We start from the raw sequence: 57,671 nt of genomic DNA on the forward strand, positions 1-57,671 counted from the left end.
ACGTCGTCACGATAGATCCGGTACCCGGTGACGCCCACGTTGTCGGTGGCGGCACCCCACGTCAGGGTGGCTCCGGTCGCGGTGATCCCGGAGACGGTCACCGCGCCGGGAGCGGTCGGCGCGACGGTGTCGTCCGGGTCCGGCGGCGGCGGGTCGGTGTCACCGGTGGGCTCGACGCCCCACACCCGGACCCCGCCCGCGTACAACGGCACGGTGCGGTTCGGCCCGGCGGTGGCCTGGAACGACGGGTCGTTGCCGGTGTTCCAGGTGCCGCCCTCGGGCACACCGACCTTGAACTGCACCTCCATCCGGTGCTGCGACTGACCGGCCGGCGCGATGGTCTGGCCGGTGCAGTCGACCTCCACGTACCAGAGGTCACCGCTGGCCTGCTTGGCGGTGCTCGGCGCCGGGCAGCCCTGGGTGTAGCCGGGGGTGACCTGCACCGGACCGGTGCCGTCCGGGCGGAAGTAGTAGCGGAACCTCGCGTCGGTCAACGCCCGCGCCGGGAACGCCGACTTGTTGTAGATCATCACCTTGAGGCCGGTGGCCCGGGTCTCGTTCTGCATCACCGTGGTCTCCACGGTCAACTCGTCGATGTCGGGCCGCTCGACACCCGGGAAACCGGCGAGCGGCGTACCCCCGTACTCCTGGGAGAGCCGGGCCAGCGCGGACGTGAAACCGGCGTTGTAGTCGGTGGCGACCTCGTTCATCACGTAGTCCGACCGGTTGTCGGTGTACGCGTCGTTCGGCGACGACGGCCCGCCGACCAGGGCGCCGAAGAGGGTGTGCCGGGTCTCCGTGGGTACGGTCATGCTGTCCCACCAGGAGCCGTGCGCGGTGCGGTGGTGCGGGTTCTTCGGCGGGTTGGTGCCGAAGCCGACCACGTAGCTGGAATTGCGCGGGTTGTCACCGAGCGCGTAGTTGATCTGCCGGACGGCGAAGTCGTGGTAGCGGGTCTTGCGGGTCGCGTCGGTGGTCTTGTCGCTGTAGACCAGCGCGGCGAACGCGGTGTTGGCCGCGTACCGCAACGCGCCCCAGGAGTCGAGTACCGCCATCCCGCCGGGGGAGTAGCGGATCCGTTCCCCGTTCACGCCCACGGTCCAGAAGTCCAGCCACCGGTTGGCGTCGTCGACGTACTTCTGCTTCCCGGTCAGGTTGGCCAGCAGCACGTACGCGCCGAACTGCTTGTTGTCCCAGGCCACCGTCCACTTGTAGGAGCGGGTGGTGGTCTGCGGCTCGGTGCCGAGCTTGTCGTACTCGCTCTCCGCCTTGGCCAGGTACGTGGCGTCGCCGGTCGCCCGGTACAGCCAGATGGCACCCCACACCAGCTCGTCCTGGTAGCCGCTCCACGACCGGTAGAAGCTGGTCGCGTCCGTGATGCACTCGTGGTAGCTCTTACGCACCGTGTCGGCGAACGTATAGAGCTGCCGCGCGTGGGTGAGCAGCTTGTCGGCGTACGCGGCGTCGGTCGGCCGGAACACCATGGACGACGCGGCCATCGCCGCCGCCGTCTCACCCGCCAGGTCCGCGCCGCCACAGCTCGCATCGATCTTGTACGCGGGCCGCGCCATCGGCATCACCTCGGCCGGGCCCCACCACTTGTGGTCGTCATCGCCCTTGCCGACCTGCCCGTACAGCACGTTCGGCGAGGGGTGCGCCTTGACGAAGTAGTCGTTGACGAACCGCAGATTGTTCAACAAATGGGTGAGCTGGCCCGACGCCACGTACCCGGCCCGGTACTCGACCGCGCCCCACGCCAGCATCGTCGTGCTGAACGCCATCGGGAAGCCGAACTTCACGTGGTCACCGGCGTCGTACCAGCCACCGGTGAGGTCGAGCCCCACGTCGGCGCCGTCCCGCAGTGCCGAGTCGTCGCGCCAGGAGACCCGGTTCCAGTCCGGCAGCTTGCCGGACTGCTGCGCCTCGTAGAACAGCAGCGACTTCTGCAACGCCTCGGCGTAGTTGAACGCCGGAGCGGCGGCGTTGCTCGACGCGGCGTTGCTGGCGGCGGCGTTGCTGGCGGTGGTGTTCGGTGCGGTGGAGCTGGTGGTGTTCGGCACGGTGGTGTTCGGCGCGGCGACGCCTGCCGCCGGTACGCCGACCGCCAGCGCCAGGCCGGCGGCGATGACCGTGCCGGTGCTGCGGAGACGACGCGACCAGTGGCCGTGTCGGCCGGGATCGTCGCCGCGCGCGCGACCCGGCCGTCTGATGTGGTGCATGCGGCTGCTCCTGTCGTACGGGGCAGGCAGCGTCGACGCGCACGCGTCGGGGTGGACGGCTGCCGGCGGTGGTGGCAGAGTGGCTCCAGCAGGACCGGGAGCGCTCCCATGGATGAGTAGCAATGTAATCTGGCGTTCACCGGTTTGGGAAGGCCGAGCGGCACCATAGGAGCGAGCGTTCCGGGAGGCCGATCCGGAACGGCGCGAGCGTCTCGTCGGGATGCAAGCCGGGGCGCGGGCGAGTCTGGGCCGGTGGGGGTAGCGTCGGCGGGCCGAATCGCGTTACACCGACACGCCGCTGGCGGCCCCTGATTCCACCCCGACGTCCCGACACGGGACCCGCCCGTCTGCCCAGGTCGGACCGTTCGCCTGAGATCGGTGGGCCCCATCCGCAGGCAAGCTTGTGCCATCTCCTCCGGCTGATCGGGGGGAGACCCGATGACCAACCACCCGAGAACGGCCGCCGGTGTCCCTCCGGCGGCCGTTCTCGCCGTCAGCACCCGATCGGCCCCGGCGCCCTCGCCGTCACCAGCCTTCGGCCCGGCGCCCTCGCGTCACGACCCTTCTGTCCGGCTTCTGTGCCGTCACGACCCGGCCTCTTGGCCGTAGGCGGGATGCGGCATCGCGGCACTCACCGCGTGGACGACTGTCAATCTTGGACAGTTACCGTCAGCGTCGAACGGTAGGTTTCCAAGATTCACGAGTCCGGTCGCCAACCGGCGGCGACGAGGGCGCGGCGGACCGTGTCGGCGACCTGGTCGGGGTGGGCGCGTACCAGCCAGGCGGGAAAGCGCAGGATGCGGTCACCCGTCGTCCAGACGTCGTTCTGCCGCTGCATGTCCGCCGCCCACTGGCGTACGTCCATGTGGTGCGCCCCGTCGATCTCCACATGGATCCGCCACTCGCGCCAGTACGCGTCGAGCCAGCGCGTACGACCGGTGGTGTCGGTTCGTCGCTCCTGTAGGTCCGGTGCCGGCAGCCCGGCGCGGCGGCAGAGCCGGACGAAGTCGATCTCGCTGAGCGCCTGCGCGCCACCGGCGATGTCGTCGACGGTCTGCCGGATCAGTCGTCGCCGTGGTGCCCGGGGCAGGACGTCGAGCACGGCGATGATCTCCTCGGGCAGTACCCGTCTCTGCTGGCACCCGGCTGCCAGCACCTCCTGCGCCGCGCGGGTCGAAGGTGCCCAGCTCGCCGCGTCCACCAGGGCACGTGCCGTGCTGGTCCGGGGCGGCCGACCGACCTGAAGGTGGTCGGCGGGCAGCAGCGACGTCCGGTGCACCACCACGGCGGCCATGTCGAGCGGCATTCGGCGCAGGGTGGTACGCCCGTACCGGCGCGTCGACGGCACGAGGACGTGCAGCGGCTCGGGCCGCAGGCCGCGTACTCCGGCCTCGGTAGCTGCGGTGGGACCGGCGAGGACCGCGCCGCGTCCGCAGGCCAGGACGGCCACCCAGAGTTGTTGGGTCCGGGTGAGCCGGCCGTTGCCGGACAGCAGCAGGCCACGGCCGACGGAGCGCCATCGGCGGGAACGGACGAGACCCCGTAGCGTGCCCTCGGTCAGCACGGTCAGCGCCTGGGCGGTGGTGAGGACTCCGGCCTGCGCGAAGGCCAGCCACTCCAGCGGGTCGGCACGATCATCGGGTACGAGGGGCGGCATCGTCCGACTCTGGACATTCCAGCGGCGGGGCGCCAGCGGATTTCCGGCGCTGCGACGTCCGCGATGTTAGGAGGGGTCCCCTGCTATACACGAGGCGTTAGCAGGGGGCCCTTCCTTACACCGGACCCGGCGCAGCTACGGCGCTCGCGGCGCGAGGGTCGCGGTCCGGGTGAGGTCAGCGGAGGTCGTCGGCGAGCAGGTCCATCAGGAGGCCGTCGTGCCAGCGGCCGTCGGCGCCGCGCTCGTAGCGACGGAGGACGCCGACGGTGCGGAAGCCGGCCTTCGCGTACGCGCGGATCGCGGCGGTGTTGGCCGCCGCCGGGTCGATGGTGAAGCGGTGGTGGCCGTGGGCGTCGACCAGGTGCCGGACCAGGGTGCGGATGGCGTCTCCGGCGAGGCCCCGGCCGCGTACCGACGGGTCGAGGAAGATGTCCAGTCCGGCGTGGCGGTAGTCGGGGTCGTTCTCGGCGTACCACTGGATCGCGCCGACCACCCGGTCGTCGTGCTCGACGACGTACACCTCGAGGTCGTCGTCGGCGAGGTCGGCCTCGACGGCGGCGGTCAGGTCGTCGTCGCCGCGCCACCAGCGACGGACCTCGGGCTCGGCACGGATGGCGGCGAGCGTGGGCACGTCGTCGGCCGTCGCCCGCCGCAGGGTCACCGTCTCTCCGCGCAACGTCACGCCTCAGCCTCGCTGTTCGCCGTGTTCGACGCAGGTGGCGGACCAGCCGACCGGCAGCACCTGCACCTTCATCCGGCGTCGGCATCCGGCGCAGTACCGGGGCGGTTCCAGGGTGCGGGCCGCCGCGCAGCCTTCGTGGTCGCCGACCGCCACGGCCTCACCGCAGCGGTCGCACCACGTCCCGACCAGCTCGCCCATCGGCATCAGAGCGTCGCCGACAGCGCCTTGACCGGCATCTTGAGGTCGTCGAGCAGCTTGAGGTCGTCGGTGGCCGGTCGACCGAGGGTGGTCAGGTAGTTGCCGACGATCACCGCGTTGATGCCGCCGAGCAGACCGTCGCGGGTGCCCAGGTCACCGAGGGTGATCTCCCGGCCGCCCGCGTACCGCAGGATGGTGCGCGGCATGGCGAGCCGGAACGCGGCGATGGCGCGCAGCGCGTCCTTGCCCTCGACCACCGGACGGTCGCCGAGCGGGGTGCCCGGCCGGGGGTTGAGGAAGTTCAGCGGCACCTCGTGCGGGTCCAGTTCGGCGAGCTGGGCGGCGAACTCGGCCCGCTGCTCGACCGTCTCGCCGAGCCCGAGGATGCCGCCGCAGCAGACCTCCATGCCGGATTCGCGGACCATCCGCAGCGTCTCCCAGCGCTCCTCCCACGAGTGCGTGGTGACCACGTTCGGGAAGTACGACCGGCAGGTCTCAAGGTTGTGGTTGTACCGGTGCACACCCATGGCGACCAGCTCGTCGACCTGCTCCTGGCTCAGCATGCCGAGCGAGGCGGCGACCTGGATGTCGACCTCGGCCTTGATCGCGGCGACGCCCTCGCGCATCTGCGTCATCAGTCGCGCGTCCGGGCCGCGGACGGCGGCCACGATGCAGAACTCGGTCGCCCCGGTCGCGGCGGTCTGCTTGGCGGCCTCGACCAGCGACGGGATGTCCAGCCAGACCGACCGCACCGGCGAGGTGAACAGCCCGGACTGCGAGCAGAAGTGGCAGTCCTCCGGGCAGCCGCCGGTCTTCAGCGAGACGATGCCCTCGACCTCGACCTCCGGGCCGCACCAGCGCATCCGCACGTCGTGGGCGAGCTGGAGCGTGGCGGTCAGGTGCTCGTCGGGCAGGTTGAGCACCGCGAGGACACCGGCCTGGTCCAGGCCGACGCCACCCTCCAGCACCTGGGTACGGGCCTGGTCGAGGATCTCTGGCATGGCACGTACCCTACAAGGCCGTCCGACGGGCGGAAACGCGCGCGGCCCCGCCCCGGTGCCCTCCGGCGAGCCGAACGGCGCCACGCCGGGACAGCCCGGACGGGTGGTAACTTCGCCCGGCGGAAGCGCCCGGGGCGACAGCGTACGGCCGGGCGACGACGCCTGACGGTGGCAACCGGCGGGGAAGGGGCGTGGTGGTGGCGGACTGGCTGGCGGCCCTGGCACGCCGCGCGGACCTGCGGGCCAAGGCGGGACTGACCCGTCGGCTGCGTCCGCGTACCGCCGACGACGCCGTGGTGGACCTGGCCGGCAACGACTACCTGGGCCTCTCCGCGCATCCCGAGGTGGTCGCGGCGGCGGCCAAGGCGCTCTCCGAGTACGGGCTGGGCGCGACCGGCTCACGACTGGTCCGGGGCTCCACCGACGCCCACCACGCGCTGGAGGACGCGCTCGCCGACTGGCTCGGCACCGACCGGTCGCTGGTCTTCTCCTCCGGCTACCTCGCCAACCTCGGCGCGGTCCGGGCGCTGGTGCGCCCCCGCACGCTGCTGGTCTCCGACGCGCACAACCATGCCAGCCTGATCGACGGGTGTCGCATCTCCGGCGCGGAGACCGTGGTGACCCCGCACGCCGACGTCGACGCGGTGGCGGCGGCCCTGGCCGGGGCACCCGGCCGTCCGGCGGTGGTGGTCACCGAGTCGGTCTTCTCCGTCGACGGTGACCTGGCGCCCCTGGCCGAGCTGCACGCGACCGCCCGCGCGCACGGGGCGCTGCTGCTGGTCGACGACGCGCACGCGCTCGGTGTCGTCGGTCCGGCCGGGGCCGGTGCGGTGGCCGCCGCCGGGCTGACCGGCGCGCCGGACGTGGTGGTCACCGCCACCCTCTCCAAGGCGCTCGGTGGTGCCGGCGGGGTGGTGGCCGGTCCGGCCGAGTTCGTCCGGCACCTGGTGGAGACCGCCCGGACCTTCATCTACGACACCGCGCTGCCGCCGGCCGTGGCCGCCGGGGTGCACGCCGCCGTCGGGCTGGCCCGTGACGGCGACGCCCTCCGCGCCGAACTGGCCGCCCGCGCCACGCTCGCGGTGGACCGCCTGCGCGCCGCCGGCCTGGAGGTCTCCGTCCCGGACGCCGCCGTCGTCTCGGTCACCGCCGCCGGCCCGGAGGCGGCGACCGCCTGGGCCGCCGCCTGCCGGGACCGGGGCGTGGCGGTCGGCTGTTTCCGGCCGCCCTCGACCCCGGACAGCCGGTCCCGGCTGCGGCTCACCATCGGTGCCGGGCCGTCCCGGGCGGACTTCGAGCGGGCCCTGGAGGTCATCGTGGAATGTGCGCCGTGACGGATCAGTGGCGCGGACCGGTGCTGGTCACCGGGACCGACACCGAGGTCGGCAAGACGGTGGTGACCGCCGCGATCACGGCCGCCGCGCAGGCGGCCGGGCTGCGGGTGGCGGTGGTCAAACCCGGCCAGACGGGTACGGCCACCGGTGAGCCCGGCGACGTCGAGGCGGTCACCCGGCTCTCCGCCCCGATGACCGCCCGCACGCTGGCCGCCTACCCCGATCCGCTTGCCCCGTTGGCCGCCGCCCGGGTGGCGGACCTGCCGCCGCTGGAGTTGTACAACGCCGTCGACGCGATCCGCGAGGAGGCGGAGAAGCACGACCTGGTGCTGATCGAGGGCGCCGGTGGGCTGCTCGTCCCGATGGGGCTGCGACCCTCGGGCGAGGCGTGGACGGTGGCCGACCTGGCGGTGTCGTTGGGTGCCCCGGCGGTGGTGGTGGCCCGCGCGGGTCTCGGCACCCTCAACCACACCGCGCTCACCCTGGAGGCGCTGGACCGGCGTGCGGTGCCGGCGGGTGTGGTGATCGGCGCCTGGCCGGCCGACCCGGAGCTGGTGCACTGGGCCAACGTCAGCGACCTGCTGCCGAACCTGCTCGGTGCGTTGCCGTCCGGGGCCGGGGCGATGGACCCGGGGGTGTTCCGGCGGTCCGCGCCGGGCTGGCTGACCCCGGCGTTGTACGGCGTGCTCGACGACTGGCGGGCCTGGGCCGACGAGATCAACTGAGCGGGGCGCGCGTCACGACCAGGGCGTCCGGCATCCGGAAGGTGAGGTTGTCCGGGTAGCGGGGTGCGCGGAGCACACGGACCCGGGCCAGCAGCGGCGCCACCTCGGTCACCACGGTCGCCGCCTCCATCCGGGCGAGTTGGTCGCCCACGCAGCGGTGTACGCCCGCGCCGAAGGCCAGGTGCCGGCGTGACCCGCGTTGCCCCGGCCGGAACCCGTCCGGTGACTCGACGACCGCCGGGTCGCGTCCGGCACCAGCCAGCCAGAGCACGATGCTGGTGCCCGCCGCCACCGCCGTCCCGCCCAGCGTGGTGTCCACGGCGGCGACCCGCCGCCAGGTGACGATCGGCGGTTCCCGTCGCAGCCCCTCCTCGACTACGTCGGTGACGGCCACCGTGCCGTCGCGCAGCCCGGCGAGCACGGTCGGTTCCCCGATCAGGCGGTGCATCAGCAGGGTGAGGAACTGCGAGGTGGTCTCCTGGCCGGCGACCAGCAGGAAGAACAGTGCGCCGACCACCACGTCGGGCGGGTGCCCGGCGTCCCGCAACGACGCGGCGAGCCCGCCGCCGGTGACCGCGAACTCGCGCAGCACCCGGTGGAAGCGACCCACCTCGGTGGCGAGGGCCTGCTGCCGGTCGGCGTCCAGGGGTGCCCAGAACAGCTCCAGCGCGGCGCGGGCGAACTCCTTCACCGCCGCCACCGGCGCGTCGGGCAACTCGACCAGCCGGGCCAGGACCAGCAGCGGCAGGTCGGCGGCGAGCGCGGCGTGCAGGTCGACGGGCACGCCCTCGTCGAGCGTCGCGTCCAGACCGGCCACCCGTCGGCGGACCAGCGCGGCGAGCCAGTCCCGCTGCTCGGCCACCCGCGTCGGGTGCAGCGCGTCGGCGACCAGCGCGCGGATCCCCGGGTGGTCGGCCCCGCCGTTGTTGGCCAGCGTGGGCGGCAACCGGAACCGGTGCGCGGCGAGGACGCGCAGCGCGGCCACCGGGATCGGGGTCACCGCGTCCAGGGCGTTGTCCGGGCGGTACGTCACCGGGTCGGTCAGCACCTGCCGCACCAGCGCGTGCCGGGTCACCAGCAGATGGGCGACACCCACGTGGTCGACGACCCGGACCGGGTCGACACCCGCCCCCGCACTGGCACTGGCGGACCCGGCCCCGGCACCAGCCCCGGCGGACCCGGCTCCCCGGGCATCGGCCATGGCGGCACCGGCCCCGGCGCTCGCGGTCGCCTCCGGGGCCTGCTCCCAGGCGCGGAACAGCACCGCGTCACGCTAGCGGGCTGCCGACGGCCGTCCCGCGCGCAGCCGCCACACCGTGGTGCGCTTCACCCGTACGCTCTCCAGCGCCTCGCTGACCGGCACGTCGTAGGCGGCCAGCTCGTCGAAGCGGTCCCGGGGCAGGAAGGCGCGTCCGGGATCGCCGACCAGCACGGTGGCCCCGGACCGGGCGGCGCGCAGCAGGAACCGCAGGACCCGGTTGGCCATCGCCTCGCTGTAGAACACGTCGCCGGCGAGCACCACCTCGGCGTCCCCGGCGTCCCGATCGAGGACGTCGCCGAGTTCGGCGTCGACGCGTACCCCGTTGGCTTCGGCGTTGAGCGCGACCGCCGCGACGGCCAGCTCGTCGACCTCCACCGCGCGCACGGCGGCGGCACCGGCCCTGGCGGCGGCGATCGCCACCAGGCCGGAGCCGGAGGCGAAGTCGAGGACCCGCCGGCCGGCGACGAGGTCCGGGTGGTCGGTGACGTACCGGGCGAGGCCCTGGCCGCCCGCCCAGGCGAAGGCCCAGAACGGCGGCGGCCGGTCGCTGCGGAACTCACCCTCGGTCAGCTCCCAGAGGCCGATCGGCTCGTCCGCCTGGTGCAGCCGTACCTCGGGGACGAAGGCGACGGGACCGAGCCGGGCGTGCAACTGGACGAAGGCGGCGGAGAGAGCGGACACCCGGTGATTGTCCATCGTGACCCTGTTCGGCGTGTCGCGGGTGCCGCGTGACCGGTTCAATACCGTCCGTGAAAAGGGGCATCTTGCTTCACACCACGTGCGAACACGCCCGTCTACCGGCTGGCCTCCGGCCCTCCTAGCGTGGCTGATGGAGACAACCAACAGGAGGACAGATCGTGAGAAGGCTGTGGCGGAACACGCTACGGATCGGGGTGGTACTGGCCTGTGTCACCGGTGTGCACCTGGCCATGTCCGCGCCGGCACAGGCGGCGTTCGCCACCGAACTCAGCGGCCTGCCGGACCGGTTCACCGCCGGAGGGCGGGTGGAGACGGTCTCCGCCGTGGTGTCCCGCTCCGACCAGGGCGGCTGCATCAAGGTGCGTTGGTCGATGGTGGTCGGTGTGCAGGGCGTACGGCTGGACCAGGTGCGGATCGACCGGATCGAGGAGAACGGCTCGTTCCCGGTGCAGGTGCGGACCGAGGGCAACGCGGCCCGGTTGACCGACCGGCAACTCGACCCGGGCACGCTCTGTCCGGGGCGTACGGTGACCGCCCAGTACCGGATCGCGTTCGCCCGGAACGCCGACCAGGGGCAGGTCCAGCTCGCCGTCGAGGCGTACGACCAGAACCTGCAGTTGCTGTCCCGTCAGACCGCGACCCGCGACGTGGTCGGCGGCCAGGGGGCGGCCCGGCCGACGGCGGCGCCGAACCCGACCGGGGCGACGCCGTCGGAGTCGCCGCGGGAACTGGAGCCGCAGCCGACGGAGGACCCGCCGGAGGAGGGACCGGGGGAGAGGGTCGATGCCGGTGCCGCCGGTGGCGGAGCCGCCGCGCCGGACGCCGGAGCCGCCGGCAACGTCTCGCAGACCGGGGCGGGGCTCGGCCTGACCGAGGTCGCCTTCCTGCTCGGTGGGCTGCTGCTGTTCCTCGGCGTCGGCCTGCTGATGCGACTGCGGCAGTTGACCAAGGATCCGGAACCGGTATCCGCCGACGGCGTCTCGGTGAGCGCCGCGGACCGCTGGGAGCGGCAACCCGGGCCGCGCCAGCGCTGGCGGACGGTACCCCGTGACGGTGGTCGGCTGGGCTGACCGCTCGCGTACTTCACACACCGGGGGTGCGGCCGGCGCGGGATCTCCCGCGCCGGCCGCCGTACTCGTCTCGCCGTGCGGCGGTTTCGCGGTGCGGCGGTCACGCCGAGGCCGGGTGCCGGGCGGGCGGTTACGGTGCCCAGCCGGGATCGCGGCCGAACGCGCCGATCAGCCGGTCCTGCTCGTCGGCCTGCGGTGAGACGTCGACCTGGTCGTGCACCAGCCCGTTGCTCCGGTAGTCGCCGACGGCGCGGCGGAACCACCGGGCGCACTCGGCGACCGCGTCGGCGTCCATCCTCGGGTCGACGCCGATCGCCACGGCCAGGTCCCACCCGTGGACGAGATGCTCGGCGAGCAGTTGGTGCAGGTACTCCTCGGCGGGCGTGTCGCCGGCCGAGAGGTGCACGGTGCGGTGCAGCGCGCCGGGGGAGGCGGCGGCCAGTTCGGCCTGTGCCGCCGCGTCACGCGCCGCCACGACCGGATCGTCACCGAGCTGGTCGCCGTCGTACCGGTCGCCGACCTGCGCGACGGTCCGGCCGGCGAGCAGCGCGACACTCCAGCGCTGTTCACCGACGACGTGGTTGACCAGGGTGCGGACGTCCCACCCCGGGCACGGGGTCACCGCCGACCACTGCCCACCGCCGACCTGTTCCACCCGGTCGGTGAACTCCACCAGACTGCGTCGGTACGCCTCGAGCAGATCCATGGCGTCATTGTCGTCGTCGCCGACCGCTTCCGACGGCGGTTCGCCAGGTGCCGGAGACGGCCTGGTGGTCGGTGCGGTGCGGGCTCAGTCGAGCTGCGCCGGATCGAGGCCCAGTTCCCGGGCGGTCACCAGGCGTACCCACTCGGCGAACTGCCGTCGGGAGATCACCCGGTCGTGCACCGCGAGCTGGACCGCCAGGCCGTCCATGACCGCGCTGATCCGCCAGGCCGCGCCCGCCGGGTCGGTGCACTCGAAGACACCCTCGCGGACCCCGTCGGAGATCACCGTCGCGAGGTCCTGCCGCCACCGCAGGTCCAACTTGCGGGAGACCTTCTCCAACTCCGGGGTACGCAGCGACTCCGACCAGCCGTCGATCCACATGGACCAGGAGGTGGGTCGACCGGCAGGAGTGTAGAGCCGGAGGATGCGGCGGAGCTTGGTCAGCGGCGGGGCACTGGACCGGGTCACCGTGTCCAGCCGGGCCAGATCCTGTTCGACCGCGTACGCGAAGGCCTGCGCGAGCAGGCGTTCCTTGGTGGCGAAATGGTAGAAGACCAGGGCCTGGCTCACCCCGGCGGCCTGCGCCACGTCCGCCGTGCGGGTGTTCGCCAGCCCCCGCTGCACGATCACGTCACAAGCGGTGCGCAGCAGGGCATCCAGGCGGATCTCGGCCGCACGTCTCGTCACGTCCGTCACCGTAGCCCATCAAGACGGACACGGCGTGTCACCAAACCCCTGGTGATCCGGCTTGCGACAGTCGGAACCCGGACACTCGTGACGTCGATCCCGACCGCTTCCCGAGATCGCGGTCCGTCCATCGGTCGTCCGGTCCCACCACCCATGTCGCCGGCCCGCCCGTCACTCTGCCGTCAGGTGCGAACGTTCGAGTATTCGAACCAGTCTCCTAGGAAGCCTGCGGGGTGGAGTCGGCCACACGCTCGCCGAGGCGGACCGCGCGGGAGCGGAATCGGCCACGCGCGGCGGAACCGGGCGCGCCGGGTGGGGCCCGATTTGGCAACCGTTCCACCGCTCGGCTAAAGTTCTCATCCGTCACCGGAAAACCGGAGACGTGCGGACGTAGCGCAGCTGGTAGCGCATCACCTTGCCAAGGTGAGGGTCGCGGGTTCGAATCCCGTCGTCCGCTCGGAGCTGCCGCCACGCGTGACGGGGGCAACCTCGGTGGGGTGGCCGAGAGGCGAGGCAACGGCCTGCAAAGCCGTGTACGCGGGTTCAAATCCCGTCCCCACCTCGGTGTAACAACAGCACGGGCGATTGGCGCAGTGGGAGCGCGCTTCCTTGACACGGAAGAGGTCACTGGTTCAAACCCAGTATCGCCCACCATCGATCGCAGTTCGAGCGGCCCGCTATCAGGATCTGATAGCGGGCCGATTCGTCTTCGGGTGACCGGCTGGCCCCGTCATCCCCCCCCCCCCCCCGTGGTCGTGTCGCGTCCCCGCGCGCCGGGAGGCATCCGGGCGCGGGGGTGGAGCGGTGCGGGGTGGTGCGGCGCGGGGGACGGTGCGGTGGGGGCGTGCCCGCCGGGGGTGGTACGCAGCACGGATGCGGTCGCGGTGGGAAAAGCGAGCCCAGGAAATGCGAGCCACATTCTCGGTGTTCAATTCGTGGTCAGGTTCAGGCGTGACGGTCGGCTAATATGCACCGATGCGCGTCGCTTCGCGGTCCATTCCGTTCGGGTGCATTCGCCATGTTTCCAGTTGATCTGCCAACTGTCTGGGCCGGACGGGAAAAGGAACTGGCCGTGTTGCACGCCGCCGCCGAGGCCGCCGGCCAGGGCCGTGGGTCGGTGCTGTGGGTGGAGGGCGAGGCGGGCATCGGTAAGTCTGCCCTGGTCGCAGCCGGTCTGACTGCCCGTGAGGGCGGCAGCCGTGAGGTGCTGTGGGGGACTGCCGACCAGTTGTCCCACCGCTTTCCGTTGCGGGTGATGCTGGACTGTCTCCAGGTCCGGCCGCGTTCGCCGGATCCGCGCCGGGCACGCATCGCCGTGTTCCTGCGGGACCGTCGGCCAGGGCTTTTCGCTGCCGACGACATCGCCGGTACGGCGACGGAAATGCTCGTGTCGCTGGTCGACGAGTTGTGTGCGGACGGCCCGACGGTGCTCGTCCTCGACGACCTGCAATGGGCCGACGAGGCGTCGTTGATGCTGTGGCACCGGCTCGCCCTCGCGGTCGAGGAGCTTCCGCTGCTGTTGGTCAGCGCCACCCGTCCGGTGCCGACCCGGCAGGACGTCCAGACGTTGCGGGCCGCCACCCTGCGCCGGGGCGGCACGCTGCTGGCGCTCGGCGCGCTCAGCCCGGACGACGTCCGCACGATGACCACCGGGGTCCTCGGCGCGCCACCCGGACCGGGCCTGGACCGTCTGCTCGGGCGGGCCATGGGCAATCCGCTCTATCTGCGTGAACTGCTCGACGCCCTGGCGCGGGAGCAGACCGCCGGTGCGGTGCCGAGCGGCGGTGAACTCTCCGACGACGCCCTCGACCGGGTGCCCGCCTCCTTCGCGGCAGCGCTGACCGACCGGCTCAGCGTGGTGTCGGCGGCCACCGCCCAGATGTTGCGGACCGCATCGCTGCTCGGTGGCGAGTTCGCCGTCACCGACCTTGCCGCAGTGCTGCGCCGGACCGCGTCGGACCTGGCCGAAGGGCTGCAGAACGCGGTCACCGCCGGGATCGTCGTCGGCGTCGGCGACCAACTCGCCTTCCGGCATCCGCTGATCCGGCAGGCGCTCTACGACAGCATGCCGGCGGCGCTGCGTGCGGCGCTGCACTGCGAGGCGGCGCGGACGTTGGCGGGTGCCGGCGCCGAGCCGCTGCGGGTGGCCCAGCAACTGTTGGCGGCCGGGCACACCGGTGACGAGTGGACCCGTACGTGGGTGGTCGAGGCGGCACCGGCGTTGGCGGCCCGTGCCCCGGACATCGCGGTGGAGTTGCTGCAGCGCGAGTTGTCGGTGAGCCCGCTCGACCGGGCCGACCAGGCGGTGCTCTCGGTGGAGCTGGCCCGGGTGCTGCTCGACGCCGGGCGTCACTCCGAGGCCGCCGCCCGGGCGCGGGCGGCGTTGACGCTGCCGACCGCGCCGGGACAACAGGCCGAGATGTCCTCGATCCTGGCCCGCACGCTGTTCGGCCAGGGGCGCAACGAGGAGGCGCTGGACGTGCTGGGTGCGGCGCTGCGGCGGCCGGCCGTACCGGCGGTGTGGCAGGCCCGCCTGCTGGCCTCGCTGTCGATGGTCAACCGGGCGAGCAACGGCGACCTGGGTACGGCGGACAGCACCGCCCGGGAGGCGTTGCGGGTGGGGGAGGAGGCCGGGGACGCCTTCGCCGTCGCGTACGCGTTGACCGACCTGTGGCTGACCCACTCGGTCCGCCGCGACCACGTCGCCGCCCTCGACTACGCGGACCGGGCGCTGGCCGTGCTGGGCGACGCACCCGAGTACGCCGACCTGCGGACGTTCGCCTTCGACGGCCGGATCTTCAGTCTGCAGAACCTCGACCGGTGGCCGGCGGCGCAGGAGACCCTGTGCCGGGCACGCGACCTGGGTCAGCGCGACGGCGGGCCCGGTCGGGGCGTCTCGACGCTCACCGCCGCCGTGCTGCTGTACTGGCTCGGTCGCTGGGACGACGCGCTCGCCGAACTCGACGGCCTCGAACGGGACAGCACGGCGATCACGTACTCCGGGCTGCGGGAGCGCGGGCCGGCGTTGCTCTGGCACGGCGTCGCCGCGGTGATCGCCGGGCGTCGCGGGAACACCGCCGTCGCGACCGCGCACCTACGCGCCGGTCTGGAGCTTCCCGTGCGTACCGTCGCCGACCGGGAGAATCGCGACTTTCTGCTGGCCGCGCGGTCGCTCGCCGCCGAGCAGGACGGGGATCCGGCGCGGGCGCTGGCGGAGCTGTCGGTGGTCCTGGACCGTGGGCCCGGTGAGATGACCCTGCTCCACCAGTGGACGCCCGAGCTGGTGCGGCTCGCGGTGGCGGCCGACGACGCGGCGGCGGCCCGGGCGGCGGTGGAGGCGTGCCGGGCCGAGACCGCGGCGGAGTCCCGGCCGGGTCGGGCCGCGGCGGCGTTGCGCCGGTGTCAGGGGCTGCACGAGGACGATCCGGCACCGCTGCGCGAGGCGGTCGCGTACTACCGCTCGGTCGGGTCCCCGGTCGAGTTGACCGGCACGCTGGAGGACCTGGCGGCGGTACTCGCCCGGCGCGGCTCGGCGGCCGAGGCGAGGACGCTGCTGGGCGAGGCGGTCGACGGGTACGACGGCCTCGGCGCGGTCTGGGACGTGCGCCGGGCCGAGCGGCGGCTGCGGCGTCTCGGTGTCCGTCGGGGTGTCCGGGGTCCCCGGCCGGCCCGCGCGCAGGTCGGCTGGGAGGCGCTCACCCCGACCGAGGCGCGGGTGACCGCGCTGGTGGCGGAGGGGCGGTCCACACCGGACATCGCCCGGGAGATGTACCTGTCACGGCGTACCGTGCAGACCCACATCTCGCATGTCCTCGGCAAACTCGGCGTGCGGAGCCGGGTCGAGATCGCCCGCGAGGCGCTGCGCCGGGAGGCGGTCTCCGGCGCCGAGTCCTGACCCTGTGACGCCGCCGAGATCGGTATGCGTCAACTGACTGATGTCTACGCGCGGTGATCGGCGCAGCATCTGTGGTGGGCACGGCGACCGATGGGGGACGGAGGAGTTCCGGAAGATGAGGTATTCGAGCCATCAGCCGCTCCGGGGACGGGCGGTCGAGGAACCGGGGTCGACCGCTGCGCAGCCGTCGGACGCCGCACCGCTCGTGGTCCGCTGTTTCGGCGGGTTCCATCTGGAGATCCCGGGGCGGCGGCTGGAGTGGACGACGGTACGGCCGAGGGTCCGCGCACTGCTGCGTTTCCTGGCCGCCCACGGTGGTCGGCCGGTACACCGGGAGACCATCCTGACGGCGCTCTGGCCGGAGCTGCCGGTCGGGTCCGGCATCCGCAACCTGCACGTCGGCGTCTCCACGTTGCGGGCGTTCCTCGAACCGGGCGTACGGCGCGGCGAGTCCCGGTTCGTGCGTCGGGACGGCGAGTCGTACCTGTTGGACCTGCCGCGCACCGCCCGCTGCGACGTGCGGTCGTTCGAGCACGCGGTGGCGGTGTGGCGTCGCGACGTGGGCGCGGGGCAGCGGGGCGTCGCGACGGCAGCCCTGCGGGAGGCCCTCGCCCAGTACACCGGTGACCTGCTGCCGGAGGACGGGCCGGCCGAGTGGGTGGTGGCCGACCGGGACCGCTACCGCACGTTGGCGGCGGAGGCGGCGGCGACACTCGCCGCGCGCGAACTGGAGGCGGGCGATCTCGCCGGGGCGGCTGCGGCGGCCCGACGCGGGCTGGAGATCGACGGGTTCCGGGACGACGCCTGGCGGGTGCTGGCCGAGGCGCACCAGCGCTCCGGGGACACGGCTGCGGCGGCGCGGACGCGCTGCGCGTACGACCGGGTGCTGCGCACGCTCGGGGTGCCCGAGTCGGCCCGCGCGGCCTGAGCCCCCGCGCGGCCTGAGCCCCCGCGCGGCCTGAGCCCCCGCGCGGCCTGAGCCCCGCACGGGCATCGGGGTGCCGTGCGGGGCGACGCGGCACGCTCAGGGGCGGCGGAAGAACTCCACCTCGGCGATGGCGGTCCGACGGCCGGCGGCGCTGCCGTAGCTCTCCCGGACGGTGAGGCGTACCCGCACCACGTCGTCGACGACCTGGTGGAAGGTCTGCGGGCCGGCCTGGTCGCCGAGCTGGAGCGTCCGGGTCTCCGAGGTGCCGCCGCCGGTCCAGAGCGTCAGTTCCAGCACCGCCGGGCGGGCCTGCCGCAGGAACACGTCCCGTTGCGCCGAGACGCCGGAGTGCACGATCAGGTCGAGCAGCCGGAACGGGGAGGCGAAGGTGAGTTCCACGTACTCTCCGGCACCGGTGCCCTCGGCGGTGGGGGACCAGTAGCTGTTGCTGAGTCCGTCGACGACCGCCTCCGCCGGGTGACCGCCCGCCTGACTCGACGCCTGGACCGACACCGGGCTCACCGGCTGCGGGTCGGCGAGCCGGTCCCGTACGGCGTCGCCGGCCTGGGGACCGAAGCGTGTCACGCCGTACGCGAGCCCGGCGAGCAGGGCGACGACGAGCAGCAGGGCGGCGAGGCGGCGTACCAGACCCGCGACGCCGGAGCGGGGCCGGAACATCCAGTTCGCGGCCCGGAGCACGGCTCGGCGCAGGCGACGCCACCACGATTCCCGTCCGGACGGGCCGGTCCGGGCGTCGAGGGCGCTCCCGCACCGTCGGCAGAACCTGCGGCCCGGCGGGTTGCCGGTCCCGCAGACCGGGCAGACGACGTCGCCGGCATCGTCCTCGGTCGACGGTGGGCGTTCCCGGACGACGGGCCGGCGGGTCGACGGGCGGGCCGGCTGGACCGCCTCCACCACCTCCGCCGGGGCCTGCTCGGCCGCCGGGGCGGTCGCTGCCCACGCGTCCACCGTGGTCGCCGGGGCCGGCGCGCCGGCCGGGGTCCCCGGGGTCGTTCCGGCCGCCGGGGCGTCGTCGGCGCCGCTTCTGGGGGAACGGGTGTCGTCGGCGGTGGTCCCGGGGGAACGGGTGTGCGCGGTGGCGGTGTCGGCGGCCGGGGACTGCGCGGTGTCGGGGTCCGGTGCGTCGAACCACGGCGTCGGGTCGCCGGGGCCGTCACCGGTGCCCGGGTCGGGCGCGGTCGGGCCGGAACGGGGCGTGCTCGACGGCCGGACGGGCGGGGGCGCGTCCGCGGACTGTTCCCAGTCGAGGAACGATCCGCAGACCCCGCAGAAGGCGCTGCCGGGTTCGGCCGGTACGCACCGCTCACAGCGCTCCATCGTCGTCGCCTTCCGCCGGCTGCCCGCCGGCGACGACCCGGACCGTGCAGGGTACGTGCGCCGGCCGGTTCGCCTCCACCAGGGCGCGTAGTGCGTCCAGCGGCACCCGGTCCGGCTCGGCGACCCGCACCGTCACGGTCAGGGCGGGCGTCGCCGTACCCGGCAGCGGCCCACCGGATGTCGACGACCAGGCCGTGCCACCGTTCTCGGTGATCTCCGGCCGGACTCCGAAGATCATCTGCACCTGCTCCGCCAGACCCTGCGCGGTGCCGCGTACCCGGTGTCGCGCCACCGCACCGGCGACCGCCTCACGGCGCTGCGTCAGCGTCCAGCCCGGTGCCGTCTCGGCCGCCACCCAACCGGCGAGCCAGTCGACGAAGTCGGCCGGAGCCAGCCGGGGGTCCAGATAGGCGGCGAGGTTGTCCAGCGTCGCGTGCACCGGCGCCAGCACCTCGTCGAAGGCGGCGAGCAACCGACCGGCCACCTCGTCGGTGGCGTAGATCGCCGGCAGCCGTCGGCCGAACGGATGCGGTGTGCCGAGACCCGCCACCGTGCCGCGCATGGGACACCCCTCTCCGGTCCGGGCGGACCTAGCGTTCCTCGATCCGGACCTGGTGTTCGTAGGAGAAGGCCAACGCGTGCGGGTCGAGGTCGACCCGGGACGTGGCCGTGCCCCGTCGGCCGGTGAGCGGGTCGGCGGGGAAGAGCAGGACCTCCTCCAGCAACGCGACGCCGGGCAGCGGCTGGAGCACCCCGAAGAGTTCGCCGGCCTGCACCGGCCGCCCGAACGGCCAGCCCGTCCCGTCCGGCCCCCCGCGCAGCGGGTTGAGGTAGCCGTAGAGCGCGTCGAGCACCGCCGTCCGGATGCGCCCGGCCGTCGCACCGGGCCGGGCGGTCAACCGGACCGCCACGGTGACGCCCTGGTAGAAGGGCGGTTCCACGCTGAGCCGTACGCCGATGGGCCGCCGCGCGTCCAGATGTGCGGCGATGGTGGCGAGCATGTCGTCGGGCGGGATCAGCTGCTCGAAGCGAAGCTGCTCACCGGCGTCCGCGACCGCCTCCGGCACCACCAGCAGGCGTACGCCGCCGGAGTCGGCGCCGTCCCCGGCGGGCAGGCAGCGGATCCGGGCGGCGGCCGGCACGGCCTGCCCGGCGATCAGCTCGTAGTCCCGGGCGGTGACGGCCCGGTCCTGTGCCCGCAACTGCACCGGGCCCCGCTGCCGGGCGCTCTGCACCGACTCGCCGTCCACCCCGCCGAGAGCGGCCTCCCGGTTCTCCACCCGGCTGACGTACGGCACCGAGCTGCGCAGCATCGAGATCGCGCCCCGGGCCACGTTCCCGCGCCGCCCACCGCCGGTGCGGTAGCGCCGGACCCGCAGCCGGGCGCCGTTGGGCGGCACCGCGCCGTAGCGGCGCAGCGTGCCGTCGGGTTCCCGGACCGCCGGCCCGAACGCCACCTCGCCGGTGGTCCGGTCCACGGTCACGCATCGGTCGTCCGGACCGGTGGCGCCGAACGCGTCCACCTCGGTCCACTCCTGCCAGCCGGTGCCGTCGGAGACCTCGACCACGAACGGCTCGTCGTCGGGGAGCACCGGCGGGCGGGCCACCCGCAGGTGCAGCCCCGGCACCCCCTCGGACTCGCCGAGGAACTCACCCACCACCGTCTCGGCGTGCACCGCCTCGACGGTGCCGCCGATGGTGAAGGCCGTCGCGGCCCGGATCGTCGGGGACGCCGAGTAGAACGGCTGGCCGGGTTCGGCGGCGACCAGCCGGCACCGCAGCCAGCCGGCCCGCTGGCCGCCGACGGTGGAGGTGGTGTGTCCGGCGGGTACGTGCAGCACCACGTCTCCGGGCCGGTTGAGTCCACCGGTGGAGTCGCTGTCCACCTCGCACTCCGTCCAGCGCGCGCCGTCCCAGGCCTCCCAGCGCACGGGCGGCTGCCGGGGGTCGACGCCGATGCCCTCGACCCGGCTCTCCAGCCGCAGCACCACCAGGCAGGACGGGACCGCCGCGTCCAGGCCGAACAGCACCGCGTCGCCGGCCGTGGGCGGGGTGCCGAAGCAGGCCACGTCCCGGCCGTCGCGTACCTGCTCGGAGCGGTCGGCGGCCTTGCCGTCGGCGGGGTGGACGCGCAGGTGGGCCAGCTCGCACGGCACGATCGCCAGGTCGGTGACGGTGGCGAAGACGATGGCCTCCTCCGTCTCGGTGCGGATCGTGCCGGCCTCGGTCCCGGCCCGCAGCAGCACCGTCTCGGCCTGCGGGGCGGCGAGCCAGAAGGAGAGCGCGGCCCGGGCCGCGGTCGGCGGGAAGAGGCGTACGCCGATCAGGTCGAGGAAGGCCAGGTAGTTCTTCTCCGGCACCCGGTTCAACCGGTACAGCAGCTCGTCGGTCATCTGCGCGAACGCCTCGACCAGCGTGACCCCCGGATCGGAGACGTTGTGGTCGGTCCACTCCGGGCAGCGCTGCTGGATGAAGCGTTTGGCATCGTCGACGAGGTGCTGGAAGCGTCGGTCGTCGAGGTGGGGTGCGGGCAGGACCATCAGGACGTCGCCTCCACCTCGGCCCCGTCGTGCGACGGGATCACATAGAACGGGAAGACCAGGTTGCGCGGATCGTTGGTTCCGCGCAGCACGTACCGCAGGTCGATGTAGAGGGTGCCGGCGGTCACCTCGTCGAAGCCCACGAGGACGTCGGTGACCTCGATCCGGGGCTCCCAGCGGTCGAGTGCGGCGCGTACCTCGAAGGCGACCTGCCCGGCGGTGTTCTCGTCGGCCGGCGCGAAGACGTAGTCGTGGATGGCGCAGCCGAACTCGGGGCGCATGGGTCGCTCGCCGGGGGCGGTGCCGAGGATGAGCCGGATCGCCTCGACGATCTCCCGCTCCCGGTTGACCAGGGCGATCCCGCCACCGGCGTCGAACCGGAGCGGGAACGCCCACCCGGCGCCGATGAACTGCTCCGCCACCTCGCTCAGCCCCCGATCGTGACGTTCGGGGCACCGGTCAGGATCGTCGCCGAGCAGGTGGTGCGGTCGCCGACCCGGGCGGCGGGGAAGCCACCGATCAGCACCAGCCCGCCCGGCCGTGGCGGACCGGGCATCACCACGTTGCCCGGTCCGAGCGCCAGGTGCGGCGGCGGAGTCGGGCAGGTGCACATGGTGCCGACCACCGCCGCCGGTCGGCCGCCGATCAGCACGCTGGCCACGCCGAGCACGGGACCGGCCGTCGGCGGGGCCACTCCGGGTGGGCCGGCGGCGGGCGGACCGACGCTTCCGGTGGGTACGCCGTGACCGATCCTGTCCCCGACGCGGGCTGCTGCTGGCATCGCGTTTCCCTCCTCAGTTGATCCGGACGACCCGGCCGGAGATCGACACGCTGGCACCGGTGAGTTTCAGCTCGCCGCCGCCGGCGTCCACCGACACGCCCCGACCGGTGACCGAGACCGGCCCGCTCGACTCGACCGAGACACCCCCGGTGCCCCGGACGGTGAGGTCGGTCTTGGCCTCGATCACCACGCTGCCGTCGCTGCGGACGATCACCGAGGTACCGGCCCGGTCCAGGTGCACCAGCAGGTTGTCGGTGCCGCTCTGGGTCCGCAGCCGGACCCCCTGGGCCGCTGCGGCGACGGTCGGCCCGTCGAGCAGTTCCACCCAGTTGCCGGTGGTCCGCCCGCCGGCCGCCCGGCCCTGACGGGAGGCGAACGAGAGCCGGTTCACCGCCCCGCTCGTCGGGTCGACGAGTGGCCCGTCGTGCGGCGACGGCTGGTCGACGCCGTTGTAGAGCCCACCGATGACGTACGGCCGGTCGAGTAGTCCCTGCTCGAACCCGACGAGCACCTCGTCGCCGACCTCGGGGCAGCAGACCCCGCCGCCGCCGGTCCCGCCCAGTTGCACCGTGCGGACCCAGTCGGTCTCGTACTCGTCGTCGAGCCAGGGGAAGCGCAGCTTGACCCAGCCCCGGTCCCGGCGTTCCGGGTGGTTGCGGTCACGGGTGGCGTTGGCGTCGGTGACCACGCCGATGGCCAGCCCCGGCATCCGTGACCGCAGCGCCGCCGGGGTGCCCCCGGTCAGGCCGCCGAGCGACCGGTCCTGGGCGCCGCTGACCGTCAGCCAGGTCTCGTAGAACCGCGCCGGTCCGAAGACGTGCCGGCTGGCGGTCACGGTGTACTTGCCGACGAAGGGCTTCCCGACGCCGCTGAGCGTGAACGGCACGCCGGTGCGCAGCAGCGGGTTGCCCCGGACCGCCACCTCGAGTTCGGCGAAGCCGGTCGCCACCTGGGCGGCCAGTGAGCGGGACACGGTGTCGACCTCGGCCGCCGTCTCGTACGGCACGTCGGCGACCAGCATCTCGGCGGTGCCGAACCCCTCCGCCAACTCGCCTGCGGTCACCGGCAGCCGCACCTCGTCGCTGTCGCGTACCCGGGTGCGGCCGATCACCGGCTGGCGGGTACGGCGGTCCCAGCCGCGTACCTCCACGTCGGTGAACTGGCCGACCGAGGTGACGGTGGCGTGCATGGTGAGCACGTTGCCGTTCACCTCCGCCACGAAGTCGCTGCGTTCGGCGGGTGTCTGCGGGCCGGGGGCGGAGGCGGCGCGGACCGGCCGGCGGAACTCGAACTCGCCGTCGACCATCGCCACCTCGGCGTCGTTGTCGGCGGCCAGCATCCGGAGGAACTCCCAGTCGCTGACGTTGGGCTGCGCCACCACCTCGTAGACCACGGTGGTGGGATCGATCCGGCCGATCGGCAGGCCGGCGAACCGGGCCAGCTCCCGGGCGATGTCGGACGCCTTCCGGTTGAGGTAGCGGGCCACCCGCCGGCCGCGCCGCAGCCGGTGTGACAGGTCCAGGGCCCGGATCGTGGTGTACGTGCCGGTGCCGTCGAACTCCGTCTCGACGGTGACCACCTCGCCGGTGAACAGTGCGGTCTCGCCGTTGCGGTCACCGGGCCGGACCGCCACGGTCAACTGCTGGCCGATCGTGATGCCGACCTTCTGCACCAGCAGCGAACCGGGGTCGCGGTAGCGCAGGGTGGCCACCGCCGGCATGTTGACGCCGTCCTCGACGCAGCCGTACGCCAACTCGTCCGGCCAGGGGTCGGGGAGTTCCGCCGAGGGCAGGCCGATCTTGAGGATGTTGGTGAGGGTTCCGGTGGGCACGGGCTACCTGCCTTCCGTCGCGGCGCCGGACCCGACGGGTGCCCGGGACAGTGCGGCGGGGACCTCGTCGGGGGCGGGCAACAGCAACTCGGTGCCGGGCGGCAGCCGGCTCGGGTCGTCGATCTCGTTCGCCTCGGCGATCACCCGCCACACCGTCGGGTCCCCGTACTCGCGATGGGCCAGCAGCGGCAACGAGTCGCCGTCCACCACCCGGTGCACCCGGCGCGCCGACCGGGTGCCGGAGGTCGGGTTCTGGGCCGGCTTGCTGCCGCTGATCTCGGTCAGGTTCACCGCGCAGGTCGCCCGCAACGGGGTCCCGGAGCTGTCGAACAGCGTGTACGTGGCGGTGACCTGGCTGACGTACGAGTAGAACGAGACGGTCTGGAACTGACCCCAGGTGAACTTCACCCACGGTGGCGAGGGCGCCTTCGCCGCGATGCTGGCGGTCGTCGGCGTACAGCAGGAGAGCAGGCTCTCGACCCGCTGCTGCACCGTACGGCTGTGCGTGTCGGTCACGTCGAGGAAGACGGTCAGTGCGAGGCTGCGCGGCTCCGAGCCGGTGAACTCCGGGATGCCGACCTGCTCGGCGCCCCGGACCACGTGTGGGATCCAGGAGGCCGACTTGGTCAACGTCAGCTCGTTCGGGTTGAACATGAAGGTGATCGGGCCGCCGAGCGACCCGCCGGGGCGGTTACCGCCGCCCAGCGGTGGGTGGTAGCGCTGGAGGAACGCGGAGACCTTGCCGGTCGGCACGTCAGCCCACCTCCAGGAAGCCGTGGTAGGCGAGTTCGATGCTCTCCGTCGCCGTCTCCGACCGGGACGGGTCGAAGGACGGGCCGGTCCAGCGCACCAGGACGACATCGGCCAGTCCCCACTGGACCAGCAGGGCCCGGTCCGGCCGCAGCGCCGCGATCTGGGCGGTGCCCCGGGTGACGCCCTGCGGCAGTTTGGCGAGCATCCGGGCCACCTTGGCGGTGTCCGGGATCAGCGGTCGGGTGAGGGTGACGTTGGTGTAGCGCACCCGCGACGGCAGTTGCCAGACGAAGCCGTTGTTGCCGCCCTCCTGGTGCTGCTCCACCTCGACCTCGCAGCCGAGCCCGTCGCACGAGTTCCAGTCGCCGAGGTCGATGCCGTCGATGCGGAGCCGGAAGTGGACGCTGGTGCCGGGATCGATGTCGCTCACCGCCCACCGTCCAGCCACCGGCCGGAGCGTTCGCGTCCCCGTCGGAGTTCGGTCCGCAGCAGCCGGGAGATCGGTTCGACGAGGCGGTGGGCGAGTTCGTCCAGGGCCCGCCGGTCGAGGTGGTGGAACCGTTCGGCGCTGTCACGGTCCTCGCGTCCCCCGTCGCGCCCCGTCTGGGTGGTGGCGTCCCGGGTCGTACCGGTCGAGCCGGCGGCGGCCGTCGCGGTACGGGTGGCGGTCGAGGAGCCGGCCGTCACCGGTCCGGTCCGTTGGACCGTCCGGGCGGGATGCGGCGCCGTCGACGTGCTGCCGCGCGGGGTGCGCTGGACCGGTGCCGCGGTGCCGGTGGACGTGCCGGTACTCGCCGCGCGGGTCACGACCGGGCGCGGAACCGGGCTGGCGGGCACCGACGCGGCGACCGTGAAGGGTGCCGGGCTCGGTCCGGCGACCTGTCGGGCCGGTGGCCGGGCCGGGTGCGGCGCGGTGGCCGCAGTGGTCCGGGTGCCGTGGCCGGCGACTGGTGCGACTGGTGCCGCCATCGTGGGCGCCTCCCTGGTGCTCGCCGGAGTTCGGCTGGTCGTGGTCGCCGGTCCGCCGCCGGGTGACCGCCTCCAGCGGACCGGCACCGCCGGTCCGGCCGAGGTGCGGGCTCCGGCCGGCATTCGGTCCGGGCCGCGTCGGGGCGCCGCGCCGAGCCCGGACCGTTGCAGGACCGGTGTCAGGGGCCGCTCGCCGAGAAGCGGGGCGTGACGCGCCCGCCGGTGCGTCGGGCCGGGTGCTCCGGCCGTCGCACCGGCCCGCGTCGGCGCCGGACCGGCACCCGGAGCCGTCGGACCCCCTGCCGTCGTCGAGGCGGCGACCGGGGCGTGCGGTCGGACGACCGGCGTCCCCGGCACGACGGTCGGCGATCCGGGGCGCGGTCGCCCGGCCGCCGCCGGAGCGGACGGCTCGGCGGGGTACGACACGGGGCGCGTGGCCTGCTGTGCGCCGCCGGGACGGTCCGGGTGTGCCGGGGACATGTCCGTGGACGTACGGGCCGCCGGTGACGTGCCGTGTGGGCGGACCTGGGCCGTGCCCGCCGACGGCGTGATCGCGGCCGGTGCGGAGACCGCCGGCGGTGCCGGACGGTGGGCGGTGCCGCCGGAGCGGGGCGAGGGATCGGCGGTGGCCTGCCGGGGCGGGGCCGACGTGGCGGCTACCGGCCGGGCCACGATCCGTGGTGGGGGCGCGTCCGGGGCGAGCGGCGTCCCGAGGCCCACCGGCGGGTGGGGGGGAGGTACCGGCGGACCGCTCCGACCCGCCGGTACCTCCCGGAGCGGTGACCGACCCGGGCCGGACGGCCCCGCTCCGGCTTCCGACCTCGACGCTCCCGCACCGGGTGGCCGTGCCGCCGGATCGGTTTCCGGTCGGCCGGTCACGGCCCGGTCGGCCGGCGCGGCGGTCGGGGACTGCGGACCGGCCCCGGCGCGTACGGCGGGGGCGCCGTGCCGGTGCACCGGTGGTGTCGCGCCGCCTCGGGGCGCGGCCGGAACGGTGCCGGCCGCCGAACCTCCATTGTGGCCGGACGTGGACCGCTGTACGGCAGGTGCCGGGGTGCCGCCGGTCGTGCCGGACGGCGCGGCACCGGAGCCTCGACCCCCTGCCCGGGGCCGTGGCTGGTCCGGGGCGGGACGACGCGCGGACAGCACCGCCGGTGGCGCGTCCGGATCGGGCGCCGGCATCACGACGGGCTCGCCGAGGCCGATTCGCGGGGGAGCACCACCGACCCGGGGTGCCCGCGACACCGGTACCGACCCGGCCGACGGGGCAGACGGCGGGCCATGGCGGGTCGGTGTGGCAGTCGACGGGTCGCGGCGGACCGGTGCGGCGGGTGCCGGCGCGTTACCGGACGGCGCGGTGGGTACCGAGGCGGCACCGGCCGGCGCGGGGGATGTCGAGGCGCTGCCCGTCGACGCGGGCGGGTGCGAGGCGCTGCCGGTCGGCGTGGGCGAGACGAACACGCTGCCGGTCGGTGTGGGCGAGGGCGCGCCGCCGCCGGAGGGGGCGGGTGAGGGCGCGCCGCTGGCGGTCGACGTGGCAGTCGGCAGGTCTCGACGGGCCGGCGCGGTCTGCACCGGGACGCCTCCGGTCCGCGCGGCGGCGGGCAGCGGGTCGTGGCGGCTCGGCGCGGTCTCTGCCGGGGCGCGGTCGCTCGACGCGCGGGGCACCGGAGCGAGACGGGCCGACGCGGCAGTGCTCGACGCGGCACTGGTCGGTGCGGCGGTGGTCGGTGCGGCGCTGTTCGACGAGGCGGTGGTCGGTGTGACGCTGGTCGTTGCGGCAGTGCGCGGTGCTGCGGAGGTCGGTGTGGCCGGGCGGAGCACGGCGGGGGCGGGGCGCGCGGCGGTGCCGGGAGCCGGTGCGGCGGAGCCGGTGGAGTCCGGGCCGGACCGGGAGGCGGTGACGGGCGTTCGGGCGAGGTCGGTGGGGCCGGACTGCCGGGCGGGCACTCGACGCGGTGGCGTGGTGGCCGGGGCGAGCGTCAACGGCGTACCGGCGCGGCGGGCCGGGGCGGGGCGGACCGGTCGGGGCGCCACGGCGGTGGCCGGCGTCCGGGCCGGGCCGTCGGGCGACGGACCGTCCGCTCCGGGCGGCGAACCGGTGGCGGAGGCCGACGGTGTACGCAGGTCCGCCGGGAGCGCCGGACCCGGAGCGGCCGGGGAACCGGCGGCGGCGCGGCGTTGCACCGGCAGGGCGGGACCGGCGGTGGCCGGGTGCTGCCCGGACCGGGGGGAGGCGGTGGCACGGACCGGCGTCGCCGCCGTCGCGGGCACCGGGCGGAGCAGGTCGTGTGCCAGCCCACTGGGCGCGTCGGGACTGACCAGGTGGTACAGCGGACGTCGGGCGGTGGGATCCTGCCAGGTGGCCAGCCGGTGCCGGAACCCGACCGGGTCGCTGATCGGCATCTCGACGCCGGTGACCAGGCCGTCCATCGGCGGTACGCTCCGCCAGCCCCGGCCGTCGACAACCGGGACGGGGATCGGGTCAGCGACCGGGGTCGGGTCGACCGCGAGGGTGTCGGGCCGGTCCGCTCCGCGCCACCGCCGGAGCAGGTCGCGTACGCCCATCGTCGATCACCGCCCCTCGTTGACACGCGTGTTGATGGCGGCGATCTCCGCGACGTAGCGCCGTCGTTCGTCGTGGCGCAGGTCGAGGATCTCGTCGCGGGACCAGTGGAAGTGGTAGGCGACGTACGCGACCTCCTCGTAGAGCCGGTCGGTCGCGTACGTCACGATTCCCCCGGGCGACCACCGGCCAGGTCCACCTCGAAGTCCGAGGTGCAGTGCGGGCAGGTGACCGCGGCGCGGGTGTGCCCCTCGGCGTTGATGCGGCGGTAGAAGTCCTGGAGGAAGGTCAGGTCCGAGGCGAACAGCCGTTCCACGTGTTCGGCCCGTACGTCGGTGATCGTGCCCAGCCGGGTGACGACCATGCTGAGCAGCACCACCGACAGGTATGCGGGGTTGTCCTTGACCCGCAGGTCGACCAGCGGACCGAGTTCGTCGCGGGCGGTCGCCAGCCGCATGGTGCCGTGCCGGTGCAGGGTGCCCGCCTCGTCGACGTAACCCCGGGGGAGTTCGAAGGAGAACTCGGTCTGGAGCCTCGGCGGCTCGGGCGGTGGTGCGGCCCGGCCGACCGGGGCGGCCCCGGGGTCGGAGTCCGAGCCGTCGAGCGGCTCCTCCGGGGCGGTGTACGAAACGGTTCGTCGTCTCATCCGACCTCACGGCGTGCGGACCCGGCCCGAGTCGGGCCGGGAGTGGCCGCCGCTACCTCCCTTCACGCGGTCCGTGGCGGTGCACCTCAGGAACTGGTGATTTCCTCGAAGACGATGGTGATCTTCTCGGTGGCCGGGGACGTGTCGCCGGCCCGCAGGCTGGGGCCTTCCCACCGGCTCACCCAGGCGTTGCTCAGGTCCCAGCGGCGCTGCTCGGAGTTCTCCGCGTCCACCACGATCACGCTGATGTTCTGTCGGGCCGTGTTGATCGCGCCCTTCTCGTACGTGTCCTTGATCCATTCGGTGAAGGCGCTGCTCTTGTCCAGGCCGCGGGTGATGGTCACCTCGCCGCCCTTCCGGGCCCCCGGGATCTTGCGGATGATGTACTCCCCGGTCGGGGTGACCTGGGTGACCTCGATCGCGTCGAGTTCCACGGTGAGGCCGCTGACCTCCTGGACCGATTCGACCCGTGCCTTGCCCAGTTCCACCTGGAACCGGTGGGTTACGAAGGTGTCGCCCGTCTCCGCCATCGCTGGCTACCGTCCTTTCCTTGCCGTCACTTGGGTGGGTACGCGTCGGGTCATTCGGAGACGAGGCTGGTGCTGTCGGAGTACTGCGACATCCGGAAGACGACGAACTCGGCGGGCCGCACCGGGGAGACGCCGACCTCGCAGACCACCCGGCCGAGATTGACCGACTCCGGCGGGTTCGTCTCCCGGTCGCACTTGACGTAGAACGCCTCGGAGGCCGTGCTGCCGAAGAGCGCGCCGCCGCGCCACTCCTCGGTGAGGAAGGCGGCGATGTTGCGCCGGATCGTGCCCCAGAGCCGCTCGTCGTTCGGCTCGAAGACGGCCCACTGGGTGCCGAGCAGGATGGACTCCTCGATGTAGTTGAACAGCCGGCGCACGTTGATGTAGCGCCAGGCGGGGTCCGAGGAGAGGGTGCGGGCGCCCCACACCCGGATGCCGCGACCGGGGAAGGTCCGGATGCAGTTCACGCCGACCGGGTTGAGCAGGTCCTGCTCGCCCTTCGTCACCGAGTTCTGCACCTCGATCACGCCCCGGAGCACGTCGTTCGCCGGTGCCTTGTGGACGCCGCGCTCCGCGTCCGTACGCGACCACAGGCCGGCGACGTGCCCGCTCGGCGGCAGGAACCGGTGCTGCCCGCTGGCCGGGTCGAACACCTTGACCCAGGGGTAGTAGAGCGCGGCGAACCGGGAGTCGTACCCGGCCTCCTCCTGCCGCCAGGTGAGCACCTGCCGGGCGGTCAGCTCCGGCGGCGGATCGAGGAGCGCCATCCGGTCGCCCATCTGCTCGCAGTGCGAGATGACCGCCAGTTGGACCGCCTTGACGTCCTCCAGGCTGATCCGGCCCTGCTGGTACGCGCTCATCAGGTCGGGCACCGCGATCATGGTGATCTCGTCGACCGCCTCCAGCCCGCCGAAGCCGGTCCGGGCGTCGGCGTCACCGACGTAGTCGTCGGCGGAGATCCGGGCGGGCAGGCCGGCCTCCTCGGCCGCCACCGGCGGCACGCTCACCGACTGTTTCGAGGGCCGGGCCAGCGAACTCGCCGGTGCCGCCTCCTCGACCGCGATCAGCTTCGACCGTTCCCGCACCTGGTTGACCACGTACGCCTTGGTGTTGCGCTTCGCGGAGACGTCGAACGCCTCCCGTTCCGTGCCGCCCTGCCGGACGACCAACCGGAACCGGTCCTCCGGCACGGACTCGCCCTCGACGTCGGCCACCTCCACGGTCAGCTCACCGGCGTCAACGGAACCGGGCAGGGCGGTGACGGTGAAGGTGCCGAGTGCCACCGACGGCCCGGTGACCGTGCGGCCCGCCCTGGTCGACCCGGTCGCCTCGGTCGCCGCCTCCGGGGCACCGACCCGCACCACGTAGCAGATGCCGCCGCCGTTGGCGAAGTAGCCGTACACCGCGTGCGCGAGGTAGGCGTCGTCGAGCGCCTCCCCGAACGTCTGGACGAACTGGCTCCAGTTGGTCACCAGGGTCGCGGTGTGGAACGGCCCCCTGGCGGCAAAGCCCACGAAGGCGGCGACGGCGGTGCCCACACCCTCGATCGGGCGCGAACCGCTCGGCACCTCCTCCACGTACACCCCGGGTGACAGGTACGACGGCATGACACGCTCCCTCGGGCACGACGGCGATCCGTGAGGAGAAGTCTGGTCACGCCCGGTGGCGGCAACCATGACTCGACGGGCGGGCGGCGGGGAAGCGGCCACTACCCGAAGGGGCAGTCCACCGGGAGTGCCGTCAGATGGCGGATGTCTTTCCGGACGGGGGCCGGAGAGGCTCCGCGTACCCGGGGGACACCCCGGAGTCTCCGCCGCGTTCGCGGCCCGGATCCCGGGAGTGGTCGGATGCCCATCCTCAGGCGAGACGTCCCCGCCGGGATCGTGCTGGAACCCGCCGCCCGACGGTTCGCCGAGGCGACCGCGCGACCGCCGTACCTGCACGAGCTCGGGCCGGAGCGGGGCCGGCGGGTCCTGGACGACCTCCAGTCCGGGAACCTCGCCAGGCCCGACGCCGACCTGGACGAGCGGGTGGTGCCCGGCGGGCCGGGCGGCGAGATCGCGGTCCGGGTGGTCCGACCGGCCGGTGCCATCGGCCGGCTGCCGGTGATCCTCTATCTGCACGGCACCGGCTGGGTCCTCGGCAACTGCGGCACCCACGACCGGTTGGTCCGGGAGTTGGCCGTCGGCACCGGTGCCGCCGTGGTCTTCCCGTACTACAGCCTCGCGCCCGAGGCGTGCTACCCGGTGGCGGTCGAGGAGTGCCACGCGGTGCTGCGCTGGCTCGCCGGACCGGGTGCGGCCGACCTGGACGGTGAGCGGATCGCCGTGGCCGGTGACTCGGTGGGCGGCACCCTGGCGACGGCGGTGACGCTGCTGGCCAAGCGGCGCGGCACGCCACGACCGGTCGGGCAGGTGCTGTTCTATCCGGTCACCGACGCCCGCTTCGACACCGCGTCGTACCGGATGTTCGCCGAGGGCTTCCACCTGCGCCGGGACACGATGCGCTGGTTCTGGGACCAGTACGCGCCGGACGAGGCGGTGCGGGCCGAGGTGGCCGCCTCGCCGCTGCGGGCAGCCCCGGAACACCTCGCCGGACTGCCGCCCGCGCTGGTCGTCACCGCCGAGGCCGACGTGCTACGGGACGAGGGCGAGGCGTACGCCCACCTGCTGCGGTCGGCCGGTGTGCAGGTCTCGGCGACCCGCTACCAGGGGGTCATCCACGACTTCGTGATGCTCGACGCGTTGCGCGGCACCGAGGCGGCCGAGGCGGCCATCCACCAGGCGGTCACCTTCCTCAAGCGGGTGCTGCGGCTGGCCTGAGCGGTGCGCCGCCGATGCCCGCCCGCGTCGCCGGCACTTCCCGATCCGACCCGGGTGCCTTTCCCGGAGATGTGCCCTCGCGGTCACCGTCACCTGCCCGTCCGGCCGCGAGACTTGTGGACGGCAGGACGTCCGGCGGGCCGGAAGGAGCACGATGCGGGCCGGAGAGTGGCGCCAGGACCAGGGCGAGCGCGGTACGGGAGGGTCGGTCCGTCGCGGTGGCACCGCGTCCGGTGCCCGGCCGGAACATCCGATCATGACGCTTCAGCACGCCGCCGGGAACGCGGCCGTCGCTGCGGCACTCTCCGGTGAGCACGGCAGCGTGCCCGCCCCGCCGGTGCAGCGGGCGCCTGGCGGTGCCCAGTCGGCCGCGACCGAGCAGGCGGCACCGGACTACACCCCGCGCCTGTCCCGGGGACCGCTGCTCAGCCCCGCTGAGCGGGATGCGATCGAGGCGGCCGGTCCCGGCAGTGCGGTGCAGGCCGAGACCGGGTCGCTCGAGGAGGCACAGGCGTACCTGGCCGCCAGCGAGTACTACGACTGGTTGCAACGGCCGCCGGGAAAGCGGCTGTACGTCGCGACCCTGGCCTGGGAGCGGCGGGCGGAACCCGGGAACCGTCGCGACACCCCCGCCTACGTGCTGGCCCGGGGAATCATGATGCGGTCCGCGCCCGAGGGCGACCCGCTGCGCGCGGAACTGGAGGCGGAACTGACCACTGACGTGCGCGACACGTTCGCGGCCACCCTCGCCGCCCAGGATCTCCAGGCCGGTCAGGAGAGCACAGAGGGACTCAGTGCGCAGCAGATCGAGGCGTTCAACCGAAAGAACCAGCAGGCCAACACGCTGCTCCGGCGGCTCTTCGTGATCATCCAGCAGGGTCTGGAGGTGGCCGGCGCCGAGGGCAAGTACTCGGCGGACCGGCAGTGGCGTCACCACACCGGAGCCGTGGCGCGGGCCCTCGCGCACGGCGGGCGGGTCGACGTCCGGCTGTCCATCCCGAAGGAGGAGACCGTGGAACCGATCGGGGGCAGGTCCCTGCCGGACTGGGTGGGGATGCGGACCTTGCCGAAGCGGGCGTTCAGCACGCACGACATGACCGGCGGCAGCGAAGAGACGTTACGCGAGGTCGGCGGCGTGAAGGCGACGGCCGGCAAACTGTTCAAGTACCCCCGGCGCGACGAGCGTGGTGCGGACATCGCGGCCGGTGGGATCGGCAGCCTTGACTTCAACGGTGACGTGGTGCTCCCCAACGGCCTGCACGGCCACATCCTGCTCGTCTACAAACCGCCCACCAGCAGCGATATCGGCTGGCTCCAGATCGGCCTGGAGACCACCGCCCCCGAATCGGTGGCGGACACGTTGCTGCATGCGATCGGGCTGTCCAAGTCGGATCCGAACGCCCCGCGGAATCCGGTCGGATACCGCCACACCGCCAAGTCCACCGAGGCGACCGCCAACCCGGCGTCCAGTGTCGGCGGGCTCAAGCAGGACAAGATCGGGGTGGGCAAGCTGGACACCATGCGGGTCACGCTCGGCGGCGACTGGCTGCGCAAGCTCAAGGCGGAGGACGCCAAGCTGACCGAGCAGATCAACCGGGCGGGCCAGGACGAGCGCCGGCTGCGGGAGATCTTCACCGCGCTGGTCGGCACCGGGGACGACTACGCACAGCTCGTCGCCGACGAGCCGACGGTCGCCGCGCCCGAGCCCGACGACCCGGACGAGATCAGACCCGTCCCCAGATGAGGCCGGACCGGCCGGACACCTTCGTCGAGGGGCCCAGGCCCCTCGACGAGGGTGCGCGGATCAGATGGCGCGGAATCCCTTCCTACCGTCCATGTTGTCCTCCAGTCGCACGGCGGGCACGTCGAGCAGTTCGTTGATGCCGGGGAACTGGTCCGGCAGTGCCGTGCCGCCCGCGATCGCCGGGGTCGACTGCGGGTTGGTGTGGCCTTGGGCGTGCGCCTCGCCGGCCTGCATCAGGTACTTGCCCGGGTCGCCGCCCGAGGCGACGGTCTTCGCCCGGTCCCGCCGGACCACCTGTTCACCGTAGGTGTTCAGCAGGACGGCGCGATTGTGGATGTTCATGCCGACCTGGCGCGCGGGCCGACCGCCGGTGCCCTTGACCCGCATGCCCGTGCTCCGTGCCTCGGCCAGGAATCCGGCGAGGTCGACGGCGTGTGACCGCTGGTAGGTGTTGCAGAAGTTGGTCAGCTCCCGGCTCATCACGCCGCTGCCGAGATAAGCGTCGACCAGGTTCTGGTGCACGTCCTCCCGGAGCGACTCCAGATAGAGCGTCCGTACCCCGTTCTGGCGTAGCCGGGCCATATGGTCGACGGCCCAGGCGAAGAACGGCTCCGCACGGTGCGCTCCGCCGATGACCAGACCGTCGTTGAAGGTCAGCAGCATGTCCGTCGCGTCGGCCGCCGGCATCTGGATCCCGCGTAGCAGGGCCACCGTGACATCCCGTCGGGCCTGCGCGTTCTCGGGCCCGGATTCGTTCTGGTACTGCGCCTCCCTGTTCACCGCGTCGGTGGCGAGCTGTTGGTCCCTGCCGTCCTGGGCCTGCCAGTACGGCAGGGAGGCCGGATCAAGACGACCAAGCTCCTCCATCATCTCCGCGTTGCTACGGGCACCTGTGACCCCGCCCGCCAACGTGATGCCCACCTGTTGCGCCACGTTGGTAAGCGCGGTGCCGAGCTGGTATCCCGTTCCCGGTGGACTCATCTCGCTCAGCGAGGTGAGGTCGGTGTCGAGGCGGATCCGCTCCTTGTGCGGGATCTGCCCGGTGGCTGCCCGGTAGGCGGCGTCCAGTGGGGTCCAGGCGGCCGCCTGGTCCACCTGGGTGGCGGGGCGCCGATTCGAGCGTGACCGGCGCGGCCCGCGAACCTGCACCGACGGGCCGGGCGGCTCCCGGTGCAGCTCGTCGGCGCTGACCCGCTGCACCGAGGGGGAACCCGCCGACGACTCGGTGGGCGCGGACATGCCCGCCTGCGGTGCCTGCTGGACGTCGTGCGCTGGCGGCGGCGCGCTCAGGGCCCGATGCGCGTTCGCCTCCGCTGCCCGCTCGAAGGCGTCACCCGGGTCGGAGACCCGTTGGCCGTGACCGTTGTCCGTGCCGGCGACCGGACCGGAGCGTTGCTGGATGACGTGCGTGAGTTCGTGGGCCAGGGTGTGCCGGTCGCTCCCGCCCCGGCCGAGCACCACGTGCGATCCCGAGGTGAAGGCGCGGGCGTCCACCTCCGCCGTCGAACGCTCGGCGAGCGCACCGGTGTGCAGGCGTACGTCGGAGAAGTCCGCGCCCAGCCGGGCCTCCATGTCCTGCCGCACCGGCCCGGCCAGCGGGCTGCCGGAGGAACGCAGCACCTCGTTCACCGCCGACCGCTGGATCGGCTCCGACTCGTGGCCGTGGTCCGGGTCGGCGCACCGCATCCGCTGCACCGCCCGGGTGGCCGCCGCGTTGCCGGCCCGCTGTTGCAGGTCCAGGATCGTGGCCGCCGCACCACTCGGGCCGACGCCGACCGGCCCGACGGGCATCGCACCGGTCTCCGGCCGGACGTGCTCGGCACCGGTGGTCTCCGGTCTGGCCGACGTGACGGGGCGGGCCGAGACGTCGCGGCCGGCCGGGTCGTGTGCTCGCATCGCTGCCCCCTCGTCAGTGGACCCGCGCGGGTTCCCCGCGTGGTTGGTGCGCGCCGAACTCGCTCTCCAACAGCAGTCGGCCGAGCTTGCGGTACTCGCGCTGCACCGCACCGACCAGGTCCGCCATGCGTACCGGCCGACCGGCCTGCGCTGCCAGGTAGGCGGCGGTCACCACGCAGGCCCGGATGCTGCCACCGGCCAGCTCGAAGCTGCCGGCGCAGAAGTCCAGGTCCAGGTCGGGGTCGCGGGGCAGCTCGGTGCCGAGGCAGCGGTCCCAGAGCGCCCGCCGCTGCGCCACGTCCGGCATGGCGAAGTCGACGATCAGGTCGAGCCGCCGGGTGAACGCCTCGTCCAGGTTGGCGCGCAGGTTCGTGGTGAGCACCGCGACGCCGTCGAACGACTCCATCCGTTGCAGCAGGTAGGCGCTCTCCAGGTTGGCGTACCGGTCCCGGGCGTCCTTGACCTCCGACCGCTTGCCGAAGATGGCGTCCGCCTCGTCGAAGAGCAGCAGGCCGTTGACACCGGCCGCCTCGGTGAAGATCCGCTCCAGGTTCTTCTCCGTCTGGCCGACGTACTTGTCCACGACCGTGGACAGGTCCACGACGTACAGGTCCAGGCCGAGATCGGCAGCGACCACCTCCGCCGACATGGTCTTGCCGGTGCCCGAGTCACCGGCGAACAGCGCCAGCACCCCACGCCCCCGCCCGCCGCCGGGACGCATCCGCCACCGGCCCAGCACCCGGTCCCGGTATCGCACCCGCAGGGCCAGCTCCCGCAACTGGTCGTGCACCCGGTCGGGCAGCACCAGATCGGGCCAGCCCACGCCGGGCTCGATCCGCCGGGACAGCCGGGCCAGGCCACCGGCGTTCTGTCCGCGTACCCCCGCGCGCAGGTGACCGGCGTCCACCCGGTCCGCGCCCTCGAAGAGCGCGAGTTGGTCGGCGGCCTGCGCGGCCCGCCGGATCTGGTCCGGACCGAGCAGGTACGCGGCCAGCTCGCGCGCCGGGTCCACGCCGTCGGTCCAGCCCTCGGGCCGGTCGGCGGCCCGCGCGGCACCCGCCGTGTGCCACAGTCGGGCCCGGCCCTGCTCGTCCAGGGGTGTGGCGGTGACCAGCAGCGGCGCCTGCCGACTCCAGTGCGGATCCCACTCGACCGTCCCGGTGAGCAGCACCGGCACCGGCTGCTCGGCGACCCGACGCAGCAGCCGGGCGTGTGCCGGCTGCCCGATCGGGTCGAGTGCCTGGACCGGCCCGGCGACCAGACCGCCACCACGCAGTCGGGCCTCCCGCACCGCCGCCGTCAGCACGTCGGCCGGGGCCGGATCGGCGACCAGCGCGTCCAGGTCCAGTCGGAGCACCGCCCAGCCGGCCGAGAGCAGCGCCGCGACCCCCAGGTCGTCGGCGACGGCGCCGGGCTGTTCCCGCAGGTAGGCCAGGCGCACCCCGGCGCGTACCGCCGTGCCGAGGCGGTGCGCGGTGTCGGACGGCGGGGTCGTGTCGTCCCCGACGGGCCACGCCGACCCGGTGAGCCGGGCGTCGACGGTGTCGTCGCCGAGCAGGTACCCGGCCACCCGGTCGGGTACCCGCAACGGCCGGGACAGGTACGGCTGGTCCGGCTGCTCGACCAGCACCAACCCGCCACCGACCAGGGGCGCGGAGCCGGTGAACCGGGACCGTCCGGTGACCGCCGAGGCGGGGATCCCGCAGAGTTCCAGGGCCAGCCCGATGGTGGCCCGACGCCGGCTGACGTCGTCGTGGAGATAGCCGTAGAGCTTCTCGTACCGGGCTTCGACGTCGGGGAGCAACGCGACCAGCAGGAAGTCCACGTCCAACGGGGTGAGTCCGAAACGGCGGGCCAGCCGGAGCAGTCGCGGCTCGTCCCCGCCGGGATGTAAGGAGGGGTCCCCTGCTAACGCCTCGTGTATAGCAGGGGACCCCTCCTTACATCCCACCCCCGTGCTCGCGACGGCGGCGAGGCGTTCGGCGTGGTCCGCTGACACGTACAGCCCCCGGAAGGCGTCGTCCGGATCGGGGTCGTCCCGGCGGCGCTCGGTCACCGCCTGCCGGACCCGCGCGGCGACCAGCCCGAGCCGCTCCGACAGGTAGGCCGTGTCGCTCACCGCAGACCGCCCGGTCCGGCAGGCCGACCGTCGCCGTTCCGGCGGGGATCGGTCACCGTGTGCGTGCGCCGACTCACCCGTGCCCCGGTGAGGTCGCCGACCTGGACGGTCCGTTCCCGCACCGGCGGCGCGGCCGGCGACCGGCGGGTCGACACCGGGGCGGTGACCACCAGGTCCAGCGACGGTTTGAGTTCGCCGCCGAGCGCGGTCCACACGTCGGCCAGCGCCCGCCCCTCGCCGGGTGGTGCGGCGACCGACATCGGCACCGAGAGGCCCAGCGCCGCCAGCGAGCCGGTCATCCGCTCGGCCGGCAGCTCGTCGTACCGGATCAGACCGGCGAGCAGGGTGGCGAGCAGGCGGTGTTCGTCGGTGGGCCGGTTGGTCCACGCGGTGACCAGGTAGGACAGCGCGAAGAAGTGCGGCGAGTCGTGCCAGGCCACCGTCTGGCCGGTGGCGTCCCGCTCGGCGACCCGGCCCTGGAAGTACCGGGACCGGTCCTCCCGGATGTCGTAGAGGAACAGGTTCACCGTCGGTGCGTTGCGGCGGGTCGCCCAGTCCCGGGTGGGTGCGTCGAACGACACCTCCACGCCGGTGCCGGTCAGCTCCTCGGTGGCGACCAGCCCGCGTAGGGCCTCGTCGATCTCGTGTATCACGCGCCCGCTCCCATCGTCGTCACCAACTGCGGCGCAGCAGTCCGGGCGGTTGCTGGGCCGGCAGCACCACCAGGAACGGTGTGCTCACCGGGCGGAACCCGGTGCCGGTGGCCACCGCCCGGCGTTGGCCCAGCCGGTCCTTCGGCAGCACCAGCACCTGGGCGGTGAAGGTGCCGTCGGCGGCCGGCCGGACCGGTGCGGCGGTGGCGGTGATGCCGACGTCCCAGGCCAGGCGGACCGGTTGCCGGGGTGGGAAGTCGACTCCCCGGATCGCGGCGACGAAGCCGGGCGGCCCGATCTCCGGCACCGCCACGATCCGGGGCTGGAGCACGCGCAGCCGCGCGGTGGCGGTGTCGTTGTCGAGGTCGGCGTTGCCGCCGGTGGTGGAGACGGTGCCCCGGACGGTCGTGTCGAGGGCCGCGCCGGGGGCGAGTGTGCCCCCCACGGTGGCGGCGGCGCCGGGGGCGAGGTCCGGCACCGGGCAGCCGTCGTCGCGGCAGTCGGGCAGGAGCCCGCCGGCCGGTACCCCGTCGGGCAGGTCGGCGCGGACCCGCAGGCCGGTCGCGGTGGTCCCGCCCGCGTTGCGCACCGTGTACCGGACGGTGACGACACCGCCGACGTATCCCGGCTGCGGGTCGACCGAGACGGTGATCGTCGGGTCGGCCGGGCTGCCCGCCGGCGCGGGCACGATCCGGACGGTGGTCACCGTGGCGTTGTCCGAGGGGTCCGCGTCGGTCGGGCTGGTCTCGACCGACCAGCCCACCTCGAAGCTGCCGGGAGCAGTACCCACCAGGTCGACCCGGACCTCGACGGTACGTCCCACCTCGACTCGACCCAGCGCGCAGCGCAGGGTGGCGAGGTCGCACTCGCCGGCCGGTGTGTCGAGGCCGGTCACCGACAGTCCGGCCGGTACGCGCAGGACGCCCTGGACGTCGTCGGCGGCGGTCGGCCCCTGGTCGGTGACGGCGAGCCGCAGCGAGGTCCGGCCGCCGACCGTGGTGGTCGGCGCCGGTGCCGACACGGAGGTGGCGACATCCACGCGACGCTGCCAGCTCGGCTCCTTCTGCCGTCCGGGCAGGTGCGCGGTGAGCGGGCCGACCGTGCCGTCGGCCAGGTCGTAGCTCCACAGTGCCTCGGGTGCGTTGTTGCCCTCGGCGCGGCGGGCCGAGAAGGCGAGCCGCTCGCCGTCCGGCGACCAGGCCACGTCGCGGGGCTGGTGCGGGGCGTCCTCGGAGTCGGGCACCGGCAGTGCGCAGGATCCGCCACCGGCGGGCAGCAGCAGCCGGCAGTCGCCGTCGTCCAGGTCGAGCAGGACCAGACCGTCGGCCTCCCGGTTGAAGACCAGGCGGGTGCCGTCCGGAGAGTACGCGGCGCTGTCATCGACGACCGGGCATCCGACGCCGCAGATCGTCTCGGTCAGGTCGGTCTGGTCGAGGCCGTTGCCGGCGTTGGCGGTCCAGATGTGGGTGGACACCTCACCCCGGTAGGTGCCCCGGGTGAAGGCGATCTGGGTGCCGTCGGGCGACCAGGCCGGCTGGGTGTCGTCGAGTCCGGCCAGCGGGACCGGGACCGGCAGGTCCAGCAGGAGTTCCCCGTCGACGGCGTCGACCACCTCGATCCGGGACGGGGTTCGTCCCCCCGGGCCGTCGCCCGGCGAGTTGCGGACCAGGGCCAGCCGGGTGCCGTCCGGCGACCACGCCGGGTCGGTCTCCCGGTCGCCGCTGCCCCGCCCGGCGATCGGCAGCAGGCGGGGTCGACCCCCGTCGGCGTCGACGATCCAGAGCCGTTCGGTCCGTACGCCGTCGACCGTCTCGAACCGCGTGACCGCGATCTGTCGCCCGTCCGGGGAGTACGCCTGCCGCTCGAACCACGGGTCACCGTCCTCCGGCTCCCAGAGCAGTAAGGAGTTGTCGAGCGCCCCCGGGTCCTCGCGAAGCACCGGTACGCCCAGGTCACGCGGGTCCACCCCGTCCGGCCGGATGTCCTGGAGGGTGGCGGTGGTCCGGTCGAGGGCGCTGGTCCGGCCGACCAGCAGGGACTCGGTGTCGCTGCCGGGGACGGTGTACCAGGTGGGATGAGTGACGTCCCGGTTCTCGTCGAGTCGTTGCACCACCACGCACTGGCACACGTCCTCCTGCACCAGCACCGAGTAGAGCCGGTCGACGTCTCCGGCCGATCCGCCGTCCGGCAGCGTCCGGCTGACGAACGCCACGGTCGCCCCGTCGGCGGTCCACGCGGGCTGTCGGGCCTGCCAGCCGCCGGGCAGCATCTGGGCCCGACCGGTGCCGTCCGGCGCGATCAGCCACACCTCGGGGGCCGGTTCGGCCGGTCCGACGGTGTAGGCGAGGCGCCCGTGCGCCGGGATCGGGTCCCAGGCCGGCTCGGCGGCCCCGGTGGGCTCGGTGGTCACCTGCACGGCGGGGCCGCCGTCGGCGGAGATCCGGTAGACCTGCGGGACGGTGGCGTCGCCGCGCAGCCCGGCGAAGGCCAGCGTCGTACCCGCCGGCGACCAGGTCGGCCACCTGTTGTCGCCGGTGCCGTCGGTCACCCGTCGGCTGTCACCGCCCGCGACGTCGACCACGAAGACGTCGTGCGCGCCATCGGCCCGCCCGGCGGCGGAGCTGTACGCGATCCGGGTGCCGTCGGGGGAGAGGACCGGCCGGGACTCGTCGGTCGAGTTCCGGGTGACCCGCTGCACCGGACCCGTGCCCCGGCGCAGGTAGACCTCGGTGGTGCGGGCGTCCCGCCGACCCACCCAGGTCACCGTCGACCCCCGGGCCGAGACCTCGTCGTCGAAGTGGCCCGGGCCGGGGCCGAAGAACGGTGCCGCCGTCGCCGCTGCGCCCTCGCCCGTGACGACACCGAGGCTGCGGTGCCCGGTGCCGGCGTACGCGATCCGCTGGCTCAGGGCGTCGTTCGAGGCCGGAGCGGGTGGCGTGGTCGGGGCCGGCGCGGGCGCGGCGACGGCGACCCCTGTGCCGGGTGGCGGCGCGGCGACGAGCAGCACGGCCAGGACGACAGGGATTCCGATCATGCGTCGCACGTGGACCTCGCGAGGCGGACGTCGTACGGGATGGCCACCGCCATCCTGCGGTGCCCCGGCGGCCGGCCGCCTCGACCGGTGGGGCACCCGAGGGGGCAGCGGGGCCCGCCCGTTGAGGCAACCACGTCCTAGATCAGGCCGTTGCGCAGCGCGTACGCCACGGCGTGCGCCCGGTTGCGCAGTTGCAGCCGACTGGTGACGTCGTGCAGGACGTTCTTCACGGTCCGCTCCGAGTACGACAGCTTGCCGGCGATCTCCCGGGTGTCGAGCCCGTCCGCGACGAGCCGCAGCACGTCCACCTCGCGGGTGCTCAGCCCGAGCAGGGTGAGCCCGCGCGGTTCGAGGACCTGGCGCTGCAACCGCCCCATCTGAGCCATCAGCCGACCCAGCAGGTCCGCCGGGAGCGCACCCTCACCACGGGCCACGGCCAGCACGATGTGGCTGAGCCGTTCGGCGCTCGCCTCGGTGCGGCGGACCAGCCCCACCACGCCATGCTCCACCGCCTGGGACAGGCCGGCGTCGTCGATCCGGGCCGGCACCAGCACCAGTTTGGCCGGGCCGGTGCGGTGCAGGCGGCGCAGCAGCCGGATGGCCGACTCGTCGAGCACGTCGACGACCACCAGCGAGACGCTCTCGGGCGTCTCCCGGCCCGGCTCGATCACCCACAGGTCCGGTCGGGCACGCAGTTGGCTCTCCACCCCCGACCGCGAGATCGGGTCCTCCGCGTGGACGCTCACCGTGACACGCTGCATCTCCAGCCTCCCCCACACCTCGACACCCGGTCCCGGTGGTCCGGCCCGGACGGCGCGGCGCAGCGGGTGCCACGCCGGTACGCAGAGCATGGTCGGTGTGACTTCGCGTGCACCTAACGTGGACCTAACGGGCAACCGTTCTGCCCGTGCCGGTTCCCCGCCGGACGGTAGGCAGGCGTCGACGCCCGCCTACCGTGGGCGGACATGAGCGTCTCGTTGGGCCTGGTGGACACCCCGACGGTGGTCGTACCGGGAGAAAGCGTCGACATCCCGGTGACGATCCGCAACTCGGGTGACGTCGTCGAAGCGTACGACCTCACCATCGTCGGCGTGCCCGACGCGTGGGCGACGTTCGATCCGCCCCGGGTCTCCCTCTATCCCGGCGCCAGCGAGACCGTCGTGCTCACCGTGCGCCCGCCCCGGTCCTCCGAGGTCCGCGCCGGGGACCTGCCCTACGGCGTACGGGTGGTCCCGTCCGAGGCGCCGGAGACCGCGACGGTCGAGGAAGGTCTGCTGACCATCGCGCCCTTCTCCGAGGTGGCCGCCGAACTCCGGCCGCAGGTGCGGCGGGCCCGGCTCGGTGCCCGCTACCGCCTCGCCGTGCTCAACGGCGGCAACATCGGGGAGGCGTTGACCGTCGCCGCGACCGACGGGGCGGAGCAACTGCACTTCGCGGCCCGCCCGACGGCGATGGTCCTGGCGGCGGGCGAGCAGTTCGAGGCCGGACTCCGGGTACGGGCGAAGCGGTTGCTCTGGCGCGGCACGCCCCGTCACCTGCCGTTCCGGGCCCTGCTGACCGACCGGGACGGTCGGGCGATCACCCTGGACGGCACCCTGGTGCAGCAGCCCGTCCTCTCCGGGTGGCTGCTCAAACTGTTGGCGCTGCTGTTGGCGTTGTTGCTGCTCCTGCTCGCGCTCTGGTTCGGCCTGCTGCGTCCGGCGGTGCAGTCGGCCGCCCAGGAGGCCGCCGACGAGCGGGTGGCGCAGGCCGCGACCCAGATGGAGGCGTCCGCGAACGAAGCCGCCGGCGAGGCGGCCCGGGAGGCCGTCGCGCAGGAACGCGCCGAGAACCCCGCCGCCCCGCCGTCGAGTCCGTCACCGACCCCGGCGGCCGCGACCGGCGGTGGACAGTTCGCCACCGCGCTGACGTTGCGGACCAGCCCCGGCAGCACGGCGTCCCGCAGCTACACCGTGCCCCGCAACCGGGTCCTCCTGCTCACGGACTTCCTGGTCGACAACCCGCAGGGGGACACCGGCACGTTGACCATCACCGCCGACGACGTGCGGGTGGTCACCTACGGCCTGGAGAACTTCCGTAACCAGGACTACCACTCGGTCACCCCGATCCGGGTACCCGCCGGATCGCGGGTGACCCTCACGGTCGAGTGCCGGCAACCCGGCACCCCGGTCGGTGCCGCCACGCCCGGGACCTGCCAGGAGGGGCTCTATCTGAACGGCATCCTGAACCGGACCAGGCAGAGCTAGCGCGGACAGCGATGGCGGCCACCGTTCCCGGTGGCCGCCATCGTCATGTGTGCCGGGCGACCGATCAGCTCCCTCGGCCGCCGCGCCGATCGTCGGGCGCCGCTCACAGCGGCGGCGCGACGTCCCGGCGCTCCTCGACCCGGCGGTACTCGGCCGGCTGCTCGGTGGCGACCACCTGGCGGCGGCGTCCCCAGACCAGGGTGGTCATGATCAGACCGAGTACGCCGGCGGCCATCAGGATCCAGCCGACCACGTCCAGGTCGAGACCACCGATGCTGGCGTTGACCGCGAAGGTGAGGATCGCGCCGAGCGCGAGCAGGAAAACACTGGTTCCGATACCCATGACAGCCTCCTTCTTCCAGGGGCGCGGGTGTGCTGTCGGGAAGGTCTGTACCCCGACGGTGACCGGCACAATCACTCCGGGAAGTGGGGTGGCCGATCGAGCGATCTTGTCATCGGGTAGAGTTGGCGCGTCCCCGGCACTTCGCGGGGGCACGCGGACGTAGCGCAGCTGGTAGCGCATCACCTTGCCAAGGTGAGGGTCGCGGGTTCGAATCCCGTCGTCCGCTCGCAGTCCGCCCGCACCTCTGGTGCCGGCGGTCTCCACGGGCGATTGGCGCAGTGGGAGCGCGCTTCCTTGACACGGAAGAGGTCACTGGTTCAAACCCAGTATCGCCCACCAGCACGATCGGGCGTCAGCCGGTGACGGCCAACGCGAGCAGTCCCTGATCCAGCCCCACCAGCAGCGTGTCCTCCACGGTGCAGCAGGCGAGCGCCGGGTGATAGACGGGGATGGTGCGGACCAGTCGACCCGTGGCCGGGTCCCAGATCCGCACCGTGCGATCCCTGCTGGTCGAGGCGAGCAGGTCACGACCGCCGATCCGGACGAGGCTCAGGCCGGTGACGGCTGCGGTGTGCCCGGTGAACCACCGCACCGGCTCGCCCCACTCGGCGTCCCACATCCGGATCGAGTGGTCCGCGCTGGCGGAGACGAGCATCGGGCGGCCGGCCACCGGGACGGCGCAGAGCGCGGTCACCGCGTCCTGATGACCCTGTCGGGTCCAGATCGGGGTGTCCCCGCCGGCCCAGAGCATCACGGTGCCGCTCTTGTCCGCCGAGGCGAGTGCCTCGATACCGGGCCAGGTCACCGTGGTCAGGGCCGTCACCCACGCCCGCGTGACATGTCCGAGCAGGACCCCGCGCACCGAGCCGGTGTGCGGATGCCACAGCCGGATGGCCTGGTCGTCGCCGGCCGAGGCGATCACCGTCTCGCCGTTGACCACGAGCGGGCAGACCGCCGCGACGGGGGCGTGGTGTTCGCTCATCTCGTGCACCGGCTGATCGTCCCGGGAGCCCCACGACCCGACGGTGGCGTCGTCCTGAGCCGTGAAGATGAGCGGCTCCTCGTCGTCCGCGATCGCGCACATGGCGTTGACCGGCCCGCCCGACGTGGTGAACTCCCGCACCCGCTCGCCGGTGCCGGCGTTCCAGACCCGTACCCGGCCGTCGACACCACCCGAGGCGGCCAGGACCCCCCGCGTGCCGGGCACCGGGCAGAGGGCGGCGACCGGACCGAAGCGGTCCTGGTCGGCGACCGTGTCCGGCTGGCCGCCCGCCGGATCCCACAGCCGTACGGTGCCGTCGTCTCCGGCGGTGGCGAGCATCCGGTCCTTCGCCGTGCGCAGTTCGCACACCGCGCGGACCCAGTTCGCGTGTCCCCGCAGGCTGGGGCGGCTGGCCCAGGTCGGCACCTCCCACAGCCGGATGAGTCCGTCCTCGCCGGTGGACACCAGCAGGAGCCCCCCGTCGACCTCGACCGTGCAGAGGTCGGTGAGCGGCCCGCCGGTTTCGAGGACCTGCACCTGCCGGCCGGTCAGCGGATCCCAGAGGCGGACCGTGCCGTCGTATCCGGCCGAGGCGAGCAGCGTGCCGTCGGGTGTCCGGACCGCATAGAGAGTCGTGACCCAGCCGACGTGACCGGTGAGGGTCAGAGTCGGCCGGTCGTCGACGGTCGGCTCCCAGATCCGGATCACGCCGTCGTAGCCGGTCGAGGCGAGCAGGTGGCGGCCGGCGGCCGGCACGTACGTCACCGCCGTCACCCAGCCGGCGTGGCCGGTCAACTCGTACCGCTGGGTGCCGCTCACCGGGTCCCACACGCGGACGGTCCGGTCGTCGCCGGCCGAGGCGAGCAGGTCACCCGTCGGCAGCGGAATGGCGCAGATGTTGCGTACCCAGTCGTCGTGCCCGCGCAGCTCGTGCCGACGGTGGCCGGACCGTGGTTCCCAGAGCCCCACCGTGCCGTCGTGGCCGGCGGTGGCGATCAGCACCTCGCCGGCACCGGTGCGGACGGCGCACACCCCACGGACCGTGTCGTCGTGGCAGGTGAAGACCGACTCGACCTGGTTGGTCAGGGGGTCCCAGAGCCGGAGGGTGCCGTCGTCACCGACGGAGGCGAGGAGCCGCCGGTTGTCGATCTCGATGGCGGCGACGTCGTAGACGGACTGCGAGTGGCCGTCCAACACGCTGCGTTCCTGGCGGGGCGGTGTGTGCGCCCACCGCGCCTGGTAAGGGGCCTGTGCCGCCGTGATCCCGCTGTGCAGACCGTCGAGGCGATCGACGACCGAGAAGAGCGCGGCCCGTTCGGCCGGTTCCGCCGCGACCGCCAGCGGGGTGCGTTGCAGCAGGCGGGCTCGGGCCTGCGGCAGTGGGGCCGTCGGGAGCTGTTCCGTGTCGACCACGGTGAGCAGGCGATCCAGGTGTGCGTGGAGCAGGTAGCCCTCGTCGGCGAGCAACCGGTCCACGAGCCCGGCCCGCGCGGCGTGTGGTGGCAGCGACCGGAGGAGGTAGTCGGGGGCACGGTCCCAGCCGTCGGCGGCGGCCCGGTCGACCCACGCGGAGACCAGTCGGCGTTGGTCCTCGCGTCGTGCGTCGCGGGCGTCGCGCTCGGCCAGCAACGCGTCGTTGAGGGCCTGGTGGAACAGCCGGTACGCGGGCTGCGCCCCGCCACCCGTCTCGACCAGGAAGTTCGCCGCCGAGGTGCGGGCGAACGCGAGCAGTTGCGCCTCCGTGACCCCACCGCCCAACGCCGTCACCGCCGTCTGCCACAGGGCGAGCGGCAGCCCCGGGGTCTCGGCGTACGCCAGTGCGGTGAGAGCCAGCCGGGCCGAGGTCGAACCCGCCGCCGGCAGACCCGCGAGGTACGCGTCCAACGCGTACGCCACGGTCGCCGTGAACGACACGGTGGCGGGATCGACCGCGTCGATGTCGCGCAACGCGTGCGCCCGTGCGACGAGACCGGCGACGAGGAAGTTCCCCTTGGCCAGGGCCGCGATGCGACGGGCGAGTGGCGCGGCGGCACCGGGTGCGGCGTACGGGTTGGCGGGCCTCTCGGCACCGAGGAGTTGCAACGTCGCCTCGGCGTAGTTGACGAGGTCGGACTCGGCGAAGTACTCGGAGGTGTCCAGGTCGATCAACTCGGCCTGGTCGCCGAAGCAGGCGATGAGGTCACCACGGTCGTCGGAGCGGCGGGTGCCGACCACGACCCGGGCACCGTACCGGCCGCACTCCTGTGCCATCGGCAGCAGGATCTCGTCGATGATCTGGCGGGCGTGGCCGGGGTCCACGGCCTCGTCGAGCGCGTCGACGACCAGAGCGAAGGGGACGGGCCGGCGCTCCAGTCGTCGGCGTACCGCCGGGACCAGGTCGGCGGGCGCGGCCGGCAGGTCGACGGCGACCGCGCGGGCGATCTCGGTCGCCACCTCGTCGGCGGTCTTGCCCTTGACGTGCACGGCGCACGAGACGGAGCCGACCGTGGCGGTGACGGCGACGTCGTCGGCGGGAAGCGTGGCGCGGATCTGTCGGTCGGCGGTGGTGACGACCCGTCCCAGGACCGCGGACTTGCCGACGCCGGGTGACCCGGTGACGATCAGTGGACCGGTGACCGCCGTCGCACCGTCGATCCAGTCGACGATGCGACGGAGGGCGGTCTTCCGTCCCCGGAAGCGGGTGCCGCCCTCGGTGTCGACCGCCACTCCCCGGGCGCGGGGCAGCCAGTGCCGGCCGGCTTCGCCGTCGCCGCTGAGCGCCCAGCCCCAGGCGGAGAGCGCGGTGTCGTCGGTGTCCTCGATCCGCCAGGCCGACAGCGTCCCGAGCTTCATCTCGGGTATCTGCTCGTCGGCGTAGTGGAGCGTCACCGCCTGTCCCCGGCCGTTGCCGTCGGCGGAGACGACGACGCCGATCACCGCCTGGTACTCCGGAGACCAGACGGCAGCGCCGCTGAACCCCTTCTTCAACGCTCCACCGGCACCGCTGTCGATCATGACGTGGCCGTATCCGCCGGTGTCGGTCACGGAGCCGGTGGCCGAGGTGCCGCCGATGATCTGTGCCGGGAATCCGAACGCCCAGAAGGGGCGATCCACCAGGGGTTTGGGTTCCAGGCAGCGCAGCCGTGCGGGGACGACGGTGGGCGGCACCGGCTCGACGAGTTCGAGCAGGACCAGGTCGACGTGGGCGGTCTGCCTGCCGTCGTGCAGGCACTGTCCGACCTTGCGCCGGTCGAAGTACGTGACCTTCGGGGCGAGCGGGAAGGCGACGTACAGGTCGTCGTGAAGGGTGCCGTCGGCGGCGAACGCCACGTGGTGACAGGTGAGGACGAGGTTCGTGTCGATGACGATGCCGGTGCCGACCGGGTGCTGCTGGTTCGCGCCGCGATGGAGGGCAGCGACCCAGGGGCTGTCGTCAGGGGCTGTGGTCACGGGTCGCCCGTTCGTCAGGGCCGCAGACCGGCGCCGAGATCCGGATTGTCGCGCGCGTGCCAGGCGAGGGTGACTTCGAAGTTCGCCTCTCCGGTCGCCTTCGCCACCACCCAGTTCGCCGTTCCGGTCGCCTTGATCCCGAACCGGACTTCGACCGAGTCGGGCGCGACGGATTTCACCTGTTCCAGCAGTTCCTTCGCAGCGGCGACCGCAGGGGCGGCCGATTCCCGCACCCAACCGGCGACATCGCCGAACCCGGCGGGCTGGAAACCTGCCGGCGGTTCGACCTCGATCAGTGCGACGGTCTGGTCATCGACCTGGTAGCGGACCACTTCAGACTGCACAGGTCACCTCCGTTGCCCTCTCCCCGGAACGGCAGGAGAGGTCGCGGCGTCACCCAATTGCCGGCGGGCCTCTCGCCGAACAGCCATGCTGCCTGTTGTCGTGGACATTTGGCAACGGCCGCTTAGTCGATCACGACTGGCAGCTCCGAACTGGTGTTCCAGTCATGCCGTCCACGCTGGACCGCTGAAGATCGACTCAGCCGGGTTGTCGGTTATCGGCAGCCCGATTGCTGACCTTGCGCTCGCTGGCCGCCGTCGGCAGAATCGGCCCGTGCGCGGGGCGAACCCGTTGCGGAACCTGGACCACGGCCACCCCTTCCGAGTCTTCGATCATCACCGTCAACGTGGTGAAAGCTCGTGCCACAGAGGAGCATCCGCATGCCGGAAAAGGAACTGACCCTCGTTGACCGGTGCATTCTCGTCACACTTATGATCAAGGCGGCGCCGCTGCCGCAGACCTACTTCACCAATGTCGCCGGGATCGGCCTGAAAGCGGATCATCGGCGTCGACTCCTCGCTCTCGACCTGATCGAGGTCTCCGAGAAGCCGATCACCCTGGCCCTGACCGACAAGGGATGGAGCCGGGCCGCCGAGGAATTGGGAGCCGAGGCACCGAAGGGCGCGGGTACGGCGGGCGGCACGCTCTATGTCGTACTGGACTTCCTGCGGCGGCTGATCGATCACTCGGGTACCCGTGCCGACGATCTGTTCCGCCTGCAGATCAAGGAGGACGACGTCGTCCCGGCCGTGGCCGTGTCACCGACCGGCACCGATCCGGCGAACTCCACGGTCGACGTGGTCTCCCTGATCCGGCAGGCGTACCAGGCACTGGCAGCCCGTCCCGGCGACTACGTCATGCTGGCCGACCTGCGCGCTGCGGTCGCGGATCTGCCCCGTACGGAGGTCGACGCCGCGTTGGTGCAGCTCAACCGGGAGCGCGACGTCCACCTGGTGCCGGAATCCAACCAGAAGGTGCTCCGGCCGGAGGAGCGCGCCGCCGCGGTGAGTATCGGCAACCAGGACAAGCACCTTATCGCCATCTCGTCATGATGGCCGCCGAGCAGCGGCGGGCCCTGGCTGCGCTGAGGTTCAACTGGGCGCCGACACCGGACGACGTCTGGAAGCCGACCCCGTTCCACGTCGAGGGTCTGCACCACGACGTCGTGCAGACGGTGCTGGACAGCTTCGCCGAGGCGGAGCAGAGCCCCGACTCCAGCCCGGTGGGCGTCGCCATCCTCGGTCAGCGCGGCACCGGCAAGACCCACCTGCTCGGTACGGTGCGTCAGGAGGTGCAACAGCGCGGCGGCTTCTTCTTCCTGGTGGAGTTGCTGGAGGCCCGGGCGTTCTGGCACAGCACCGCGATGTCGATGCTGACGGGCTTCGCCAGGGCGATGCCGGACGGGACGACGCAACTGCGGGCGTTCCTGCGCCGGCTGGCGGACCGCGTCGACGCGCCGCGAACGGTCCGCCGGGCGGTCACCGGTGAGACCGAACTCAGCCGATCGGCGCTCGACGCCTTCGTCGACCTGATCCGCAAGACCGATCGCCAGATCGGGACCGAGTGTCAGGACACCGCGCGGGCGTTGGTCCTGTACGCCGCCGAGCAGTCGGCCCCGCAGGACATCGGCTTCGACTTCCTCTGCTCCAGCGACGAGGAGGAACCGGGTCTGCGCGCCGGCTGGGGGCTGCGACGCACGCGGCGAGCGCCTCAGGAGGTGGTCCAGGACACCAGCCGCCTGCTGGCCATGGTCGGTCCCACGGTGATCGCGGTCGACCAGATCGACCTGATGGTCGCGCAGTCGGTGAAGGCGACCAACCACGAGGTGCGAGGCGAGACCGACTGGCAGACCTCGTTGTTGCTGGAACAGGTGGCCAGCGGGCTGATGGCCCTGCGGGAGACCACCCGTCGCTCGTTGTCGGTGGTGTCCTGTCTGCCGCAGACCTGGCAGAACATCAAGGAGCAGGCCACCGACACGGTGCAGGACCGGTTCCGGGAGGCCGCCTGGCTCAAGCACATCCCCTCCGCCGAGGTCGGGCGGGAACTCGTCGAGAAGCGATTCTCGATGCTGTTCGACGGACTCGGCTTCACCCCGCCGTATCCGTCCTGGCCGGTCCACCCGTCCACCTTCGAGGAGGTGGAGGGCTTCACGCCGCGCGAGTTGCTACGGAGCATCGACGCGCACGTCCGGGCCTGCCTGGCCGCCGGTGAGGTGCGGGAACTCCGGCATCTGCTGCACGCGGCGGCGGACCGACCCGGCGTCCCGAGCGGATCACCGGCGGGTGGCGCGTCGGCGACGGGTCGCGCGGACGAGTTCGGGAAGATCGACGTGAGGTACGCGGAACTCGTCGCCGGGGCCGATCCCGAGCCCGCCGTCCGCCAGAAGTCCGAGGACGCGCGGGTGCCGGAACTCCTCAGGGCCGGGCTGACCGCGTGGATCGCCGAGCAGGGCTCCGCGGTGGAGGCGTTCAGCCTCGACCCGATCCCGGCCGGGGGCAAGCCGGCCCTGCACGCCCGGCTGCGACACAGCCTCGACGAGGAGAGCGAGGACGAGGAGCACTGGTCCTTCCGGGCGATCTGCGCCCCGCACCACATCGCCGCGCTCAACCGGATCCGCAACGCGGTGACCACGGCCGGGCTCACCGAGGGCATCGCCAAGCGTCGGCTCTTCCTGCTGCGGAGCGCGGCGTGGTCGACGGGGGCCCGTACCCGGGAGGTGCTGGAGGCGTTCGAGCGGGCGGGCGGGCGGACGCTCGACTTTCCCGCCGCGGACATCCGCCGCCTGGCCGCCCTGGAGCAGCTCATCCAGACGTACGGCCTGGAGACCCTACGGCCGTGGTTCGCCGACCGCCGACCGGTGGCGGACATCGGTTGCCTGCGAGAGGCACTCGGTGTCCGGCCGGCCGATGCGCCGGTCACCGGTCCGCCCGCCGGTGCCGTGCCCGCCGGCGCCGTGCCCGCCGCTGTCGTGCCCGCCCTCGACGTGGCGCCGGGACCGGCGTCCCGGCCGGAGGCGCCGCCGGACCGGGTGGTCGGGCGGGCTCCTGTTCCTGCGTCCCCCACCAGCGCACCGTCGGCGGCGGCGTACGCGGCGGTGCCGCAGACACCTGTCGCCGGTCCACCGCCCGTCGCCGGAGTCGACCCGCACCAGGTGGTTCTCGGTGTCGTGCCCGGTCGGCCGGACCCGGTGCGGATCGGCCTCGAATCGCTGCGCCGGCACACCGTCGTCTTCGCCGGTTCCGGCTCGGGCAAGACCGTGCTGATCCGCCGGCTCGTCGAGGAGTGTGCCCTGCGCGGCGTCTCCGCCATCGTCCTGGACCCGAACAACGACCTGGCCAGACTCGGCGACGCCTGGCCGGCACCGCCGAACGGGTGGGGTCCGGGGGACCCGGACCTGGCTGCGGCGTACCTCTCCGGGACGGACGTGGTGATCTGGACGCCGGGCCGGCAGTCCGGGCGGCCGTTGACGTTCCAACCGTTGCCCAGGTTCGCCGACGTGCTCGACGATCCGGACGGCTTCACGGCCGCGGTGAACGCCGCCGTCGCCACGTTGGCCACGCATGCCCGGGTGGACGGCGGAACGGACAAGGCGCGCCTCGGACGGGCGGTGCTTCGTGAGGCGCTGATCAGTTACGCCCGGACCGGCGCCAACGACCTGCACGAGTTCACCGAGGTGCTCAACGAGCTACCCGACGGGGTCAGCCAACTCGACAGCGCGCCCAAGTTGGCGGCGAGCATGGCGCAGTTGCTCAAGGCGGCGCTGATCAACGACCCCTTGTTCGGTGGGGCCGGAACCCCGGTCGACCCCGGTGAACTGCTCACGCCTCCGCCGGGTCGACGGGCCCGGATCTCGGTGATCAGCTTCGTCGGGCTTCCCGAGGACCAGCAGCGGCAGAGCTTCGTCAACCAGCTCCAGTTGGCACTCTTCACCTGGATCAAGCGCCATCCGGCCGGTGACCGGCCCCTGGGCGGGCTGCTGGTGATGGACGAGGCGCAGACGTTGGCACCGTCCGGTGCCGTCACCGCCTGCACCCAGAGCACCCTGGCGTTGACCTCGCAGGCCCGCAAGTACGGCCTGGGCCTGGTCTTCGCCACGCAGTCGCCGAAGGGGCTGCACAACCAGATCCCCGGCAACGCGGCCACCCAACTCTTCGGACTGCTGACCGCTCCGGTCCAGATCGAGGCGGCACGCGAGGTGGCCAGGGCGAAGGGCGCCGACGTGCCGGATGTGGGGAAGATGCGGACGGGGCAGTTCTACGCCGCCGTCGAAGGTGCCCGGTTCGTCAAGATGCAGGGCCCGATGTGCCTGAGCCACCATCCGCCCAGCCCGTTGACGACGGAGGAGGTCGTGCACCGTGCGGCCGCTGCCGACTCCGGCGTCTAGGTCGCCGGGTCGTCACCCCGCTGGTCCGTCAGCGACTCACGGTGCTGCCGGGTAGGGCGAAGGTCCACCCTGCGGTACGCGCCAACGGCACGAAACGGTCGACAGCGTCGACGGTCTGGCTCCGGTCTCCGCCCCCGTCGTGCAGCAGCACCACCGCGCCGGGTGCGGCACCGTCGGTGAGTCGCCGCAGCAGTTCGTCGGTGCCGGGCGGCTCCCAGTCGGTGACGGCGACCCGCCAGCCCATCGGCCGCATGCCGAGCGCGGCGGCGACGGTGGGGGTCTGGCCCCAGGCGCCGTACGGGGCACGGAAGTAGCCGACGCGGGCGTACGGGACGGCCTGCCGGATCACCGCGTTGGTCTCCAGCAGGTCCGACGCGATGCGACCGGCGGCCCAGTCACTCATGTCGTCGTGCCGCATCCCGTGGTTGCCGAGCACGTGGCCCTCGGCGGTGATCCGGCGGACCACCTCGGGATACCTCACGACCTGGTCGCCCCGGAGGAAGAAGACCGCCCGGACGTCGTGGTGGGCCAGCACGTCGAGCAGGCGTGGGGTGTGCACCGGATGCGGCCCGTCGTCGAAGGTGAGGCAGAGGACCTGCCCGGTGTCGATCACCTCGACCGGTCGAGCCGGTGGGGGCCCGATGCCCGACCGGAACGTGACGGCGGGGTAGGGGGCGTGGCGGGGCTGGGTGGACGGTGGCATCACCGGTGGCCTTCCGACAAGGTGGTGCGGCGAGTAGGTCGCGTGGGGCGCGAACCCGCCCCACCTGGCACGGCGACGATGCTGCGGTGGCGATGCGGTCGTTCCGGGAGCGTCCGGTAACTTGGTCGAAACGTTACGGCCGTCGATGCCGAGGCGTCAATGGTCGATACGTCCGACTCTCGGCATCTTGCCTGTTCAGGGCGCTGGAAAGCGATATCGAGAACTTTCCGGACGCCGCGTAGTTCAGTGGTCGAGGTAGGTGGCGTGGTCGAAGTCCGCGTACCGTCCGTCGCCACCGATGTCCTGCACCCAGAGTCCGAGCAGCGACCCGGTGAAACCCCAGGCGGTGAACTCTCCGTCGACCATCTCGGTGGCGTGCTCGTCGGAGAGGATGGTGGCGTCCAACTCGACCGGCACCTGCTGCCAGCCGGCACCCAGGTCGTACTCGAAGCGCAACACCGGGCCGTCGAAGGTCACCCGCAGGCCGACCTGGCGGGCGCCGCCGGTGTCGACGGTGAGCTGCGGGTACGCGGTACGTCGTCCCCGGTCGCAGCTGAGCACCTCCAGCACCACGCGCCCGTCGTCGGCCCGGGTCAGATAGAGGTGGTGCCAGTTCCGGGTGTTGTAGTACCCGGTCACGCCGGCCAGGTGCCGGTGATCACGCGGGTCGAACTCGACGACCGTCTCCAGCGAGCAGTGCGACGTGCGGACCCGGCGGGCGACCAGGCTCGGGGTCTGCTTGCCGGTCGGCGACTGTCCACCGTGCACGCGCAGGTACGAGGGGCGCGAGCGCAGGTCGATCCAGTCGTCGTCGGCCGGTCGGCGCAGCGTCGACCAGCACACCGCCAGTTCGGGCGCGTCGAAGTGGTCGACGGCTGGCTCCGGCGGCCACGGTTGTGTCGGCAGGTCCGGGGCGGCGATCTCGTCGGCCGGGATGCCGCCGTCGACGCGGGGCCACCCGCCGGACGGCCAGTCGACCTTCTGCAGCGCGGTCTCCCGCCCCAGCACGCACGCGCCGAGCGGGGTGTACGGGCGGCCGACGAGGTGTGCCATGTACCACTCGCCGTGCGGGGTCTGGACCAGGCTGCCGTGTCCGGCCTTCTGCAACCTGAGGTCGGGGCGGCCGACGGAGGTGAGCATCGGTCCGGCCGGGTCGACCTCGTACGGCCCGAACAGCTCGCGCGAGCGGGCCACCGTGACCTGGTGTTCCCAGCTCGTGCCGCCCTCGGCGGTGACCAGCCAGTACCAGCCGTCACGGCGGTACAGGTGCGGTCCCTCGGTGAGGCCGACCTCGGTGCCGGTGAAGATGATCCGCGGCTCACCGAGCATGCGCCTGCCGACCGGGTCGTACTGCTGGATCTCGATGCCGCCGAAGCGGTCGCGGCCCGGCCGCCACTCGGCGCTGAGCGCGAGCACCCAGGTGGTGCCGTCGTCGTCGTGGAAGAGGGCCGCGTCGAAGCCGTGCGAGTGCAGCCGGACCGGCTCCGACCAGGGGCCGGTGATGCTCGGTGCGGTGGTGAGGAAGTTCTGTGCGTCCCAGTAGCCGCCCGCGAAGCTGGCCACGTCGCTGTAGACGAGGTGGAACAACCCGTCGTGATGGGTCAGGTCGGGTGCCCAGATACCGGCGGCGTCGTCGCAGCCGCGCAGGTCGAGCAGGCGGCGGTCGGTGACGATCCCGCCCGTGTCACGCCAGTGCACCAGGTCCGTGGAATGGTGCACGCGCACGCCCGGATACCACTCGAAGGTCGAGGTCGCCAGGTAGTAGTCGTCGTCGACGCGCAGGATCGACGGATCGGGATGGAATCCGGCGAGGATCGGGTTCCGGATCGACCGGGTGGTGGCCACGTCCGCGGTCTCGGCCGACATGCGCTGCTCCTTCAGGCTTCGAACCCGGTGGATTTCCGGAAGTGGGCTGCGGGAACCTCCCAAGATTCGGCTCACCGTAGCGGGTAGTGTCTGCATACGACAGCCCTCTTGACCGCGTACGTCGACGCGTCGTAACGTGCCGGCCATCACGACGAAAATACCGGCAACGGGTTGAAACTTTCGAACTGCCATTCGCGGCCTGTCGCCGATCGCAGTGCCTCTATGCGTACGTCACCGGTTGTCGAAGGGATACAGATGACAGCGCCCGTCTCCCGCAGGTCACTACTCGGCCTGGCCGGTCTCGGCGCCAGCGCCTTCCTGCTCGGAGGATGCGGAGGGGACGATTCCGACAGCCCCGGCACCCCGCAGACGGTCAAGTGGTGGCACATCCAGAACACCGAGCCGATGCTGCCGGTCTGGGCCGACCTGGCGCGGGTGTACTCGGGCCGGCACCCGAACGTGACGTTCGAGATCGAGCCGCTGGAGAACGAGGTCTTCAAGACCGAGCTGGCCGAGATCACCAAGAAGGGCACGCCACCGGACCTGTTCCAGTCGTGGGGCGGTGGCCTGTTGCAGCAGCAGGTGGAAGCGGGCCTGGTCAAGGACATCACCGCCGAGGTGGAGCCGTGGATCGGGCAGTTGCTGCCCGCTGCGTTGCAGCCGTACACGATCGACGGACGGATCTACGGCATCCCGTTCGACGTCGGCATGACCGGCTTCTGGTACAACCGGGACCACTTCTCCGACGCCGGCATCACCTCGCCGCCCACCACCTGGGCCGGGCTGCTGGAGGCGGTCGGCAAGCTCAAGGCGCGGGGCATCACCCCCATCGCGCTCGCCGGCAAGGACAAGTGGCCGGGGCACTTCTACTGGGCGTACCTCGCGATGCGCGTCGGTGGCCTGGAGGCCCTGCGCGTCGCGGGTGAGACCGGCAACTTCGACACCCCGGAGTTCGTCGCCGCGGGGGAGCGACTGAAGGAGCTGGTCGATCTCAAGCCGTTCCAGCGCAACTGGCGCTCCGCGGAGTACGGCACGGCGGACGGGCAGGGCGCGGCGATGGGCAACGGCGAGGCCGCCATGGAGCTGATGGGCCAGTGGGCGCCCTCGATCCAGGCATCGTCGTCGAACAGCAAGCTCGGCATCGGCAACCAGCTCGGCTTCTTCACCTTCCCGACGGTGGAGGGCGGTAAGGGTGCCGCCACCGACGCGTTCGGCGGCGGCAACGGCTTCGCGGTCGGCCGCGACGCTCCGCCCGCGACGGTGGACTTCCTGCGCATGCTGCTGCGGTCGGAGAACCAGCGCCGGGCCGCCGAGACCGGTGCCGTGCTTCCCACCAACCTGGCCGCCGTCGGCCGGATCAAGGACCCGAACAACCAGGTGGTGGCGGCGCACCTGGCGGTCGCGACCGGGTTCCAGCTCTACCTCGACCAGGCGTACCCGCCGGCGGTCGGTCAGCAGGTCAACAACAGCGTCGCCGAGCTGATGATCGGCCGTAAGCGGCCGGATCAGATCCTCAAGGACATCACCGCGGTGGCGAAGAGCCAGCAGTGACGCCTCCGTCGGCGGCGTCCATCGAGCGAGCAGATGGAGGCGCCGCGTGGCTGCCAGTGACAACCGCACAGTGACCATCGCGGCGATCGCCCGTCTGGCCGGCGTGTCGGTGCCGACCGTGTCGCGGGTGATCAACGGGCGTTCGGACGTGGCTCCGCAGACGCGTCAGCGGGTGGAGGAGTTACTCACGCGGCACGGGTACCGGCGGCGTCCGCCGAGTATGCGGGCGAGTTCGGGGTTGGTGGACCTGGTCTTCAACGATCTGGACAGTCCGTGGGCGGTGGAGATCATTCGGGGTGTGGAGGATGTCGCGCACGCCGCCGGGGTGGGCACGGTGGTCTCCGCCATCCACCGCCGTACCTCCTCGGCCAAGCAGTGGCTGGACAACATCCGGACCCGCTCCACCGAGGGGGTCATCTTCGTCACCTCCACCCTGGAGGCGCCGCAGCAGGCCGAGTTGCGTCGCCTCAACATCCCGGTGGTGATCGTCGACCCGGCCGGTGTCCCCGCCCAGGACGCGCCGACGATCGGTGCCACGAAC

Annotated in this window: 44 protein-coding genes and 5 tRNA genes (2 of these 49 running past the window's edge); 17 read left to right on the top strand and 32 right to left on the bottom strand. The window is 73.0% G+C overall.

Annotated features, from left to right (window positions below):
* From ABZ738_RS10680 to bioB, 5 genes are all read right to left on the bottom strand, one after another.
* Nucleotides 1-2,219, bottom strand: partial view of a glycoside hydrolase family 9 protein gene (locus ABZ738_RS10680; protein ID WP_357212388.1) — the 5' portion only. 475 nt of this gene lie to the left of the window's left edge; only the first 2,219 of its 2,694 coding nucleotides appear in the window; the start codon lies at nucleotides 2,217-2,219; the stop codon falls past the left edge of the window.
* Between the two features lie 697 nt (nucleotides 2,220-2,916).
* Nucleotides 2,917-3,876, bottom strand: a complete 960-nt coding sequence (locus ABZ738_RS10685; RefSeq protein ID WP_357212390.1) for a hypothetical protein — start codon at nucleotides 3,874-3,876, stop codon at nucleotides 2,917-2,919.
* A gap of 175 nt (nucleotides 3,877-4,051) precedes the next feature.
* Nucleotides 4,052-4,558 carry a GNAT family protein gene (locus tag ABZ738_RS10690; protein ID WP_131051760.1) on the bottom strand — a complete coding sequence of 169 codons (507 nt, stop codon included), beginning with the start codon at nucleotides 4,556-4,558 and terminating at the stop codon, nucleotides 4,052-4,054.
* 3 nt (nucleotides 4,559-4,561) lie between these two features.
* Nucleotides 4,562-4,762 carry a hypothetical protein gene (locus tag ABZ738_RS10695; RefSeq protein ID WP_131051759.1) on the bottom strand — a complete coding sequence of 67 codons (201 nt, stop codon included), beginning with the start codon at nucleotides 4,760-4,762 and terminating at the stop codon, nucleotides 4,562-4,564.
* A complete protein-coding gene (bioB, locus tag ABZ738_RS10700) occupies nucleotides 4,762-5,757 on the bottom strand; it encodes a biotin synthase BioB (RefSeq protein WP_131051758.1) in 996 nt (331 codons plus the stop codon). The genes ABZ738_RS10695 and bioB overlap by 1 nt, the downstream gene beginning before the upstream one ends.
* A 197-nt stretch (nucleotides 5,758-5,954) precedes the next feature.
* Between bioB and ABZ738_RS10705 the strand changes: the two genes are divergently transcribed.
* Nucleotides 5,955-7,091, top strand: coding sequence for an 8-amino-7-oxononanoate synthase (locus ABZ738_RS10705; protein ID WP_357212724.1), 1,137 nt, complete (start codon nucleotides 5,955-5,957; stop codon nucleotides 7,089-7,091).
* Complete coding sequence (gene bioD, locus ABZ738_RS10710; RefSeq protein WP_131057143.1) at nucleotides 7,079-7,816, top strand: dethiobiotin synthase; 738 nt, start codon at nucleotides 7,079-7,081, stop codon at nucleotides 7,814-7,816. Before ABZ738_RS10705 ends, bioD begins: the two co-directional genes overlap by 13 nt.
* Here bioD and ABZ738_RS10715 read toward each other — a convergent pair.
* Both ABZ738_RS10715 and ABZ738_RS10720 read right to left on the bottom strand, forming a co-directional pair.
* Nucleotides 7,809-9,080 carry a cytochrome P450 gene (locus tag ABZ738_RS10715; protein WP_357212393.1) on the bottom strand — a complete coding sequence of 424 codons (1,272 nt, stop codon included), beginning with the start codon at nucleotides 9,078-9,080 and terminating at the stop codon, nucleotides 7,809-7,811. The genes bioD and ABZ738_RS10715 overlap by 8 nt on opposite strands.
* A 9-nt stretch (nucleotides 9,081-9,089) precedes the next feature.
* The gene (locus ABZ738_RS10720; RefSeq protein ID WP_357212395.1) at nucleotides 9,090-9,758 is read right to left on the bottom strand and encodes a 50S ribosomal protein L11 methyltransferase; all 669 of its coding nucleotides are present in this window, start codon (nucleotides 9,756-9,758) and stop codon (nucleotides 9,090-9,092) included.
* Between the two features lie 176 nt (nucleotides 9,759-9,934).
* Here ABZ738_RS10720 and ABZ738_RS10725 point away from each other — a divergent pair, with 176 nt between their 5' ends.
* Nucleotides 9,935-10,846 (top strand): hypothetical protein, encoded by a 912-nt coding sequence (locus tag ABZ738_RS10725; RefSeq protein WP_357212397.1) that lies wholly within the window; start codon nucleotides 9,935-9,937, stop codon nucleotides 10,844-10,846.
* A 130-nt stretch (nucleotides 10,847-10,976) separates the two neighbouring features.
* Here the strand turns inward: ABZ738_RS10725 and ABZ738_RS10730 are convergent, their stop codons facing one another.
* Both ABZ738_RS10730 and ABZ738_RS10735 read right to left on the bottom strand, forming a co-directional pair.
* Entirely contained in the window at nucleotides 10,977-11,552 is a 576-nt protein-coding gene (locus ABZ738_RS10730; protein WP_357212399.1) for a TIGR03086 family metal-binding protein, read from the bottom strand.
* 84 nt (nucleotides 11,553-11,636) lie between these two features.
* Nucleotides 11,637-12,239, bottom strand: a complete 603-nt coding sequence (locus ABZ738_RS10735; RefSeq protein ID WP_131056437.1) for a TetR/AcrR family transcriptional regulator — start codon at nucleotides 12,237-12,239, stop codon at nucleotides 11,637-11,639.
* Nucleotides 12,240-12,623: 384 nt separating this feature from the next.
* Here ABZ738_RS10735 and ABZ738_RS10740 point away from each other — a divergent pair.
* The 5 genes from ABZ738_RS10740 (at nucleotide 12,624) to ABZ738_RS10760 (ending at nucleotide 17,062) form a co-directional block, all read left to right on the top strand.
* Nucleotides 12,624-12,696, top strand: a tRNA-Gly gene (locus ABZ738_RS10740).
* Between the two features lie 34 nt (nucleotides 12,697-12,730).
* A tRNA-Cys gene (locus ABZ738_RS10745) sits at nucleotides 12,731-12,801 on the top strand.
* Nucleotides 12,802-12,818: 17 nt separating this feature from the next.
* A tRNA-Val gene (locus ABZ738_RS10750) sits at nucleotides 12,819-12,893 on the top strand.
* 364 nt (nucleotides 12,894-13,257) lie between these two features.
* Entirely contained in the window at nucleotides 13,258-16,134 is a 2,877-nt protein-coding gene (locus ABZ738_RS10755; protein WP_357212401.1) for an AAA family ATPase, read from the top strand.
* A gap of 115 nt (nucleotides 16,135-16,249) precedes the next feature.
* The gene (locus ABZ738_RS10760; RefSeq protein WP_161595076.1) at nucleotides 16,250-17,062 is read left to right on the top strand and encodes a BTAD domain-containing putative transcriptional regulator; all 813 of its coding nucleotides are present in this window, start codon (nucleotides 16,250-16,252) and stop codon (nucleotides 17,060-17,062) included.
* Between the two features lie 96 nt (nucleotides 17,063-17,158).
* Here the strand turns inward: ABZ738_RS10760 and ABZ738_RS10765 are convergent, their stop codons facing one another.
* The 13 genes from ABZ738_RS10765 to ABZ738_RS10825 all read right to left on the bottom strand — a co-directional run bounded on the left by ABZ738_RS10765 (nucleotide 17,159) and on the right by ABZ738_RS10825 (nucleotide 30,623).
* Nucleotides 17,159-18,400, bottom strand: coding sequence for a zinc-ribbon domain-containing protein (locus ABZ738_RS10765; RefSeq protein WP_357212404.1), 1,242 nt, complete (start codon nucleotides 18,398-18,400; stop codon nucleotides 17,159-17,161).
* Complete coding sequence (locus ABZ738_RS10770) at nucleotides 18,387-18,962, bottom strand: phage tail protein (RefSeq protein ID WP_176093115.1); 576 nt, start codon at nucleotides 18,960-18,962, stop codon at nucleotides 18,387-18,389. Before ABZ738_RS10770 ends, ABZ738_RS10765 begins: the two co-directional genes overlap by 14 nt.
* A gap of 28 nt (nucleotides 18,963-18,990) precedes the next feature.
* Nucleotides 18,991-20,940: a putative baseplate assembly protein gene (locus ABZ738_RS10775; RefSeq protein ID WP_357212407.1), complete on the bottom strand. Its 1,950-nt coding sequence runs from the start codon at nucleotides 20,938-20,940 to the stop codon at nucleotides 18,991-18,993.
* Nucleotides 20,940-21,362 (bottom strand): GPW/gp25 family protein, encoded by a 423-nt coding sequence (locus tag ABZ738_RS10780; protein WP_131055024.1) that lies wholly within the window; start codon nucleotides 21,360-21,362, stop codon nucleotides 20,940-20,942. Before ABZ738_RS10780 ends, ABZ738_RS10775 begins: the two co-directional genes overlap by 1 nt.
* Before the next feature lie 5 nt (nucleotides 21,363-21,367).
* Nucleotides 21,368-21,721, bottom strand: coding sequence for a PAAR domain-containing protein (locus ABZ738_RS10785; protein ID WP_357212409.1), 354 nt, complete (start codon nucleotides 21,719-21,721; stop codon nucleotides 21,368-21,370).
* A 13-nt stretch (nucleotides 21,722-21,734) separates the two neighbouring features.
* The gene (locus ABZ738_RS10790) at nucleotides 21,735-23,552 is read right to left on the bottom strand and encodes a VgrG-related protein (RefSeq protein ID WP_131055020.1); all 1,818 of its coding nucleotides are present in this window, start codon (nucleotides 23,550-23,552) and stop codon (nucleotides 21,735-21,737) included.
* Between the two features lie 3 nt (nucleotides 23,553-23,555).
* Nucleotides 23,556-24,305 carry a peptidase M23 gene (locus tag ABZ738_RS10795; protein WP_357212412.1) on the bottom strand — a complete coding sequence of 250 codons (750 nt, stop codon included), beginning with the start codon at nucleotides 24,303-24,305 and terminating at the stop codon, nucleotides 23,556-23,558.
* Between the two features lies 1 nt (nucleotide 24,306).
* Nucleotides 24,307-24,735 carry a phage tail protein gene (locus tag ABZ738_RS10800; RefSeq protein WP_131055016.1) on the bottom strand — a complete coding sequence of 143 codons (429 nt, stop codon included), beginning with the start codon at nucleotides 24,733-24,735 and terminating at the stop codon, nucleotides 24,307-24,309.
* A complete protein-coding gene (locus ABZ738_RS10805; RefSeq protein WP_357212414.1) occupies nucleotides 24,732-27,842 on the bottom strand; it encodes a hypothetical protein in 3,111 nt (1,036 codons plus the stop codon). Before ABZ738_RS10805 ends, ABZ738_RS10800 begins: the two co-directional genes overlap by 4 nt.
* A 6-nt stretch (nucleotides 27,843-27,848) precedes the next feature.
* Nucleotides 27,849-28,007 carry a DUF6760 family protein gene (locus ABZ738_RS10810; protein ID WP_162854369.1) on the bottom strand — a complete coding sequence of 53 codons (159 nt, stop codon included), beginning with the start codon at nucleotides 28,005-28,007 and terminating at the stop codon, nucleotides 27,849-27,851.
* Nucleotides 28,004-28,486 (bottom strand): hypothetical protein, encoded by a 483-nt coding sequence (locus ABZ738_RS10815; protein ID WP_131054090.1) that lies wholly within the window; start codon nucleotides 28,484-28,486, stop codon nucleotides 28,004-28,006. Before ABZ738_RS10815 ends, ABZ738_RS10810 begins: the two co-directional genes overlap by 4 nt.
* 86 nt (nucleotides 28,487-28,572) lie before the next feature.
* Entirely contained in the window at nucleotides 28,573-29,016 is a 444-nt protein-coding gene (locus ABZ738_RS10820; RefSeq protein ID WP_131054089.1) for a phage tail protein, read from the bottom strand.
* 50 nt (nucleotides 29,017-29,066) lie between these two features.
* The gene (locus ABZ738_RS10825) at nucleotides 29,067-30,623 is read right to left on the bottom strand and encodes a phage tail sheath subtilisin-like domain-containing protein (protein ID WP_357212416.1); all 1,557 of its coding nucleotides are present in this window, start codon (nucleotides 30,621-30,623) and stop codon (nucleotides 29,067-29,069) included.
* Nucleotides 30,624-30,863: 240 nt separating this feature from the next.
* Here ABZ738_RS10825 and ABZ738_RS10830 point away from each other — a divergent pair, with 240 nt between their 5' ends.
* Nucleotides 30,864-31,838 carry an alpha/beta hydrolase gene (locus tag ABZ738_RS10830; RefSeq protein ID WP_131054087.1) on the top strand — a complete coding sequence of 325 codons (975 nt, stop codon included), beginning with the start codon at nucleotides 30,864-30,866 and terminating at the stop codon, nucleotides 31,836-31,838.
* Nucleotides 31,839-32,094: 256 nt separating this feature from the next.
* Nucleotides 32,095-33,582, top strand: coding sequence for a hypothetical protein (locus ABZ738_RS10835; protein WP_201272406.1), 1,488 nt, complete (start codon nucleotides 32,095-32,097; stop codon nucleotides 33,580-33,582).
* A 60-nt stretch (nucleotides 33,583-33,642) separates the two neighbouring features.
* Here the strand turns inward: ABZ738_RS10835 and ABZ738_RS10840 are convergent, their stop codons facing one another.
* From ABZ738_RS10840 to ABZ738_RS10860, 5 genes are all read right to left on the bottom strand, one after another.
* On the bottom strand, nucleotides 33,643-35,478 hold the full coding sequence (locus ABZ738_RS10840; RefSeq protein ID WP_201272405.1) for a DUF4157 domain-containing protein: 1,836 nt from the start codon (nucleotides 35,476-35,478) through the stop codon (nucleotides 33,643-33,645).
* A 13-nt stretch (nucleotides 35,479-35,491) separates the two neighbouring features.
* On the bottom strand, nucleotides 35,492-37,597 hold the full coding sequence (locus ABZ738_RS10845; RefSeq protein ID WP_357212419.1) for an ATP-binding protein: 2,106 nt from the start codon (nucleotides 37,595-37,597) through the stop codon (nucleotides 35,492-35,494).
* Nucleotides 37,594-38,250 (bottom strand): DUF4255 domain-containing protein, encoded by a 657-nt coding sequence (locus ABZ738_RS10850; RefSeq protein WP_357212421.1) that lies wholly within the window; start codon nucleotides 38,248-38,250, stop codon nucleotides 37,594-37,596. The genes ABZ738_RS10845 and ABZ738_RS10850 overlap by 4 nt, the downstream gene beginning before the upstream one ends.
* Nucleotides 38,251-38,269: 19 nt before the next feature.
* Nucleotides 38,270-41,284, bottom strand: coding sequence for a hypothetical protein (locus ABZ738_RS10855; RefSeq protein ID WP_357212423.1), 3,015 nt, complete (start codon nucleotides 41,282-41,284; stop codon nucleotides 38,270-38,272).
* A gap of 137 nt (nucleotides 41,285-41,421) precedes the next feature.
* A complete protein-coding gene (locus ABZ738_RS10860; protein WP_217705967.1) occupies nucleotides 41,422-42,030 on the bottom strand; it encodes a response regulator transcription factor in 609 nt (202 codons plus the stop codon).
* A 219-nt stretch (nucleotides 42,031-42,249) separates the two neighbouring features.
* Here ABZ738_RS10860 and ABZ738_RS10865 point away from each other — a divergent pair, with 219 nt between their 5' ends.
* Nucleotides 42,250-43,530, top strand: coding sequence for a hypothetical protein (locus ABZ738_RS10865; protein ID WP_357212425.1), 1,281 nt, complete (start codon nucleotides 42,250-42,252; stop codon nucleotides 43,528-43,530).
* A gap of 103 nt (nucleotides 43,531-43,633) precedes the next feature.
* On the opposite strand, the gene ABZ738_RS10870 is transcribed toward ABZ738_RS10865, so the two are convergent.
* Entirely contained in the window at nucleotides 43,634-43,873 is a 240-nt protein-coding gene (locus ABZ738_RS10870) for a DUF6458 family protein (protein WP_131051342.1), read from the bottom strand.
* Between the two features lie 153 nt (nucleotides 43,874-44,026).
* Here ABZ738_RS10870 and ABZ738_RS10875 point away from each other — a divergent pair.
* Together ABZ738_RS10875 and ABZ738_RS10880 are read left to right on the top strand one after the other, a co-directional pair.
* A tRNA-Gly gene (locus tag ABZ738_RS10875) sits at nucleotides 44,027-44,099 on the top strand.
* 38 nt (nucleotides 44,100-44,137) lie between these two features.
* Nucleotides 44,138-44,212, top strand: a tRNA-Val gene (locus tag ABZ738_RS10880).
* A 13-nt stretch (nucleotides 44,213-44,225) separates the two neighbouring features.
* Here ABZ738_RS10880 and ABZ738_RS10885 read toward each other — a convergent pair.
* Both ABZ738_RS10885 and ABZ738_RS10890 read right to left on the bottom strand, forming a co-directional pair.
* On the bottom strand, nucleotides 44,226-48,284 hold the full coding sequence (locus ABZ738_RS10885; protein ID WP_357212428.1) for a trypsin-like peptidase domain-containing protein: 4,059 nt from the start codon (nucleotides 48,282-48,284) through the stop codon (nucleotides 44,226-44,228).
* Nucleotides 48,285-48,298: 14 nt separating this feature from the next.
* Nucleotides 48,299-48,628 carry a CU044_2847 family protein gene (locus ABZ738_RS10890; protein WP_131051340.1) on the bottom strand — a complete coding sequence of 110 codons (330 nt, stop codon included), beginning with the start codon at nucleotides 48,626-48,628 and terminating at the stop codon, nucleotides 48,299-48,301.
* Nucleotides 48,629-49,057: 429 nt separating this feature from the next.
* On the opposite strand from ABZ738_RS10890, the gene ABZ738_RS10895 reads away from it, so the two are divergent.
* Together ABZ738_RS10895 and ABZ738_RS10900 are read left to right on the top strand one after the other, a co-directional pair.
* Nucleotides 49,058-49,678 carry a hypothetical protein gene (locus tag ABZ738_RS10895; RefSeq protein WP_236145560.1) on the top strand — a complete coding sequence of 207 codons (621 nt, stop codon included), beginning with the start codon at nucleotides 49,058-49,060 and terminating at the stop codon, nucleotides 49,676-49,678.
* The gene (locus ABZ738_RS10900) at nucleotides 49,675-53,010 is read left to right on the top strand and encodes a DUF87 domain-containing protein (protein WP_357212431.1); all 3,336 of its coding nucleotides are present in this window, start codon (nucleotides 49,675-49,677) and stop codon (nucleotides 53,008-53,010) included. Before ABZ738_RS10895 ends, ABZ738_RS10900 begins: the two co-directional genes overlap by 4 nt.
* Nucleotides 53,011-53,038: 28 nt before the next feature.
* Here ABZ738_RS10900 and ABZ738_RS10905 read toward each other — a convergent pair whose 3' ends face one another.
* Both ABZ738_RS10905 and ABZ738_RS10910 read right to left on the bottom strand, forming a co-directional pair.
* Nucleotides 53,039-53,713: a polysaccharide deacetylase family protein gene (locus ABZ738_RS10905; protein ID WP_131051337.1), complete on the bottom strand. Its 675-nt coding sequence runs from the start codon at nucleotides 53,711-53,713 to the stop codon at nucleotides 53,039-53,041.
* Nucleotides 53,714-53,956: 243 nt separating this feature from the next.
* Nucleotides 53,957-55,579 carry a glycoside hydrolase family 43 protein gene (locus ABZ738_RS10910; protein ID WP_357212433.1) on the bottom strand — a complete coding sequence of 541 codons (1,623 nt, stop codon included), beginning with the start codon at nucleotides 55,577-55,579 and terminating at the stop codon, nucleotides 53,957-53,959.
* Nucleotides 55,580-55,834: 255 nt separating this feature from the next.
* On the opposite strand from ABZ738_RS10910, the gene ABZ738_RS10915 reads away from it, so the two are divergent.
* Both ABZ738_RS10915 and ABZ738_RS10920 read left to right on the top strand, forming a co-directional pair.
* Nucleotides 55,835-57,130 (top strand): extracellular solute-binding protein, encoded by a 1,296-nt coding sequence (locus tag ABZ738_RS10915; RefSeq protein ID WP_131051335.1) that lies wholly within the window; start codon nucleotides 55,835-55,837, stop codon nucleotides 57,128-57,130.
* Nucleotides 57,131-57,176: 46 nt separating this feature from the next.
* Nucleotides 57,177-57,671: the start of a LacI family DNA-binding transcriptional regulator gene (locus ABZ738_RS10920; protein WP_131051334.1), read on the top strand. The gene runs 525 nt beyond the window's last position; only the first 495 of its 1,020 coding nucleotides appear in the window; its start codon is at nucleotides 57,177-57,179; its stop codon lies off the right edge, out of view.

The organism is Micromonospora sp. NPDC047793 (genome assembly GCF_040642635.1).
Classification (GTDB): domain Bacteria; phylum Actinomycetota; class Actinomycetes; order Mycobacteriales; family Micromonosporaceae; genus Micromonospora.

Excerpts from the sequence above, each read along its gene's own strand:
- ABZ738_RS10695 (WP_131051759.1), bottom strand. The coding sequence starts at position 4,762 with ATGCCGATGGGCGAGCTGGTCGGGACGTGGTGCGACCGCTGCGGTGAG.
- ABZ738_RS10855 (WP_357212423.1), bottom strand. The coding sequence starts at position 41,284 with ATGATCGGAATCCCTGTCGTCCTGGCCGTGCTGCTCGTCGCCGCGCCG.
- ABZ738_RS10755 (WP_357212401.1), top strand. The coding sequence starts at position 13,258 with ATGTTTCCAGTTGATCTGCCAACTGTCTGGGCCGGACGGGAAAAGGAA.
- ABZ738_RS10910 (WP_357212433.1), bottom strand. The coding sequence starts at position 55,579 with ATGTCGGCCGAGACCGCGGACGTGGCCACCACCCGGTCGATCCGGAAC.
- ABZ738_RS10760 (WP_161595076.1), top strand. The coding sequence starts at position 16,250 with ATGAGGTATTCGAGCCATCAGCCGCTCCGGGGACGGGCGGTCGAGGAA.
- ABZ738_RS10765 (WP_357212404.1), bottom strand. The coding sequence starts at position 18,400 with ATGGAGCGCTGTGAGCGGTGCGTACCGGCCGAACCCGGCAGCGCCTTC.
- ABZ738_RS10840 (WP_201272405.1), bottom strand. The coding sequence starts at position 35,478 with ATGCGAGCACACGACCCGGCCGGCCGCGACGTCTCGGCCCGCCCCGTC.
- ABZ738_RS10830 (WP_131054087.1), top strand. The coding sequence starts at position 30,864 with ATGCCCATCCTCAGGCGAGACGTCCCCGCCGGGATCGTGCTGGAACCC.
- ABZ738_RS10770 (WP_176093115.1), bottom strand. The coding sequence starts at position 18,962 with ATGCGCGGCACGGTGGCGGGTCTCGGCACACCGCATCCGTTCGGCCGA.
- bioD (WP_131057143.1), top strand. The coding sequence starts at position 7,079 with ATGTGCGCCGTGACGGATCAGTGGCGCGGACCGGTGCTGGTCACCGGG.
- ABZ738_RS10685 (WP_357212390.1), bottom strand. The coding sequence starts at position 3,876 with ATGCCGCCCCTCGTACCCGATGATCGTGCCGACCCGCTGGAGTGGCTG.
- ABZ738_RS10815 (WP_131054090.1), bottom strand. The coding sequence starts at position 28,486 with ATGAGACGACGAACCGTTTCGTACACCGCCCCGGAGGAGCCGCTCGAC.
- bioB (WP_131051758.1), bottom strand. The coding sequence starts at position 5,757 with ATGCCAGAGATCCTCGACCAGGCCCGTACCCAGGTGCTGGAGGGTGGC.
- ABZ738_RS10865 (WP_357212425.1), top strand. The coding sequence starts at position 42,250 with ATGAGCGTCTCGTTGGGCCTGGTGGACACCCCGACGGTGGTCGTACCG.
- ABZ738_RS10730 (WP_357212399.1), bottom strand. The coding sequence starts at position 11,552 with ATGGATCTGCTCGAGGCGTACCGACGCAGTCTGGTGGAGTTCACCGAC.
- ABZ738_RS10825 (WP_357212416.1), bottom strand. The coding sequence starts at position 30,623 with ATGCCGTCGTACCTGTCACCCGGGGTGTACGTGGAGGAGGTGCCGAGC.
- ABZ738_RS10775 (WP_357212407.1), bottom strand. The coding sequence starts at position 20,940 with ATGGTCCTGCCCGCACCCCACCTCGACGACCGACGCTTCCAGCACCTC.
- ABZ738_RS10785 (WP_357212409.1), bottom strand. The coding sequence starts at position 21,721 with ATGCCAGCAGCAGCCCGCGTCGGGGACAGGATCGGTCACGGCGTACCC.
- ABZ738_RS10900 (WP_357212431.1), top strand. The coding sequence starts at position 49,675 with ATGATGGCCGCCGAGCAGCGGCGGGCCCTGGCTGCGCTGAGGTTCAAC.
- ABZ738_RS10915 (WP_131051335.1), top strand. The coding sequence starts at position 55,835 with ATGACAGCGCCCGTCTCCCGCAGGTCACTACTCGGCCTGGCCGGTCTC.
- ABZ738_RS10835 (WP_201272406.1), top strand. The coding sequence starts at position 32,095 with ATGACGCTTCAGCACGCCGCCGGGAACGCGGCCGTCGCTGCGGCACTC.
- ABZ738_RS10870 (WP_131051342.1), bottom strand. The coding sequence starts at position 43,873 with ATGGGTATCGGAACCAGTGTTTTCCTGCTCGCGCTCGGCGCGATCCTC.
- ABZ738_RS10820 (WP_131054089.1), bottom strand. The coding sequence starts at position 29,016 with ATGGCGGAGACGGGCGACACCTTCGTAACCCACCGGTTCCAGGTGGAA.
- ABZ738_RS10895 (WP_236145560.1), top strand. The coding sequence starts at position 49,058 with ATGATCAAGGCGGCGCCGCTGCCGCAGACCTACTTCACCAATGTCGCC.
- ABZ738_RS10905 (WP_131051337.1), bottom strand. The coding sequence starts at position 53,713 with ATGCCACCGTCCACCCAGCCCCGCCACGCCCCCTACCCCGCCGTCACG.
- ABZ738_RS10805 (WP_357212414.1), bottom strand. The coding sequence starts at position 27,842 with ATGGGCGTACGCGACCTGCTCCGGCGGTGGCGCGGAGCGGACCGGCCC.